Raw genomic sequence first — 56,807 nt, forward strand, 5'->3', positions numbered from 1 at the left:
CCGACGCAGGCACCGCTCTCGCCGCCCGCACCGCCCGCCGCTCCCCCGCGCGGACGGCGCCGGCGGCTGGTCGCGGCCGTCGTGGCCCTGGCGGTGGTGGCCGGTGGAGTCGGCGCGTACCTCCTGTGGCCGGAGGGCGGGACGGGCAAGTCCCCCGCGAAGGCCGCGCCGCCCGCCGCCCCGCGCGTCCCGGGCGTCGACGACCGGGGGCTCGCCGACGCCTCCGGGGTCGTCCCGCAGAACGCCGCCCAGCGGCCGGCCGGCTGGAAGCCCTGGCAGGGGAAGCTGAGCGCGCCGGCGCTCGGCTGCTCGGCCGGCGACAAGGTGCTGGTCTGCCGGACCACGGACGGACGGTTCGAGGCGCTGGACCCGGCGAGCGGGAAGAAGCTGTGGGAGGTGGCCCTCCCCCCGGACACGCCCGGCAGCACCTACATCAGCCCGACCGGCTACCCCTTCGCCGCCGGGGGCGCCACCCGTCCCACCGTCCATGACGGCGCCGTCGTCCTCGTCTCGGGCTTCGAGCTCCAGGTCCGTGACGCCCGCACGGGCGCGGTGCGCTGGAGGAAGCCCGCACGCGGCCCCCAACTGCTCTGGGACAGCCGCCCCGTGGTCGCCGACGGCACCGTCTTCGCCGCGACCGAGGTGGCCTCGGACGTCAGCTCGGACCGGGTCGCTCTCACCGCCTTCTCGCTCGCCGACGGACGGGTCCTCTGGTCGAAGGCGCTCACCAACGCCGAGATCAGCTCGGCCGAACGGCAGGCCTACGAGCCGGTGGCCTACGCGAAGGGCGTCGTCTACGCCCACAGCCAGGGCGGCCTCGTCGCCTACGACGGGAAGGAGGGGACCCAGCTCGGACAGGTCGACCCGGACGCCCGCGCGTGCTGGAACCTGAAGGTGCTCGGCGCATCGGCGTACTGCGCGGGCGCCGGATCCGGCACCGACACGGACACCAGCCTGCATCTGCTCGACGCCCGCACCCTCGCCTCGAAGGCCTCCCTGCCCGCCCCGCTCGACGGGACCGTCCCCACGGCGGTCGGTCCGCGCACGCTCGTGACGTGGGACAAGGGCCTGCACGTCCTCGATCCGCGCACCGGCGCGGAGCTCGCCTCCTTCCCGGTCGGGAAGACCCCGGCGGGGCTCGCGCAGAGCTGGTCGTCGCCGCTGCTCGCCGGTGACCGGGTCGTGTACGCCGACTTCTCCGCGCTCTACACCGTGCGGCTCGGCGCCGACGGGAAGCCGGGCCGTCTGGAGGTCACAGCGGTCCCGGGGGCGCCCCGGCCGCGCGTACCGGAGGAGGCCTTCGACCTCTCCACGGGCATCACGATCGGCAAGCAGGTCCGGCCGCCGGAGGTGCTGCCGGTCGGCGGGATCGCGTACATCGTCTACGACAAGGGGGCCGTGGCCTCCGTGGAACTCCCCAAGTAACCGTCCGGAAGGACCTGTTCGGTGCTGGAAGCTCTGCCCCCGGGGCAGCCCCCGACGCTCGTCGGCCCCTACCGGCTGCTCGCCCGGCTCGGCGCCGGCGGCATGGGCGAGGTGCACCTCGCCTGCCGGGCGGACACGCCGACGGCCGATCCGTACCGGATGGTCGCGGTGAAGACCGTACGGAGCGACCTGGAGGTCGACGGGGACTTCCGGACCCGGTTCCGGCGGGAGATCGCGGCGGCGCGGACCGTGGACGGGCCGGGGGTGGCGCGGCTCGTGGACGCCGACGCGGACGCGCCCTCGCCGTGGCTGGCGACCGAGTACGTGCCCGGTCCCTCGCTCGCGGAGGCGGTCGTACGGACGGGGGCGCTGCCCGTCCCCGCCGTACGGGCCCTGGGGGCCGCTCTCGCCACCGCCCTGGCCGGGGTGCACGCGGTGAAGGTGCTGCACCGGGACCTCAAGCCTGCGAACGTGCTGCTCGGGCCTGCCGGGCCCCGGCTGATCGACTTCGGCATCGCGCAGGCCTTCGAGGCGACGGCCCTGACCTCGACCGGTCTGGTGGTGGGCTCGCCCGGCTTCATGTCGCCGGAGCACCTGGAGGGCAGCCGGGCGGTGGTGCCCGCCTCGGACGTGTTCTGTCTGGGCGCGGTCCTCGCGTTCGCGGCGAGCGGGCGGGGGCCCTTCCACGACGACGAGATGGCGGCGGTGGTCTACCGGATCATCCGGGCCGACGCCGACCTGGACGGGGTGCCGGAGGAGATACGGCCGGTCGTCGAGCGGTGTCTGCGGCTCGACCCGGCCGGGCGGCCGACGGCGGCGGAGGTGGCTGCGCTGTTCGGTGGCGGTGACGCCGGTGGGGCCGGTGCCGAGGTCTTCCCCTGGCCCGGTGGTGTGCTCTCGCTCTGCGCCTCGTACGGGGAGGCGGCCCGGGAGGCCGGGGAGGCGGCGGCCTCCGGCGCGGGCGTCGCGGACCTGCCGACGCTCGGCCCCGTGGTGCCGTACTCCCCCACCGCGATGACCGGCCGGCCGGTGGTCCCGGCCGCCCCCGTCGAGCGCCGCCGCCCCTGGGGCGCGGTCGTGGCGGGCGCGGTGGCGGTGGCCGTCCTGGCGACGGCGGGCGCGGTGCTGCTGAACCGGACCGACGGGACGGGGGGCGCGTCGACCGGCGGGGCCGCCGGACCCGGCGCGAGCGGCGGCCCCGGCGCCAGCGGCACCGGGACTCCGGCGCCCGTCGCGCTGGACCGGGTCGTCCTGCCGTACGGCGGCCCGGGACACACCGGCGACTTCGGCGGGTCCGCGACCGGCCGCTCGTCCCGGCCCGCCGACTGGGCGCCCTGGACGGCCGAGGTCGAGCAGGGCGTCGGCGCCTGCGCCCTCTCCCCGAAGGTGCTCGTCTGCCCCGGGAACGGCGGCGCGGTCACCGCTCTCGGCGCGGCGGACGGCAAGCAGCTGTGGAAGGTGCCGGGGCGGGGTGAGGGGCTGCGCAGCGGGCCGCAGTACCCGGCGGTCGTCGGCGACACCGCGTACGTGACGGGTCCGGACGGGGTCGTCGCGTACGGGCTCCGGGACGGCCGGGAGCTGGGCGGCGTCCCCGGACCCGGGGAGGAGTGGGCCGTGAAGGGCACGGACCTCCTGGACGGGGTCCTCTACTCCACGTACGTCAACCAGCGCGACGAACGGACCGGGCTCGTCACCGCCGTCCGCCTCGACCGCCGGGAGGAGCTGTGGCACTCCCCGCTGGACGGCCTTCCGGAGCAGCCGGTCGCGGCGGGCGGCCGGGTGCTGGTCACGGTGGGACGCGTCCCGCTGTCGCTGGACGCGCGGACCGGGAGGGCCGTGGCGCGCGGCACGGAGGACTGCGGCGGCGTCACCGTCCACGAGAAGAGCGGCAGTGTGCTGTGCTCCGGCCGGCATGACGGCGCGATCGGCGTGCTCGACGCCGGGACGCTGCGGCTGCGGCGCACCCTGGGCAGTGCGGTCTCGGCCGGACCGGCGGTGAACGCCGACGGTCTCGTCGCCGTCGTCGACCGGAACGCCGAGGTCGTCGCGTACGACCTGGGGAGCGGCCGGGAGCGGTGGCGGCGGCAGACGAGGGCCACGGACCGCGTCTATCTGGTGGGCGACCGGGTGGTGACCGCGGGCCGGGGCACGGTCGAGTCCCATCCGGTCTCCGGCTCCGGTGCGTCGAAGGACTACCGGATCAATCTGCCCGACGACTTCGATCAGGAGGCGTCCGGGGACGCCCTGGCCGCCGGAGGGGTGGTCTTCCTCGCCCTCCCCGACGGCCTGGTGTCCTCCGCGTACCTGCCGTGACCGTCCGGCTGTCAGCCGGCTGCGTTGCGGTACTTGCGGACGGACAGGGTGCGGAAGACGGCGACGATCAGGATCGAGTAGAGCAGCGACGCCCACACCGGGTTCTGCATCGGCCAGGCGTCGGAGGGTGACAGGCCCGGGTCGCCGAAGAGTTTTCGGCAGGCCTGCACGGTCGCGCTGAACGGGTTCCACTCCGCGATGGGCTGGAGCCAGCCGGGCAGGTTGCTGGAGTCCACGAACGCGTTCGAGATGAAGGTGACCGGGAAGAGCCAGATCAGTCCGCCCGAGGTCGCCGCCTCCGGGGTGCGGACCGAGAGGCCGATCAGGGCGCCGATCCAGGTGAAGGCGTAGCCGAGGAACAGCAGCAGGGCGAACCCGGCGAGGATCTTCGCGAAGTTGGTCGGTGCCGCGTACCCGGGGCGCCACCCGATGATCAGCCCGACGATCGCGAGGACCAGCAGGGTCAGCGCGGTCTGGACGAGATCGGCCAGGGTACGGCCGGTGAGGACCGCGCCCCGGGCCATGGGCAGCGAGCGGAAGCGGTCGATGAGGCCCTTGTGCATGTCGTCGGCGATGCCCGCGCCCGCGCCGGCCGTGGCGAAGGTGACCGTCTGGGCGAAGATGCCCGCCATCAGGAAGTTCTTGTAGACGTCCGGGTCGGTGCTGCCGCCGATCTGCATGGAGCCGCCGAAGACGTACGTGAAGAGGATCACGAACATCACCGGCTGGATCAGCCCGAAGAGGATCATCTCGGGGATCCGGGTCATGCGGATCAGGTTCCGCTTGGCGATGACCAGGGAGTCGCTGGTGTTGCTCACGCCGCCGTCTCCTTCTCCTCCGCGCGCTCACGGCCCCGGCCGTCCGGCCCCGCCGGGCCGGGGTCCTCGCCGTTCTCCTCGGCCAGCTCGGCCGCGTGGCCGGTGAGGGAGATGAACACGTCGTCGAGGGTCGGGCGGCGCAGTCCGATGTCGTCGATCTCGACGCCGAGGCCGTCCAGGTCCCGGATGACCTCGGCGAGCAGCTTGGCGCCGCCCGCGACGGGGACGGTGAGCCTGCGGGTGTGCTCCTCGACGGAGACCTCGCCGTGGCCGATGCCCGCGATGCCGTAGCGGGCGAGGACGTCCTTGGCGTCGGGGATCATCCCCGGCTCCTGGACGACGACCTCGACGCGCTCGCCGCCCGTCTGGGCCTTGAGCTGGTCGGAGGTGCCGCGCGCGATGACCTTGCCGTGGTCGACGACGCAGATGTCGTGGGCGAGGTGGTCGGCCTCCTCCAGGTACTGGGTGGTGAGCAGCAGCGTCGTGCCGCCCGCGACGAGTTCCTTCATGACCTCCCACAGGGCCTGCCTGTTCCGGGGGTCGAGGCCGGTGGTCGGTTCGTCCATGAACATGACCGGCGGGGAGACGACCAGGGCGGCCGCGAGGTCCAGCCGCCGGCGCATGCCGCCGGAGTACGTCTTCGCCGGGCGGTCGGCGGCGTCGGCGAGACCGAAGCGGTCGAGCAGTTCGCCGGCCCGCTCCTTCGCCGCCTTCGCCTTCATCTGGTAGAGCCGGGCGACCATCTGGAGGTTCTCGCGGCCCGTGAGGTACTCGTCGACGGCCGCGAACTGGCCGGAAAGCCCGATCGCGCGGCGCACCCGGTCGGGGTGTTCGAGCACGTCGATCCCGGCGACGAGGGCCTGGCCGCTGTCCGGCAGGAGGAGGGTCGTCAGGACCCGCACGGCGGTGGTCTTCCCGGCGCCGTTCGGACCGAGCAGGCCCAGGACGGTGCCCTCGGGCACGTCGAGGTCCACTCCGTCCAGGGCTCGTACGTCGCCGAAGGTCTTCACCAGACCCTCGGCGTAGATCGCGCCTGGCATGTCGATTCCCCCAGGGAGATTCGGGCGTATTCCACCGATCGTAGGCACACCGGGCGGCTTCCGCCCAGCGGATTTGTGATCCACGACACATGATCATGGTGGTGGTGGGGCGGCTCGGGGCGCCGTTGGAGGGCTGTTGGAGGGCTGTTGGATCGGCGGGGGAAGCTGGGGCCCTGACACGGAGTACGACGGAATCGGGGGAACCGTAGATGACGGTCGGAACGCACCGCACGAGTGGCACCGGCTGCATGGGAATCACCGGCGGGACGGACGGGACGGAGGCGATCGCGGAGGGACGGACGCGGGGTGCGGAGGAGGGATCCGGCGGGTGCGCCGGATCCGAGGGCTGCGAGGCGACGCCCTGGGCGGAGCTCGCCGCCGAGATGCGCAGGATCAAGAGCAGCGCGGAGCTGAGCTACGGGCAGCTCGCGCAACGCACCCACTACAGCCGCTCCTCCTGGGAGCGGTTCCTGAACCAGAAGCAGCTGCCGACGCGAATCGCGGTCGAGCAGTTCGCGGCGGCCTCGGGGCAGGACCCCCGGCCGCTGCTGATCCGCCTGGAACGCTCCCTCGCCCATGAGACGGCCGCGCGCACGGGGGTCGTGCGGACGGAGGCGCCGCTGGTCGGCGCGGCGGCGGGCACGCGCTCGGGCGGGGGGCCGGGAGGCGACCGGCCCGAGCACGTCCCGCCGCTCCAGCCCCTCGGCCTGGTCGTGGTGGGGGCGCTGGTCGGCGGGCTGGCGACGCTGCTCGCACGCGCGAACAGGGCGCGTCGGCTGGGGTGAGGGGGCGGGGGCCGGGTCTCCGGGGGCGCCTGGCGGGTCTCCGGGGGGCCACGGGACGCCCGGCGGGATTCCCGGGTCTTACGGGGGGCACCCGGCGGGATTCCGGGGCCACGGGGGCGCCGGGCGGGATTCCGGGGCCACGGGCAGGTCCTGCCGGGATTCCGGGGCCACGGGGGCGCCGGGCGGGATTCCGGGGCTCCGGGGGTCCTGCCGGGATTCCGGGGCCACGGGGGCGCCGGGCGGGACTTCCCGCGGGCGGCCCTCAGCCCAGGATCTTGTAGCCCGCGTCCCGCAGTGCCTCCTCCACCTCCCGGCAGTGCTCCGGGCCCTTCGTCTCCAGGTGCAGTTCGACCTCCGCCTCCGTCAGGCCGAGCCGGGGGTCGGTCCGCACATGGCTCACGTCCAGGACGTTCGCGTCGACGACGGTGAGCACCGCGAGCAGCATCGCGAGGGCCCCCGGCCGGTCCGTCACCCGCAGCCGCAGGCTCAGATAGCGGCCCGCGGCGGACATGCCGTGCCGCAGGATGCGCTGGAGCAGCAGCGGGTCGACGTTGCCGCCGGAGAGCACCGCCACCACCGGCCCCCGGAAGGCCTTCGGGTCGCCGAGGATGGCCGCCACCGGGCTCGCGCCCGCCGGTTCGACGACGAGCTTGGCCCGTTCGAGGCAGAGCAGCAGCGCGGAGGAGAGCTGGTCCTCGGTGACCGTACGGACCTCGTCGACGTACTCCTGGACCAGCGCGAACGGCACGTCGCCCGGCCGCCCCACCTTGATGCCGTCGGCCATCGTCACCGGCGACTCGACCACCACCGGGTGCCCGGCGGCCAGCGACGGCGGGTAGGCCGCCGCGCCCTCCGCCTGCACCCCGATCACCCGCACGTCCGGGCGCACCGACTTCACCGCGAGGCCGATGCCGGCCGCGAGCCCGCCGCCGCCGACGCCCACAAGGATCGTCCGGACCTCCGGGCACTGCTCCAGGATCTCCAGGCCCACCGTGCCCTGCCCGACGATGACGTCGGGGTGGTCGAAGGGGTGGATGAAGACGGCGCCGGTCTCCCGCGCGTACTGCTCCGCCGCCGCGAGCGTCTCGTCCACGACATGGCCGTGCATCCGGACCTCGGCGCCGTACTCCCGGGTCGCCGCGACCTTCGGGAGCGGGGCGCCGACGGGCATGAAGACGGTGGCGTGCACCCCGAGCAGTTTCGAGGCGAGCGCGACGCCCTGCGCGTGGTTGCCGGCCGAGGCGGCGACGACGCCCGCCGCCCGCTCCTCGGGCCGCAGGCCGGCGATCCGCACGTACGCCCCGCGCAGTTTGAAGGAACCGGTCCGCTGGAGGTTCTCGCACTTGAGCTGTACGGGCGCTCCCACCAGCGCGGACAGATGGCGGCTGCCCTCCATGGCCGTCACCCGGGCCACCCCGGACAGCATCTTCTGCGCCCCCCGCACGTCATCGAGCATCAGGCGGTGCAAGGGGTCTGGCCCACGGAAGCTCATGACAGCAAGTCTCGCAGCTCACGGCCCTGATGGCCGCCCGGCGGGCGGGGGCCGCAGCGGGTTTGCGCAGGCCCGGTACGGACCTCCCCGGGGCCGCGTACTCTGTCCCCCACCAACCGGCCCCCGCACGAGAGAGACCCACAGCCATGCCCACATCTCAGGACATGACGACTGCGCTCGACCCCGGTCTCCTCGATGCCCTCCAGCACCAGGTGGCCGTCTTCGCCCGGCGGGCCGAGCAGACCCGCCTCGGCGGGACCGGCCAGCTCCGCAACTCGATGGACCGCGCCGCCTATCTCCTCCTCAACCGGCTCGACCAGGAAGGCCCGATGGGCGTCAAGGCGCTCGCGGCGGGGATGGGCATCGACTCGTCGACCGTCACCCGGCAGGTCGCCCCGCTCGTCGACACCGGTCTGGTGAAGCGGACTTCGCACCCGGAGGACGGGCGGGCGGTCGTCCTCCAGCTGTCGCAGCGCGGTCTCGCCCGCCTGGAGGAGGTGCGTTCCTCGCGGCGCCAGCTGATGGTGGAGGTCACCGAGGGCTGGACGCCGGACGAGCGGGAGTCGTTCTGCACGCTGCTCACGCGTTTCAACACCGCGCTGTCCGCGCGGCAGTCGGGTCAGACGGCGGGAACGGGCAGCGGATCGGCCGCGGGGTCCGTGAGCGGCGCCGATGCCGGGAAGGCCGCTGGAAGCGAGTCCGCGCCGACCTCTTGACCCCGCCCTCGCGCTGCCCTCAGATGAGGAGGTGCGAGAGCGTCGGAGCAGCGCCAGAGAGGCCGAACGCGCCTACCGCACCCGGGAGTTCGACTCGTTCGTGGCCGGGGCGGCGGGCCGGCTGCTGCACGCCGCGACCCTGCTGACCGCCGAGACCCGCTCCCACAACCCTTACGCCCAGGCCCTGTTGACGGCCTCGCTGGCGCATACCTACGCGGTGTGGGGCCGGTTGCGCGGCGAGGACCCGTACGAGCTGACGCGGTCCGATCTCGCCGCCCGTTTCGCGCGCACCGCGTGGCGGCACCGCGGTGGCCGGGGCGTGCTCGCCACGCTGCACCCGAGGGAACGGCTCGTCGTCGTCCTGCGGTTGTACGAGGGGGTCGCCGAGGAGCAGCTCGCGGCACTGCTCGGGCTGCCCGAGGCCCGCGTGCGCGCCGTCTGCGCCCGCGCGGTCGCCGCGCTCGGGGCGGCGGCCCGGCGGGGAGCCGCCCGGCCGGTGCCGGTACGGCGGGAGCCGGCCGCGTGAGCCGGTACGAGGACCGGGAGGACGCCGTCCGGCGGCTCCTCGACACCCCGCACCCGCCGGTGCCGGGCGACCTCGGGCGCCGGGCGGCCGAGCGGGGGTCCCGGCGGCTGCGGCTGGCCGGGAAGGCGCGCCGGGTGCTGTGGGCCCTGGGTGTGCTCGCCGTGTTCGCGTTCGTGGTGTGGGCGTCGGCGGTCCGGCCGTGGGAGGTCCCGCCCGCCGCGACGACTCCGCCGCTCGAAGGCTGGTGAGCACGGGCTTAACCTGGGAGGAGCCGATGGTCAGGAGGTCGACATGACCAGGAAAGCAACCGACTGCCGGGACACCCCCAGTGTGTCGAACTGCTCGCTCTACATCTCGGGCGAGGAGGAGGAAGTGATCCGGGCGGCAGCCGAGCACATGGTCTCCGTCCATGAGCACCAGGACAGCCCCGCGATGCGGGAGCAGATCCGCGCCAGCCTGAAGGAACCGGTGGCGGGCTCCTGACGGGTGCGGGACGCACCTTCGCGGGGCGGCGCCTCACGCCCCGGACGCCTCACGCCCCGGACGCCGGACGCCCCGGCGGGGACGCCCGGCGGTCACCGTAGGGACTAGCCCAGCGCCTGGCGCAGGTCCGCGAGCAGGTCGTCGACGTTCTCGATGCCCACCGAGAGGCGGACGAGGTCGGCGGGGACCTCCAGGGCGGAGCCCGCGACGCTCGCGTGGGTCATCCGGCCGGGGTGCTCGATGAGGGACTCCACGCCGCCGAGGGACTCGCCGAGCGTGAACAGCCGCGCGCGGTCGCAGACCGCGACGGCCGCCTCCTCGCCGCCCTCCACACGGAAGGAGATCATGCCGCCGAAGGAACGCATCTGCTTGGCCGCGATCTCGTGGCCCGGGTGCTCGGGGAGACCCGGGTAGAGGACCTGGGTGACCTTCGGGTGCTGGGTCAGCATCTCGACGATCTTCCCGGCGTTCTCGCTGTGCCGGTCCATGCGGACCGCGAGGGTCTTGATGCCGCGCAGCACGATCCACGAGTCGAACGGACCGGCGACCGCGCCCATCGCGTTCTGGTGGTACGCCAGTTCCTCGCCGAGTGCCTCGTCGGCGGTGACGAGTGCGCCGCCGACGACGTCGGAGTGGCCGCCCATGTACTTGGTGAGCGAGTGCACGACGACGTCCGCGCCGAGGGCCAGCGGCTGCTGGAGGTACGGCGAGGCGAAGGTGTTGTCGACGACGAGCTTCACGCCGGCCTGCCGGGCGACGCCCGCTACGGCCTCGATGTCGGTGATGCCGAGGAGGGGGTTCGAGGGGGTCTCGACCCAGATCAGCTTCGTGCGGTCGTTGACGGCCGCCCGCACCGCGTCGACGTCGGAGGTGTCCGCCACCGAGAAGTCGACGCCCCAGCGCCGCACGACCTTGGCGAACAGCCGGAACGTGCCGCCGTAGGCGTCGTTCGGGATGACCACGTGGTCGCCCGGCGCGAGGAGCGTGCGCAGCAGGCAGTCCTCGGCGGCCAGACCGGAGGCGAAGGCGAGACCGCGCCGGCCGCCCTCCAGGGCCGCCAGGTTCTCTTCGAGCGCGGTACGGGTGGGGTTGGCGCTGCGGCTGTACTCGTATCCGCCGCGCAGCCCGCCCACGCCGTCCTGCTTGTAGGTGGACACCTGGTAGATGGGCGGGACGACCGCGCCGGTCAGCGGGTCGGCGGTGTTGCCCGCGTGGATCGCGCGGGTCTCGAAGCTCTGATGGGAGTGCTGGTCGCTCATGGGTCAGGAGCGTAGTCCCGAGCGGAGCCCGCCGCCGCGATCGTCTCATCGGGTGTCCTGGACAATGGACACATGGAGATTCTCTGGTTCCTGATCGCCCTTGGCCTGCTGTTCGGTGTCCTCGGGCCCTACGTGCTGCGCCGCCGCGCCGGCGGGATCCGTCAGGTCGCGCCGGGCACGCCGGACGCGGCGGACCCGGACGCGTACGGATTCGCGCGTCAGGAGGAGCTGGACGTGCGGCTTCCCGGTGCGGACGACGAGCTTCTGCACGTGCTCGACATCGTCCAGGCCACCCAGGACTGGCGGCCGGCCTCGCGGCTGCTCGACGCCACCGACAAGGACGGCGAGGTGCGCTGGCAGCGCGTCCAGGCCTTCGCGGGCGCCGCGTCGCTGGAGCTCCAGCAGCGGCCGGGCGTCGGCGGGGCGTGGCTGCGGACCTGGCGGGCGGAGGCCCCGAAGGACGCGGGCGGCGCCGCCGTGCACGCCGAGTTCCTGGTGCAGCAGGCGTGGCGGTCGTCGGCGGCCGGTACGGACGACTTCCGGATCATCCTGGAGGAGGGGCTGAAGGTCTCCGAGGAGGCGGCGCTGCTCGCCCCGGGCGACCCCGTCCCCTACATCACGCAGCTGGCCGTGGCACGCGGTCTGGGCTACGGCCACGAGCAGTTCGACCAGGTGTGGGCGAAGGTCATCGACCGGGCGCCGCAGCACATGGGGGCGCATCTGGCGGCCCTGCACTACTGGTGCGAGAAGTGGCACGGTTCGCGCGAGGAGGCCGACCACTTCGCGACGACGGCCGCGGCGCGCGCCCCCCGGGGGTCGCTGCTCGCGGCGCTGCCGCTGTTCGCGGTGTACGAGCACGTGCCGGACGTGGTGCTCGTGCAGGACTTCTTCCGTACGGCCGTGGTGTCGAAGGCGATGGACGGTGCGCTGTACGCGGTGCACTCGGCCCGGCCGGACGACCCGATGCTGGCGCACGTCCGCCATCTGCTCGTCTGGTTCCTGGTGCGCGCGCAGCGCTGGTCGGAGGCCATGCACCAGCTGGTGCGGGTCGACGGGCACGTGGGCGCGGTGCCGTGGACGCTGAGCGCGGACCCGGCGGCGGAGTACACGGTGTGCCGGAACCTGGCGGTGGCGGGCTACGAGGCGAACGGCGGCAGCCCGGCGACGCTGCCGCGCTGAGGGCGGGGCTCGCGGGAGCCTCGTCGACCGGGACAGTTCAGGGACCGGGACCGGGACCGGGACCGGGACCGGGCCGGAGGGGAATCCCTTCCGGCCCCGCCTTGTTGTGACCACTGCCGACCGTCGAGGAGAGATGCAGCATGTTCCTGTCCCGCACCCCCGTCCTCCCCACCCCCGAGCAGGCCCTGCGCGGGCGCGCAGAGCCGGAGTTCGCCGTTCCCGAGCGCCACACCGTCCTCGGCAACCCCCTCGTCGGCCCGTACCCGGAGGGCCTGGAGGTCGCCGACTTCGCCCTCGGCTGTTTCTGGGGCGCCGAGCGCAAGTTCTGGCAGACCGAAGGCGTCTGGACGACCCTCGTCGGCTACCAGGGCGGCCTGACGCCGAACCCGGCGTACGAGGAGGTCTGCTCGGGCCTGACCGGCCACACCGAGGCCGTCCGGGTCGTGTTCGACCCGTCGAAGGTCTCGTACGAGAGCCTCCTGAAGCTGTTCTGGGAGTCGCACGACCCGACGCAGGGCTTCCGTCAGGGCAACGACGTGGGCACCCAGTACCGCTCCGCGATCCACACCCACACGCCCGCCCAGGCCGCGGCGGCCGAGTCCTCCCGCGAGGCCTACCAGCGGGTCCTGACGGGCTCGGGCTTCGGCACGATCACCACCGAGCTGCTGCCGGCCGACGACACCCGCCCCTTCTACCCGGCGGAGGGCTACCACCAGCAGTACCTGGACAAGAACCCGGCGGGCTACTGCGGCATCGGCGGCACGGGCGTCTCGTGCCCGATCGGTGTCGCCAGGGCCGACGGCTGACCCCCGGCCTCCCCGCGTGAGCTTCGGGACCTACGCACGGCGGGCGCGCGACGAAGGGCTGCCGCCCGCCCGCCGGCACAGGGCGCTGCGGTCCGCCGTCTCGGAGTACTGCCCGCTCGGCTTCCACGCGACCTGGGCCTACCTCGCCGTGACGGCCCGCCCTTCGCCGGATCTGCGGAGGGATCCGGCCGCCCTGCTGCGCGCGCTCGACGCCCTGGAGGCGAGCCGCGCGGTCAGGACCGCCGGGGCGGCGGCCTTCGCGGCGCGCCGCCGGGTGGAGAAGGCGGCGGGCCTGCGGACTCCCGCGGGCGAGCCCTTCCACCGGCCGTGGCGGCCCCACTGGCCCTGCGAGACGGCGCCCTCCCGGCTGGGGCTCGTCGCCGCCGTGGCGGACGGCCACCGTACATTCCGGCGGCTGCCGCACCCCGACCCGGCCCTCGTCCCCGAGGACCGGGCGCAAGATCTCGCGGAGCTGCACGGCCGTCTCGACGCCTGCGGCACGGCGTATCTCACCGCCCTCGGGCGGCCGGACGATCCGGTACGGGAGGAGCTGGCCGACACCCTCGCGGGCATCGGCCGTCAGCTGGCCCCGGGGTACGCACCGCTGGACCTTCCCCTGCTGCGGTGGCTGCGTTTCGCGGAGCTTCTCGCCTACGCGGCTTCCGCTCCCGCGGCGCCGGCCGCCGTCGGGGCGTAGCCCTCGGGGACGCCGGCCGTCAGATCGTCGACGTGTCGATCACGAAGCGGTAGCGGACGTCGCTCGCGATGACGCGCTCGTACGCCTCGTTGATCTGGTCGGCGCGGATCAGCTCGATCTCGGCGCCCAGCCCGTGGGTGGCGCAGAAGTCGAGCATCTCCTGCGTCTCCGCGATGCTGCCGATCATCGATCCCGCGAGGGTCTTGCGGCCTCCGATGAGGGAGAAGAGGCCGATCTTGACGGGCTCCTCGGGGGCGCCCACGTTCACCAGGGCGCCGTCCGTCTTCACCAGGCTCAGGTAGGCGTCGAAGTCCAGCGGCGCCGAGACCGTGGAGATCACCAGGTCGAAGGTGCCGGCGAGCTTCGTGAAGGTCTCCGGGTCGCCGGTCGCGTGGAAGTGGTCGGCGCCCAGCTTCAGGCCGTCCTCCTGCTTGCGGAGCGACTGGCTGAGCACGGTCACCTCGGCGCCCAGCGCGTGGGCGATCTTGACGCCCATGTGGCCGAGGCCGCCGAGGCCGACGATCGCGACCTTCTTGCCGGGGCCGGCCTGCCAGTGGGCGAGCGGCGAGTAGAGGGTCACGCCGGCGCAGAGCAGCGGGGCGGCCTCGTCGAGGCCGATGCCCTCGGGGATGCGCAGGGTGTAGTTCTCGTCGACGACGATGTGGGTGGAGTAGCCGCCGTAGGTGGGCTCGCCGTTCTTGTCCAGGGCGTTGTACGTACTGGTGCCGCCCTGTGCGCAGTACTGCTCCAGGCCCTGCGCGCAGTGGTCGCACGCGCGGCAGGAGTCGACGAAGCAGCCGACGCCGACCCGGTCGCCGACCTTGAACCTGGTGACGCCGGGGCCGGCCTCGGCGACGATTCCGGCGATCTCGTGGCCGGGGACCATCGGGAAGATGCCCTCGCCCCAGCCGTCGCGGGCCTGGTGGATGTCGGAGTGGCAGATGCCGGCGTACTTGATGTCGATGAGGACGTCGTGCTCGCCGACGGCCCGGCGCGGCACGGTGGTGCGCTCCAGCGGGGCGTTGGCGGCGGGTGCGGCGTAGGCGGTGACGGTGGTCACGTTCGTGGTCATGAGGGTGAGCCTGCCGGATCGTTCCTTCCCCGCCCAGCCCCCTGTTCTGCCTACGACCACCGTGCCTACCACCGGCAGGGACAGGAACACCCGTCCGTCCGGCCCGGCGGCCTGGGATAATCGGGACGCATGGATCTCAGTGCCGAACTCAGCGAATTCCTGCGCTCGCGCCGGGCCCGGCTGAAGCCGGAGGACGTGGGGCTGCCGGAGTTCGGGCGCCACCGGCGGGTGCCGGGGCTGCGCCGCGAGGAGCTGGCGCAGCTGGCCGGGGTGTCGGTGGCGTACTACACCCGGCTCGAACAGGGCAACGGGCGGAACGTGTCCATGGAGGTGCTCGACTCCATCGCGCGGGCGCTGCGGCTGAACGACAGCGAGCGGGCGCATCTGACCCACCTGGCCAAGCCGACGGCGAAGAAGCGGCAGCACCGGGCGGCCATCGTCCGCCCCCAGCAGGTGCGGCCCGGTCTCCGGCACCTGCTGGACTCGATGGACGGCGTCCCCGCGCTCCTCGTCGGCCGGCGCATGGACCTGCTGGCCTGGAACCGGATGGCGCGGGCGCTGATGGGTGACTTCGCGGCGATGGAGCCGGAGGAGCGCAACATGGCCCGGCTGGTCTTCCTCGGGCCGAACGCGCGCGATCTGTACGTGGATTGGGAGTGCAAGGCCACCGAGGTGGTGAGCATGCTGCGGCTGTACGCGGGCTGCTACCCCGACGATCCCGCGCTGCTGGCGCTGGTCGGCGAACTGTCGGTGAAGAGCGAGGAGTTCCGGTCGCTGTGGGCGGCGCACACCGTCGCGGACAAGGGGCACGGGACGAAGCGGCTGCGGCATCCGCTGGTGGGCGAGATGACGCTGTCCTACGAGAGCATGAAGGTGGCGGGCGGTGACCCGGACCTGGTCCTTGTGACGTACCAGGCGGAGCCGGGAACGGCCTCGGAGGACGCGCTGCGGCTGCTGGCGCAGTGGGGTGTGGACGAGGCGGCGGCGGACGTACGGACGTAGGCGGCGGGTACGGGAACGGCCCCCTCCCGGTGCGGGAGGGGGCCGTTCGTCGTCTGCGGGGTCCTGCGGCGGCTCAGGCCTCCGAGCCGGCCTTCCAGTCCGCCCAGCTCAGGTTCCAGCCGTTGAGGCCGTTGTCCGGGGCGATCGTCCTGTCCTTGGAGTTCTTGACGATCACGACGTCACCGACGATCGAGTGGTCGTAGAGCCAGGCGGCCGACTGGTTCGGGTCGCCGGCGCCCTTGACGTCGTTGAGGCCCACACAGCCGTGGCTGGTGTTGGACGAGCCGAAGATCGAGTCCGGGCCCCAGTAGTTGCCGTGGATGAACGTGCCCGACGTGGACAGGCGCATGGCGTGCGGCACGTCCTTGATGTCGTACTCGCCCTTGCCGTCGGAGTCCGTGAAGCCGACGGTCGCGCCGTTCATCCGGGTCTCCTTGAACTTCTCGGAGATCACCATCTGACCGTTGTAGGTCGGGTTGTCCGGGGAGCCGGCGGAGATCGGGATGGTCTTGATCGTCTTGCCGTCCTGGGTGACCGTCATGGTCTTGGTGGCGACGTCGACGGTGGAGACCTGGTTGCGGCCGATCTTGAAGGTGACGGTCTTCTGCTGGACGCCGAAGACACCGTCGGCGCCCTCGACGCCGTCGAGGTCGAGCTTGAGGGTGACGGTCGAGCCCTCGGTCCAGTACTTGTCCGGGCGGAAGTCGATGCGCTGGGAGTTGAACCAGTGCCCGACGACCTCCTGTCCGGTGCTGGAGGAGACCGTGATGCCGCCCTGGACGGCCTTCTTGTCGGTGATCGCCTTGTTGAAGTTGATCGAGACCGGCATGCCGACGCCGACGGTCGAGCCGTCCTCGGGCGTGAAGTTGCCGATGAAGCTGTTGGCCTTGGAGACGGTGGTGAACGAGGAGTTCTCGTGGGCCTCCAGGCCGGTCGCGTCCGTGGCGGTCGCGGCGATCTTGTAGACCGTGGCGCGCTGCAGCGCACCGGTCGGCTTCCAGCTGAGGCCGTCGGCCGCTATCTCGCCCTTGACGACCTCGCCCTCCGCCGTGGTCATGACGACCTCGGTGAGCTTGCCCTCGGCGACGGTGACCTTGGCGTCGTTGTTGATCGAGGCGTTCTGCGTACCGCTCTTCGGCGAGATGGTGATCTGCGCCTTGGAGGTCTTCTGCGCCGCCGCCTCGTCGACCTGGGCCTGTGAGTTCGGCGTCGCGGAGCCGGTGGCGCCCGCGCCCTTGTCCCCGTCGTTGCAGGCCGAGAGCACCAGCACGCCGCCGAGCACGGCGGCCGCGGCGGCCAGGCTCCTGCGGCGGCGCTTGCCGTCCGTCATCACACGCTTCTCCATCGTCGCCGGTTCCCTGCCAACTTCTAGGAACGCCATGACACCCCGTCCGGTTCCGGAAGCGGAGCGTTTGTGGGGAACACCACTGATCGACACGCTCGTACGGTCCGTCCGGTTCCACGGGCCCGGCGCTTCGTCCCGGCGGGGGCCGCCCGGCGCCGTCGCGCGCGGAAAGGGCCCCGGGACGGCGTCCCGGGGCCCTGGAACAGGATGGATGCCTGCTCTACGACCGGTCGTCGTCGTCTTCCTCGTCCCCATCTTCCTCGCCGAGGTCGTACTCCAGCGCATCGGGGTCGTACTCGATCTCCTCACTGCTCCAGGAGGCCTGGACCATCTCGATCCCGGGGACGTCGCGGATCAGGTCGAAGGGCTCGACCAGGTACGCGAGGGCCTCGGCACCGTCCTCGCGCGCGGCGGCGCGGGCCTGCACCCGCTCTTCCTCGGGCATGAACTCGTCGGCGTCGATCCGGGCCTCGGCGGCCTCCGCGAGCTCGGCCGGCCCGTCGATCTCCAGGACCACATCGACGCGAAGGCGGACATAGCGTGCTGTCTCAGAAGTACTCATGGGTCGGAGCGTAGGCGTCCGCGGGCCCTCGGCTTTCCCACGACCCGCTGTGTTCATTAGCATCGGAGCACCGACCAATTCGCGGTTTCCGCAAGGGGGATCGAAATTTCCGTGTCCGCCGCCCGACGCCCACTGCTGACCGCGACCGCCGCCGGGACGCTGCTGTGCGCCCTGTGGTTCGTACCGTCCGCCAACGCCACCGACGAGCAGGGCGGGGTCCGGATCGGGGTCACCCAGGAGGGGCCCGCCCCGGACGACGGACGCCTGGCGGAGACCGGAAGCAGGGACACCACGCCGTATCTGCTCGGCGGGACCGGTTTCCTGGGCGTCGGCGCGGGCTTCGTGGCCCTCGCGATGCACCGCAGGGGCCGGGCGTCCTGAGCGGTGTCCTGCCGATCAGGCGGACACCCCCGGCTCCCGTACCTGACATGAGCGAGGGCCCGCCCCGGGAAGCCCCGGGGCGGGCCCTGCGTCGTTCCGTGCCGTCCGTGCCTACTCCAGCGGTCCGGTGACCGGCTCCACCGCGGCGACCAGCTTCCCTTCCCGTACGAAGGTGTCGGCGGCGGCCAGGTCGGGGGCGAGGAAGCGGTCCGGGCCGGGGCCCTCGACGCCGGCCGCGCGCAGGGCGGCGATGGCGGCCTGCGAGGCGGGGGCCGGGGTGAGGCCCTCGCGGAGTTCGACACCCCGGGTGGCGGCGTACAGCTCGACCGCGATGATCCGGTTGAGGTTGCCGATCGCGGTGCGCAGCTTGCGGGCGGCGGACCAGCCCATGGAGACGTGGTCCTCCTGCATCGCGGAGGAGGGGATGGAGTCGGCGGAGGCCGGGACGGCGAGCCGCTTCATCTCGCTGACCAGGGCGGCCTGCGTGTACTGGGCGATCATCAGGCCCGAGTCCACGCCGGCGTCGTGGGCGAGGAAGGGCGGCAGGCCGTGCGAGCGGTTCTTGTCGAGGAGCCGGTCGGTGCGGCGCTCGGCGATGGAGCCGAGGTCGGCGGCGGCGATGGCGAGGAAGTCGAGGACGTACGCGACGGGAGCGCCGTGGAAGTTGCCGTTGGAGCGGACCTGGCCGTCGGCGAGGACGACGGGGTTGTCGACGGCGGCGGCGAGCTCGCGCTCGGCGACGAGCCGGGCGTGGGCCATGGTGTCGCGGCCGGCGCCGGCGACCTGCGGGGCGCAGCGCACCGAGTAGGCGTCCTGGACGCGGGGGGCCTCGCCGGCCTGGGCGTGGCCGGTGAGGCCGGAGCCCTTGAGCACCGCGAGCATGTTGGCGGCGGAGGCGGCCTGGCCGGGGTGCGGGCGGATGGCGTGCAGCTCGGGTTCGAGGACCTTCTCGGTGCCGAGGAGGGCTTCGAGGGAGAGCGCGGCGGTGATGTCGGCCGACTTGTAGAGGGTGTCGAGGTCGGCCAGGGCCATGATCAGCATGCCGAGCATGCCGTCGGTGCCGTTGAGGAGGGCGAGGCCCTCCTTCTCCTTGAGCTCGACGGGGGCGATGCCGTGGGCGGCGAGCAGCTCGCCGGCCGGCTTCAGCACGCCGTCGGGGCCCTCGGCGTCGCCCTCGCCCATCAGCGCGAGGGCGCAGTGGGAGAGCGGGGCGAGGTCGCCGGAGCAGCCGAGGGAGCCGTACTCGTGCACGACCGGGGTGATGCCGGCGTTGAGGACGTCGGCCATGGTCTGCGCGACCTCGGGGCGGACGCCGGTGTGGCCGGAGGCCACGGTCTTCAGCCGCAGGAACATCAGGGCGCGGACGACCTCGCGCTCGACGCGCGGGCCCATGCCGGCGGCGTGCGAGCGGACGATGTTGCGCTGGAGCTGGGCGCGCAGCTCGTGGCTGATGTGCCGGGTGGCGAGCGCGCCGAAGCCGGTGGAGACCCCGTAGACGGGCTCGGGCTTGGCGGCGAGCGCGTCGATGACGTCCCGGGCGGCGGCGAGCGCCCGCACGGCCTCGTTCGACAGCTCGACGCGGGCGCCGTGGCGGGCGACGTCGATGACGTCCTGCGGGGTCGTGCCGGACGTGCCGAGGACGACTGTCTGCATATCCATATTCAGCAGCCTACGGACTGAAGACCGGCATGTCACTAGGGGAGCGCCGAGGGGCATGTCACCACCCCTCGCCGCTCCGGACCCTTACCGATCCACCACCCGCCCGCGCCGGCGGCACGGACCCCCGGGGACTCACCCCGAAGCCGGCGCGAACTCCGCGCGGGAATCGGCGGAACGGCACGGGAAAATCACCGGTCGAAATCACAGGCCGGAATGGACTCGAAATGCGTGCGGCTTGCCGCGCATCCACACAATAGCTAATTACCGACATTCGCGGGCGAGAACTCACCGCTCAGGGGCGCCACACAGGTGTCGACGACGGTGTTCTCACCAGCCGCCGAACCCTTGACGCAAAGCCGCCCCCCCTTCTCCCTCAGATCGAGGAAGAAGACCGTGGCCGGACCCGTCCGTTCCAGGCCGTGGATGCGCCCGTCGATGTAGCCGAGGCGGTTCAGGATCCTCCTGACCTCGGCCGGAGCGGGGACTTTCAGCTTCAGGAGTGCCTGGGTGATGCGCTCCTCGTGCAGCCCGCTCGCGCACCAGTCGCGCGCACTCAGCTCCACCTCGGGGCCGGAGGTGGGGAAGCCCGGTTCGATCGGACCGGTCGGCGGCATCTCTCCCGGGCGGACGGTCGGCTCCTCCCCGCCTCCCGCAGGGGCGCTGGGCCGGTCGGCCGGCGCGTGGCCGGCGGGGCACGGCCGGGCGACACGGGCCAGCATCGCGGCGAAGGCGGCGCCGTCCGCGCCGTCCTCCACACCGCCGGTCGCGCCTTCCTCCGTACCGCTCGTCGCGCCGGCCGTGGAGGCGGAAGCGGCTGGTCCGGCGGCCTTCCCGCCACCCTCCGTCCCCTCGGCACCGCAGGCGGTGAGCGCCAGGGCGCCGAGGACCGCCGCCGCGAGGGCGCGTCGCGGACGGCCCGGGGAGCGTACGGACGTGCCCTTCGAGGCATGGATTCGCGTCATGCGCACAGTCTCGGGGCGCGTCGCCCCGTCCGCATGAGTACCCCTACTCATACCTGTCTCAGCCACATGACCGAAAATGAATGCAAATCACTTCCGCAAATAGAAGCGAATTCTTTTCACCTCTCCCGACCTCTTGTGAACGTCTCGTGAAGCGCCCTAAGGTCCGCATCGATCGGCAAACGATCAACTCGTGAATGAGGGGGAATTCGTGCGCAGAACCGCTCTACCCGTCATCGCCGCGCTCTCCATGGCGCTGCTGCTCCCGCAGAGCGCCATCGGAGTCGCGACCACCGGACCGCAGGCGTCCGGAACGGGCACGGCCGGACTGGGGCTCGTCGACCCGCCGGCCGCGACCGGCGAGTTCCAGGAAGTCGGCCCGGGTATGTACTCGACCGGCAGCCAGACCTTCGAGATCGCCGAGAACGACGTCGCCGTCGGCTCGGTCGGCCGCAGACACACCGTCGCCGCCCAGGCGGGCGGCGGCGTCTCCAAGCCCGAGTCCGCCCCCGCGGGCCGCACCGACATGGGCGTCTTCGGCCCCGGCTGGGAAGCCGAGTTCCTGGGCGGCGAGCTCAACCAGAAGCTGGAGCAGCAGGGCGACGCCATCGTCGTCACCGACCTCAACGTCGGCGAGTCGGTGCGCTACCTGCTCAAGAGCAGCCTCGACTACCCCGACGGCGGCGGGGTGAAGAAGTACGAGACCGCCGAGGGCGACAAGATCACCGACACCTCCCGTTGGGACGCCGTCACCGGCACCCTGGTCTCCACCGTCGTCGAGACCCTCAACGTGGACCTCTCGGTGGCGGACGAGGGGCAGTCGGGCACCGGCGAGGCCGGCGACGACCCCGTGCCGGCCGCGAACCTCAAGCCCACCCGCACCTGGAAGCAGGTCGCCCCGGGCACCAACGCCTGGCGCGTCACCAGCTCGGGCAACGCGGCCTACGGCGTCTCCACCGTCGGCTACGACACCAAGGGCCGGGTCTCCACCATCACGGAGCCGGCCGTCGGGGAGGCCCTGAAGGAGACCGTGGCGATCAGCTACGCGAGCGCCACCACGGCCTCCGGAGCGACGCTCGGCGACTACTCGGGCCGCGCCAAGGAAGTCAAGGTCACCACCGGCACCACGACGCAGACCCTCGCCCGGTACGCGTACGACGCCTCGGGTCTGCTGCGCACGGTGACCAACCCGGTCGAGAGCAGCGCCGCGGTCTCCTCGTACGTGTACGACACCACCGGCCGCGTCTCCGACATCGTCTCGCCGGTCAACGGCGACTGGGACCTCGCCTACCCGGCCACGTCGGCCTCCCCCGACGTGCTGCCGGCCGGCCCGGCCCGCCCGGCCTCGGACGCCCCGATCGAGGGTGCGACCGGGATCGCCGACGAGACCGCCGTCGCTCCCCCGGCCACGGACATCGGCCCGGGTGAGATCTCCGACCCGGAGGCCTACCCGCGCAAGTGCAGCTGGGCCCGCCACTGGCTGTACTACTGGAAGACCGGCTGCGCCGCCTGGGCCGCGCACTACGGCTGGCACAAGCCGTACTTCAAGTACACCAAGACCGGCTACCGCGTCGTGGGCATCAACTACGACGGCTGCAGCACCCCCGGCCCGAACGTCAGCAAGCCGGGCGGCTGGAACTTCCGTCCCGCGTGCGACATGCACGACTACGGCTACGGCCTGATCGGCAACACCTACAAGGGCTACGCGTACTACCTCGACCGCAGGAAGAAGACGGCGGTGGACGACGTCTTCTACACCACGCTGCGCGACAAGGTCTGCTCGGGCTACTTCTGGAAGCGGGCCTGCCGCGCCACCGCCTGGACCTACCGCCAGGGTGTCCGCGCGGGCAACCCGAAGAACGGTGCCAACAAGACCTGATCCACGGCTCCACCTCCTGACGGAGCCTGCCCCGGGGCGTCGAGGGCCGGGGGGCGAACCCCTCGCCACCCGGCCCTCGCCGACCGGAGCGCACCGACCGGAGCGCACCGACCGGCCCGTGCCACCCGGCCGCGCCGACCGGCCCTCGCCACCGGGCCGACCCTCCTCCGTACGCCGCACCCCGGCGCTCCGTCACCGCTTCCCGCACATGCGTGCTGCCACCGTCTCCACGGGCTGAGCCGTGCCCTCGTACCCCCGGGCCGGGCGACGTCCTCTTTCTCTCCGAGGCAACTGTGAAGAAGAAGATCTGGGCCACGGTCATCACCGCGATGACGACCGTGTCGCTCGGCGCGATACCGGCCCAGGCCGCCGCGCCGCAGAGTGTCCCCGCGGCGGCCGACGCCGCCGGATCCGTCGTCGACCCGCCGCTCTACGACGCCACCGCCACCGGCGGCACCGTCCGCGTCAACGTCGTCACCGAGAACCGCACGGACATCCCCGACGCGGCGACCGCGGGCGAGACGAAGCTGTCCTTCGGGATCCTGCCGGTGGTCACCCTCAAGGTCGACCAGGCCGGACTGGACAAGCTGGCCGCCAAGCCGGGCGTCGTCAGCGTCACCGAGGACGTCCCGGTGCCGCCGACGCTGGACGTGAGCATCCCCCTCATCGGCGGCGACAAGGCCTTCGCCGCCGGGAAGACCGGCGCGGGCAGCTCGATCGCCATCCTGGACACCGGTGTCGCCACCCAGCACCCGTTCCTGAAGGGCCGCGTCAAGACCGAGGCCTGCTTCTCCCCCGGCGACGCGGACCTCGGCGCCACCAGCCTCTGCCCCAACGGCACCGGGCAGCAGGAGGGCGTCGGCACCGCCGACGCCGGGACCGGGGCGTGCGCGACCCTCACCGGCTGCGACCACGGAACCCATGTGGCCGGCATCGCCGCGGGCAACGGCGCCGGACTCACCGGGGCCCCGGCCCGCGGTGTGGCCCCCGGCGCCGACCTCATCGCCATCCAGGTCTTCAGCAGGTTCGACTCCGAGGACTACTGCGGCAGCACCGAACCCTGCGTCCTCAGCTTCACCAGCGCCCAGCTCGCGGGCCTGGACAAGGTGCTGCAGCTGCGTCAGGCCGGCACGCCGGTGATCGCGGCCAACCTCAGCCTCGGCGGCGGCCGTTACACCTCCGACTGCGCCACCGACCCGCGCAAGATGGCCATCGACAAGCTGCTCGCCGCCGGTGTCGCCACCGTGGTCGCGGCCGGAAACAACGGCTACACCGACGCGGTCAGCGCCCCCGGCTGCGTCTCCTCCGCCGTCACCGTCGGCTCCACCACCCCCGACGACGAGGTCTCCGCCTTCTCCAACCGGGGCCCGCTGCTCGACCTGTTCGCGCCCGGCACCAGCATCGTCTCCTCCGTTCCCGGCGGTACGTACGCCCCGAAGAACGGCACCTCGATGGCCGCGCCGCACGTGGCCGGCGCCTTCGCGGTGCTGCGGCAGGCGTACCCCGACAAGAGCGTCACCGACCTCCTCGCGCTCCTGAAGTCCAGCGGCAGGCCCATCGCCTACACGGGCGCCAGCACCCCGCGCATCGACCTCGGCCAGGCCATCGCCCCGAAGCGGACGAACATCGTCGACTTCAACGGCGACGGCGTCGAGGACGTCGCGATCGCCGACCCGGCGGCCACCGTCGGCGGCAACACCACCGCCGGCGCGGTCTGGGTCACCTACGGCGGCGGCAAGGGCACGACGGGCATCAACCAGGACCTGGACTGGGTGCCGGGCGGCGCCGAGCAGAGCGACTGGTTCGGTGAGGAACTCGCCACCGTCGACTACGACAAGGACGGCTACACCGACCTCGTCGTGGGCACCCCCGCGGAGGACGTGGGCACCGCCGTCGACGCCGGCTTCGTCGACGTGCTCTACGGCGCGCCCGGCGGTCTCGGCACCGGCACCAAGAAGGCCACGCACTACGAGCAGGGCCAGGGCAACGGCGCCATGGCCGCCTCCACCGCCGAGGCGGGCGACCGCATGGGCGACTCCCTCGCGGCGGGCACCACCAAGGCGGGCGAGCCGTACCTGCTGATCGGCGTCCCCGGCGAGGCCCTCGGCACCGTCACCAAGGCGGGCAGCGCCTTCTACGTGCACGGCACCACCAACGTCACCATCCACCAGGACAAGGCGGGCGTCCCCGGTACCGCGGAGAAGGACGACAAGTTCGGCTTCAGCGTGGCCGGCGACTCCAACTTCCTCGCCATCGGCTCCCCCGGCGAGGCCATCGGCACCCTGGCGAAGTCCGGCGGCGTCGTGATCCTCAACCCCAACAAGCTCGACTCCGAGGGCAAGCCCACCCCGCTGGCGGGCCTCGACCAGGACAACGCCGCGATCTCCGGCGGCGCCGAGGCCGGTGACGAGTTCGGCTACGCGCTGGCCATCGCCCCGTTCCGCGCGGTGGGCGCCGCCACCGCCGCCGAGTCGATCCTCGCGATCGGCTCGCCGGGCGAGAGCGTCCTCGTGGGCACCGAGGACCGGGCCAACGCGGGCCGGGTCGTCCAGATCCGCATCAAGGCCGACGGCACCTGGAGCTACCTGCGCGAGCTCAAGCAGGGCACGGCGGAGGACACCGTCTCCGGCGTCTCCGAGACCGGTGACCGCATGGGCGAGACCCTGGCCGCCGTCAACACCGCCCCCGACGCCGTGAGCACCTCGGCGTCCATGCGGCTCGCCGTCGGTACGCCCGGCGAGGCCATCGGTACGGTCACCCAGGCCGGCGCGGTCCACATGTTCTCGCTGGCCGGTGCGGCCGGGACCAACGACCGCTGGATCGAGGCGGGCGACGGCGACGGCATCCCCGGTACCCCGGGCACCAAGCAGTACCTCGGCGAGAGCCTCTCCTTCACCGCCACCCGCCTGTACGTCGGCATGTCCTACGGTCCGAACGCCGGCGGCGCGATGTACGCCCTGCCGATGTCCAACGTGACCGTCGGCGGGGCGGTGGGCCCGACGACCACGTACAGGCCGGGAACGGGCGGTGTGCCCTCGGGCGGCGTCCGCTTCGGGTACGCCTCGCGGTAGTCGCACGACAGGCAGTCGTACGCCAGGAGGAACCGACCGCCTGAACCCGGGAGCCCCCCGAAGACCCGTCCGGTCTTCGGGGGGCTCCCGCCGTTCCGGATCCCGAGCCGTGGCCGTCAGGACTCCGGCGGCGGTTCCACCGGCGGCGCGTCCCGGAAGCGGCGGCGGTCGCGGGCTCCCGGTGGGGCGTCGGCCAGGCGGACGACCGTGCCGTCACGGCCCGCCACCACCGGCTTCGCCGAGCGGGCCGCCTTGGCCTGGTACTGGGCGGCGTCGGCGAGGCGGAAGAGCCGGCGGGCCGACCTGAGGGGGCCGATGGGGTCGCCGGTGGACGCCACCCCGCAGGCCACGCCCTCGCCGAGCTCGAGTTCCGCCGCCCGGACGCACAGCTCCTCCGCGACCGCGACGACCTCGTCCGCCGTCGGGCCGACGGTCAGCAGGCAGAACTCGTCGCCGCCGAGGCGGGCCGCGAGGGCGCCGGGGAGCATGGCGCCGCAGCGGGAGAGGACCGAGCCGAAGCGTTCGAGGAGCCGGTCGCCGACGGCGTGGCCGTGGGTGTCGTTGACCCGCTTGAGGCCGTTGAGGTCGCAGACCACCAGGCTGACGACGGAGCCGTCCGCACGGTAGCGCTCGATGGCCTCGTCGAGGCGGGTGTCGACGGCCCGGCGGTTGGCCAGCCCGGTGAGCGGATCGGTGAAGGCGAGCTTGCGGACCTCCTCCAGGCGCTCGGCCTGGGCGATACCCGCCGCGACGACCGCGGCGAGGACGGTCGCGAAGTCGGCGTCGGCACGGCTGAAAGGTTTCTGCTCCGGTGGGCGGGCCACATACAGCTCGCCCCACGCGCGCCCGTGCAGCACGATCGGCGCCACCACGCAGCAGCCGCGCCCCCGCCGCCGCAGGCCGGTCACCCGGCCGGTCGGCACCGGGTCGGTCACGGTCTCCACCCAGGCGTCGGGCTCGCCGCCGCCCGCCCACTGCTCGTGCAGGAACTCGGTGATCTCGGGGAACTGGTGCACCGGATACGTCTCCGAGTCCGGGAACTCCTCCTCCCCCGCCGCCCGCTCCCCGGCGTTCACCAGGACCTTGAGACGTCCGTGGTCCCGCTCCCAGACCGACAGGGCGGCGAAGCTCCCGTCGAGGCCCTCACAGGACCCGAGCGCCGCCGCCCGCCAGAACTCGCGCGGAGTGTGCGCCGCCGCCATCCCCTGCGCCAGCGCCACCACGGCCCGCAGCCGCACATCCTCACCCATTCCTCCAGCTTAGGGAGGTTTGATCCGTTTTCCCTTCCGAGACGTCACCGTAAGTGACACTTAGTACAGAACGGTGAAGGTCACTCGCCCGGCCAGTTCGGCTTCCGCTTCTCGTTGAAGGCCGCGACGCCCTCCGCGCGGTCCCCCGAGAACGCCACCGAACGCCAGGCCGCGTCCTCGACCTCCAGGCCCGCCCGCAGGTCCAGGCCCTGGCCGAGCCGCATCGCCTTCTTCGCCGCGCGCAGCCCGACCGGCGAGTTGGCCGCGATCCGCCCGGCCAGCTCCAGGGCGGCCGTCCGCGCGTCCTCCTCCAGGAGGTCGACGAGGCCCAGCTCGCGGGCCTCCGCCGCCTCCACCCGGCGGGCCGTGAAGACCAGCTCGGCCGCGCGCGCCGCGCCGACCCGGCGCGGCAGCAGCTGCGTACCGCCGCCGCCGGGGATGACGCCGACGGAGACCTCGGGGAGGCCGACCACGGCGGTCGCGTCGGCGACGATCACATCGCAGGCGAGCGCCAGCTCGAAGCCGCCGCCGAGGGCGAAGCCGTGCACGGCGGCGACGGTCGGCATGGGCAGTTCCAGGACGCCGGTGTACGCGGCGCGGGCGGTCGGCCGCTGGCGGACCAGCTCGGCGTCGGTGAAGGAGTTGCGCTCCTTGAGGTCGGCGCCGACACAGAAGGCCCGGTCGTTCGAGGAGGTGAGCACGGTGACGCGTACGGAGGCGTCGGCGGCGAGCGCCTCGCAGGCGGCGCCGAGGGAACGGGCCATCTCCGAGGAGACGGCGTTCATCGCCTTGGGCCGGTCGAGGACCAGCTCGGCGACGTGCCCGTCCCGCCGGACCACGACGAACTCACCAAAACGCTGCTCGGACATGCCGCACACCCTCCCGATCAAGGTCTGTTAACGGCTGTTAACAGACGTTCACCGGAGATCCTAGGTGGGGCGGCGGGTCAGGAGCCAGGGTTCGATGACGCCGAGGCCGCGGACCGGGCGCTGCCACATCGGCTGGAGCGCGAAGCGGTACGAGGCCGACCTGCGGCCCTCCTTCTCCGCACGGACCGCCTCCTCGGCGGCCTCGGTCTCCGAGACGGGCGCCTCCCCGGTCCTGGACAGCTCCTCCGCGAGCGCGCCGTCGACGAGGACGGCGTCCTTGGGAGCTATCGAGGTGAGGCGGCTCGCGAGGTTCACGGTGGTGCCGAAGACGTCGCCCATCCGGGTCGTCACGGTGCCGAAGGCGATGCCGACGCGCAGGGCGGGCATCGTCTCGTCGTGGCCGAGGGTCTCGATCAGGCGCAGGGCGATCTCGGCGGCCGTACCGGCGTCGTCGGCGGCGTAGAGGACCTCGTCGCCGAGGGTCTTGATGAGCCGGCCCCCGTGCGCGGCGACGAGGTCGGCGCAGGTGGTCTCGAAGGCCTCGACGAGTTCGCCGAGCTCCTCCTCCTCCAGGCGGCGGGTGAGCCGGGTGAAGCCGACGAGGTCCGCGAAGCCGACCGCGAGCCGCCGGTCGACCATCTCCTCGTCGTCGGCGGCCTGCACGACGCGGCCGGTGGCGGCGGCGAGCTGGCGGCGCCAGACGTAGATCAGGAACTCCTCCAGCTCGGGGAGGAGCAGCTCGACCAGGGGGTACGTGACCTCGGTGCGGGTCATGCCGGGCTCGGGCGGCTCGGTGAGGCCCTCCAGGAAGGAGTCGATCTGCCACTCGGCGAGCCGGGCGGTGGTCTGTCCGGTGGAACGGGCGACCTGTACGGCCATCGGCTCGCTGAGCAGCCCGGCCTCGACGAGACCGGCGAGCCGCCGCAGGGCGAGGACGTCGGCCTCGGTGAGCGCCTTGGCCTGGCCGATGTCGGCGAAGCCCATGGCACGCCAGAAGCGGGAGGCCAGTTCCATGGAGACGCCGGCGGTGCGGGCGGCCTGGAACGGGGTGTAGCGGCGGTCCGCGCCGAGGATGAGCTGTTCGAGGCGGATGGCGAGCGGGTCGTCGCTCGGTTCGGCCGTGTGATCGACCTCGTGGTGAGGCGTCGGGTACGTGGGTGGCTCTGTCCCGCCGTCCGCGTTCGCGTCGTCGACGGTCACCGGCCGCCTCCTGCCCGTTCCCTGCCCACTGCCCTGCCGATCTGTCGCCTGGATCGCGCTCCACGATACGGCAGGTGTGGAATGCCTCACGCGCGAAACGGCTGCCGCCGGTGTTCCGCCCGCTCCGGTGGTCAGCCCGCCGGCGTCCGCAGGTGGACGATGTCGCCCGCTCCGACCGCTTCCGTACCGCCGCCCTCGGTGGCGACCACGAGCCGTCCGTCGCCGTCCAGGGCGACCGCCTCGCCCTCCAGCATCCGCTCGCCGGGCAGCTCGGCCCTGATCCGGCGGCCGAGGGTCGCGCAGCCGGCCGTGTAGGCCGCCTGGAGTCCGGAGGCCTCGGGGTCGCCGTCGGCCCGCACCCAGTCCCCGTACCACTGGGCGAGGGAGCGCAGGACGGCCCGCAGGAGGGTGTCGCGGTCGGTGGAGACGGCGTCGGCGAGGAGGAGGGAGCCCGCCGTGGGGACGGGCAGTTCGCCGGCGCGGAGGGTGACGTTGATGCCGAGGCCGACGACGATGCCGTCGGCTCCGGCCCGTTCGGCGAGGATGCCGCCGGTCTTGCGTTCCTCTCCCTCGACGGAAACCAGCAGGTCGTTGGGCCATTTGAGGGACATGTCGACCCCGGCGGCCTTCGCGAGGCCGGTCGAGGCGGCCACGCCGGTGAGCAGCGGGAGCCAGCCCCAGCGGTGGACCGGCACGTCGGGCTTGAGGAGGACGGAGACGAAGAGCCCGGAGCGGGCGGGCGCCGTCCAGCTGCGGTCGAGCCGGCCTCGGCCGGAGGTCTGCTCCTCGGCGACGAGCACCGCGCCCTCGGGCAGCTCGTCGGCGCGGGCGGCGAGGTCGCTGTTGGTGGATCCGGTGCTGGTGACCAGGTCGAGCGAGGTCCACAGGCCGTCGGGGAGGACGAGGGCGCGGCGCAGTGCGGGGGCGTTCAGCGGGGGCCGGTCGAGGTCGGACCAGGGGCCGCCGGAGCCTTGGGAGGACGTCATGCAAGCCAGACTAGGTGTGGCAAAGACCGCAGTGCCGAACCGTATCTGCGTCGATACGCTACGGCTCAGTAGCTGAGCAGTAGCCCATTCGTAGTCAACGAACCCCCCGTGACCAGGCAGGGAGCCGCATCCCGATGTCCGAGCCGGCAGAGCAGTACGAGATCGACATTCACACGACCGCAGGCAAGATCGCGGACCTCAAGCGCCGTATCGACGAGGCCACCCACGCCGGCTCGGAGCGTGCGGTGGAGAAGCAGCACGCGAAGGGCAAGCTGACCGCGCGCGAGCGGATCGACCTGCTCCTCGACGAGGGCTCCTTCGTGGAGCTGGACGAGCTGGCCAGGCACCGGTCGACGAGCTTCGGCCTGGAGAAGAACCGGCCGTACGGAGACGGTGTCGTCACCGGCTACGGCACGGTCGACGGCCGCCCGGTGGCGGTCTTCTCGCAGGACTTCACGGTGTTCGGCGGCGCGCTGGGCGAGACGTACGGCCAGAAGATCATCAAGGTGATGGACTTCGCGCTGAAGACGGGCTGCCCGGTCGTCGGCATCAACGACTCCGGCGGCGCCCGCATCCAGGAGGGTGTGAGCGCGCTGGGCATGTACGGCGAGATCTTCCGCCGCAACACCCACGCCTCCGGGGTGATCCCGCAGATCTCCCTGGTCGTCGGCCCGTGCGCGGGCGGCGCGGTGTACTCCCCCGCGATCACCGACTTCACGGTGATGGTGGACCAGACCTCGCACATGTTCATCACGGGTCCCGACGTCATCAAGACGGTGACCGGCGAGGACGTCGGCTTCGAGGAGCTGGGCGGCGCCCGGACGCACAACTCGACCTCGGGCGTGGCCCACCACATGGCGGGGGACGAGAAGGACGCGATCGACTACGTCAAGTCCCTGCTGTCCTACCTTCCGTCGAACAACCTCTCCGAGGCGCCGGCCTTCCCCGAGGTCGCGGAGACCGAGGCGACGGACGAGGACCGCGAGCTGGACACGCTGATCCCGGACTCGGCGAACCAGCCGTACGACATGCACACGGTCATCGAGCACGTCCTCGACGACGGCGAGTTCCTGGAGACGCAGTCGCTGTTCGCGCCGAACATCCTGACCGGCTTCGGCCGTGTCGAGGGCTTCCCGGTCGGTGTGGTCGCCAACCAGCCGATGCAGTTCGCGGGCTGTCTGGACATCAACGCCTCGGAGAAGGCCGCGCGGTTCGTCCGCACCTGCGACGCGTTCAACATCCCCGTGCTCACCTTCGTGGACGTCCCTGGCTTCCTGCCGGGCGTGGACCAGGAGTACGGCGGCATCATCCGGCGCGGCGCGAAACTGATCTACGCCTACGCGGAGGCCACGGTCCCGCTGATCACGGTCATCACCCGGAAGGCCTTCGGCGGCGCGTACGACGTCATGGGCTCCAAGCACCTGGGCGCGGACCTGAACCTGGCGTGGCCGACCGCGCAGATCGCGGTGATGGGCGCGCAGGGCGCGGTGAACATCCTGCACCGCAGGACCATCGCCGCCGCCGAGGACCAGGAGGCGGAGCGGGCGCGGCTGATGCGGGAGTACGAGGACGCGCTGCTCAACCCGTACACGGCGGCCGAGCGCGGTTACATCGACGGTGTGGTCCTGCCCTCGGACACGCGCCCGCAGATCGTGAAGGGCCTGCGTCAGCTGCGCACGAAGCGGGAATCCCTCCCTCCGAAGAAGCACGGCAACATCCCGCTGTAGCCCGTACGAGCGTCGAAGGAGCCGTTGTGATCAGGGTCGTACGAGGAAACCCGACTCCGGAGGAGTTGGCCGCCGCACTGGCGGTGGTTCAGGCGCGGGCCGCCGCGACGGCGGCGGCGTCCGCCGAGAGCGGCGGCCCGGCGGTGCCGGAGGGGTGGTCGGACCCCTCCCGTATCGCACGAGCGGTACGTCACCGGCCGGGCCCGCGGGCCTGGGCGAGGTCGTACTGGCCCGTGTAACCGCCACCGCAGGAAGGCCGGACCCCGTGTGCGGGGGGTCCGGCCTTTCGCGCGTGCGGACCGCGCCGTCACGCACGGCGCAGGAACACGGCCGAGGCGAGGGCTCCGGCCAGCACGATCGCCGCGTTGACGAGGACCGCGAGGCCGATGCCGTCGAGGAGTACGGGGGCGGTGACGACGACGGCGCTCATGATCGGGGTGCCCATGGTGATGCCGATCTGCTGGGTCATGGTCGCGAGGCCGGTCGCCGTGCCCTGTTCGTGGTCGGGGATGCCCGAGGTGGCGGTGACCATGAAGCCGACGATCGCGAGCATGTTGCCGACGCCGCCCGCGAAGGTCGCGGCGAGCAGCAGCCAGAGGCTGCCCCGGTCGTCGCCGAGGCCGTAGAGGGCGAGGGTCGCGGCGGCCTGGAGGAGGCCGCCGGCGACGAGGGCCGTACGGGCACCGAAACGGGCGATGAAGCGGGCGGCGCCCACCCCGCCGAGCACCGTGCCCGCGCCGAGGACGCCGAAGGAGAGGCCGGCGGCGAGCGGCGAGAAGCCCAGGACGTCCTGCAGGTACAGCGTCAGCAGGAAGACCAGCGAGGTCTCGGTGACGAAGGCGACGAGCCCGGCGAGATTGCCCCAGACGACGGTGCGGCGGGTGAGGATCCGTACCGGTACGAGGGGTGAGGCGGCCCGTCGCTCCACGAACGGGAAGGCGATGAGCAGGGCGGCGCCGACGAGCAGGGCCCACGGCTCGGTGGTGAGGCCGTGGACGAGGGCGAGGAGGCCGCCGGTGACGGTGATCGCGCCGGGCACGTCGAGGCGGGGGCGGACGGCGGGGCGGCTCTCCTTGAGGACGACGGGGGCGACGAGGAGGACGGCGAGGGCCACCGGCACGTTGACGAGGAACGCCCAGCGCCAGGAGAGCAGATCGGTGAGGACGCCGCCGAGGATCGCGCCGGTGGTGAAGCCGGCTGACATGAGGGCGCCGTTGAGCCCGAGCGCCCGCGCCCGCAGTGGGCCCTCCGGGAAGGAGGAGGTGAGCAGGGAGAGCGCGGCGGGGGTGACGGCGGCGGTGGCGAGGCCCTGGGCGACGCGGGCGGCCATCAGCAGGCCCGGTCCGGTGGCGAGGCCGCCCGCGAGGGAGGAGATCCCGAGCAGCGCCATGCCGCCGAGGAAGACGCGGCGGCGTCCGACGAGGTCCGCGACGCGCCCGAAGAGGAGGGTGAAGCCCGCGGCGGCGAGGGCGAAGGCGGTGGCGATCCACTGGAGCCCGCCGAGGGTGAAGCCGAGTCCCTGACCGATGGCGGGCAGGGCGACGTTCAGGATCGAGAAGTCGACGGCCAGCATGAACTGGGCGAGGAGGAGGACGGCGAGGACCAGCCGCATGGGTCCGGTCATACGGGTGTCCGGGACGCCGGACGTGGCGGGTACGGCGGTGGGGAGATCCAGGGCAGCCATACGCGTGACCCCTTAATGGGAGACTAGTTCCGTTAAGATGTCCCGTACCGTAGCAGAGTCGAAGGTGTTAATGGAACAGGAGACCCGTTTGACCGAGAGCCAGCCGGCCTCGCCCGGCACCTTGCGCCCCGGCGGCCGTACCGCGAAGGTCCGCAGGGCCGTCCTCGACGCCACCCTGGACGCCCTCGCCGACACCGGCTTCCACACCCTCAACATGGACCGGATCGCCGCGGGCGCCGGCGTCGGCAAGACCACCGTCTACCGCCGCTGGGGCTCCCCCGTCGGCCTCGTCACCGACCTCCTGCACGACATGGCCGAGCAGTCCCTGCCCGCCTCCGACACCGGCAGCCTCCCGGGCGACCTGCGGGCCAACGCCGAACTCGTCCGCGCCACCCTCACCGACCCCCGGATGGGAGCCGTCTTCCGCGCCGTCATCGCCGCGGCCGGCTGCGACGAGGAGTGCGCCCGCGCCCTCGGCGCCTTCTACCGGACCCGGCTCGGCGAATGGGCCCCCGCCGTCACCAGGGGCGCGGCACGCGGCGAGATCCCGGCCGGGACCGACCCCGCCGAGCTGCTCCGCGCCGTCTCCGCGCCGCTCTACTACCGCTTCGCGGTCACCCGCGAGGAGCTGACCGGGGCCGTCGCGGAACGGGCGGTCGCGGCGGCGCTGGCGGCGGCCCGGGACGGGGTGTTCCTCCGCGAATAGTCCATCGGCACCGGGGCGCCTGAGTATCCGTACTCAGGCGTCCCGGCCACCCCGGCCGCAGGATCGGAGGCATGCTGTGGTCCGACCCGAAGAATCAGCCGCCGAAGTTCATGCGCGACATGCAGGAGAGACTCCGCCGCGCGGGCGTCCTGCTGGCGCTGGCGATGGTGGTGGCGATGATCGTGGTCGGCGCCCGCTGAGCAGTCGACGCGAACCGGCCCCCGCGACTGGCTACGCTTCCCCCATGACTGCTGATCCGCGCCGCGTCGTGCTCGCCTCCGCCTCCCCCGCCCGGCTCGGTCTGCTCCGGCAGGCCGGTCTCGACCCCGAGGTGATCGTGAGCGGGGTCGACGAGGACAAGGTCCACGCCCCCACCCCGGCCGAGCTCGCGCTCGCCCTCGCGGAGGCGAAGGCCGCGCATGTGGCCGCCCGCCCCGAGGTGTTCGGCGCCCTGGTCATCGGCTGCGACTCGGTCCTCGAACTCGACAGGAAGGCCCTCGGCAAGCCCGCCGACGCCGAGGAGGCCACCGCCCGCTGGAAGTCGATGCGCGGCCGGGTCGGCATCCTGCAGACCGGTCACTGTGTGTACGACACGGCCGCCAAGCGCTTCGAGTCGGCGACGGCCTCCACCGTGGTCCGCTTCGGCGAGCCGACGGACGAGGAGATCGCGGCGTACGTGGCCAGCGGCGAACCGCTGCACGTGGCGGGCGCGTTCACCCTGGACGGGCGTTCGGCGCCGTTCATCGACGGCATCGACGGCGACCCGGGCAATGTGATCGGCCTGTCGCTGCCGCTGCTGCGCACGCTGCTCGCGAAGCTGGATGTGCGGATCACCGACCTCTGGGCCAGAGAGGCCTGACGCGGCCGACGGGTCACGCCTTCGCCGGGGTCACACCTTCGCCGGGGTCACGCAGTCGCCCGGGTCACGCAGTCGCCGGGAGCTCCTCGCGGGCTTCGGCGGCGGCCTTGCCGTACGCCACCAGCGTCAGCACGATCAGGCCGAGCACGGCCACCAGGAAGGCGAACGCGCCCCAGCCGATCAGCCCCACCGCGACCGCGCCGAGCACCCCGTGCACGATCGCGCAGCCGATGAGGAGGCCCCGGCCGAAGCGGCCGGGACGGCGGTCGCGGACGCCCGCGACGAGGGCGACCAGGGCACACAGGACGAGCGCGGCGGCGGAGACGATGCCGAGCACCCAGGTGCCGGTGGACATCGCGTCGGGGTCCATGCCGTCGAGGGACATCGACTGGGCCTTCACGAACCGCGCCATCACCGCGTTGATCACGACGATCCCGGGCGCTTCGAGGATCAGCACCGCCGCCGTCACGAGAGCTATCGGTCTGCGGGCCACCTCGGCCACCCCCTGCACATGACTGTTACCGACAGTACGATCGACAGCGCGAAGGCTACTGGTCGGTAAACCCCCGGACAAGAGTGCGAGCACGGCGGGCGACGCGGGTCCGCCGGGCGGCGGCGCGGCAAAGAATCGCCGGGCCATTCGTAGGGACTCCACAAAGAAACCCGAACGGCCACTGGCCGGACGAACAGAGACCTGCGCCACACCTCGGAGCTACTGTGCCGTAAAGGAACCCTGCGTACCGTGGTGCGACAAGGGAATTCACGACCCGAGCGGGCCCGGGGTCACGCTCCGTGTGGGCAAGCTCACCACTGGGGACGGGTCGAAAGGCCGTGTCGGCAGTCCCTAAACTCAGCTTGTTTCAAGGAGGGAGCCATCGTGCGCAAGGTGCTCATCGCCAACCGTGGCGAAATCGCTGTCCGTGTGGCGCGGGCGTGCCGTGACGCGGGTATCGGCAGCGTGGCCGTGTACGCCGAGCCGGACCGGGACGCTCTGCACGTCCGGGCCGCCGACGAGGCGTTCGCTCTGGGCGGTGACACTCCGGCGACCAGTTATCTGGACATGGCCAAGGTGTTGCAGGCGGCGAAGGACTCCGGTGCCGACGCGGTCCACCCGGGCTACGGCTTCCTGTCGGAGAACGCCGAGTTCGCGCAGGCCGTCCTCGACGCCGGGCTGACCTGGATCGGTCCGCCGCCGCAGGCGATCCGCGACCTGGGCGACAAGGTGGCGGCGCGTCACATCGCACAGCGCGCCGGCGCCCCGCTCGTCGCGGGCACCCCCGACCCGGTGTCGGGCGCCGACGAGGTCGTGGCCTTCGCCGAGGAGCACGGACTGCCGATCGCGATCAAGGCCGCGTTCGGTGGCGGTGGCCGTGGTCTGAAGGTGGCCCGGACGCTGGAAGAGGTTCCCGAGCTGTACGACTCGGCGGTCCGTGAGGCCGTCGCGGCCTTCGGTCGCGGGGAGTGCTTCGTGGAGCGCTACCTGGACCGGCCGCGGCACGTGGAGACGCAGTGCCTGGCCGACTCCCACGGCAACGTGGTCGTCGTGTCCACGCGTGACTGCTCGCTCCAGCGCCGTCACCAGAAGCTGGTCGAGGAGGCCCCGGCGCCGTTCCTGACCGAGGCCCAGAACGCGGAGCTGTACGCGGCGTCGAAGGCGATCCTGAAGGAGGCCGGCTACGTCGGCGCCGGCACGGTCGAGTTCCTCGTCGGCACCGACGGCACGATCTCCTTCCTGGAGGTCAACACCCGTCTGCAGGTGGAGCACCCGGTGACCGAGGAGGTCACGGGCCTCGACCTGGTGCGCGAGATGTTCCGGATCGCCGACGGCGAGGAGCTCGGTTACGGCGACCCCGAGATCCGCGGTCACTCCTTCGAGTTCCGTATCAACGGCGAGGACCCGGGCCGCGGCTTCCTGCCCGCCCCCGGCACCGTCACCCTCTTCAGCGCGCCCACCGGCCCCGGTGTCCGCCTGGACGCGGGCGTGGAGTCCGGCTCGGTCATCGGCCCGGCCTGGGACTCGCTCCTGGCCAAGCTGATCGTCACCGGCGCCAGCCGTGAGCAGGCCCTGCAGCGCGCCGCCCGCGCGCTCGCCGAGTTCAAGGTGGAGGGGATGGCGACCGCGATCCCGTTCCACCAGGCCGTCGTGGTCGACCCCGCCTTCACCGCGAACCCGTTCCGGGTCCACACCCGGTGGATCGAGACGGAGTTCGTCAACGAGATCAAGCCGTTCGCCCCGGCCGGCGCGGACGCCGACGAGGACGAGTCGGGCCGCGAGACGATCGTCGTCGAGGTCGGCGGCAAGCGTCTCGAGGTCTCGCTGCCGTCCTCGCTCGGCATGACCCTGGCCCGTACGGGTCTGGCGGCCGGCGCGAAGCCGAAGCGGCGGGCGGCGAAGAAGTCCGGTCCGGCGGCTTCCGGCGACACCCTCGCCTCCCCGATGCAGGGCACGATCGTGAAGATCGCGGTCGAGGAGGGCCAGGAGGTCAAGGAGGGCGATCTGATCGTCGTCCTGGAGGCCATGAAGATGGAGCAGCCGCTCAACGCGCACCGCTCCGGCACCGTGAAGAGCCTGACGGCGGAGGTCGGCGCGTCCGTCACCTCCGGCGCCTCGATCTGCGACATCAAGGACTGATCCGTCGCACCGAGTACGGTACGAAGGGCCCGCAGGCACTCGCCTGCGGGCCCTTCGTCGAGGGGAGGGGATGAGGAGACCATGCGAGCCGACGCACGCCGCAACCACGAGCGCCTGCTCACCGAGGCCCGTGCCACCTTCGCCGAACAGGGCGCCGACGCACCCCTGGAGGAGATCGCGCGCCGCGCGGGCGTGGGCATCGGCACGCTGTACCGCCACTTCCCCACCCGGGCGGACCTGCTGAACGCGGTCTTCCAGGAGGCCCTGGCCGCCCTGCTGCGCCGCTCGGCGGAGCTGGCCGAGGCCGCGGAGCCGTGCGGGGCGCTGGTGGAGTGGCTTCGGAGTCTGATCGCGCACGCGGGTGAGTACCGGGGTCTCGCGCACGCGCTGATGTCCGCCTCGTACGACCGGAGTTCGGCACTCGCCGGGTGCAGCGATCCGCTGCGCGGCGCGGGTGAGCGGCTGCTCGGGCGCGCCAGGGAGGCGTGCCTCGTGCGGGCCGATGTGTCGATCGGCGATCTGATGCAGCTGACCAACGCGATCGCACTGGCGGCGGAACAGTGCCCGGAGGACGCGGAGCTGGCGGACCGTCTGCTCGCGCTGACGCTACGGGGCATCAAGGACTGACGTACGGGAGGGGTTCGGGCGCGTGGGACCCCTGGGGGAGGGTCCCTCGGGACCTGGCGGGTGCGGTCCGGTGTCAGCGGCGCCGCATGTCGGCGATCCGCGCCGTGCGTTCCAGGGTCTCGGCGGCCATCCCTCCGCCCGGTCCCCGGTACTGACCGGCCGCCATGCGGCCGCGCTGGACCGGGAGCGGCATGTCACGGCGGGGCCGGGCGCCGGGGGGGACCTGGTCGCCGCCCGTGGGGGTGGCGGCGCCCGTGCCCGCGACGGCGATCTGCACGCCCTGGTCGGCGAGGGCCTGGAGCTCGGTGGCGGCCCGGTCGTCGTGCGCCGGGGGCTCGTCGGTCACCAGGCGGGTGATGACGTCCGTCGGCACGGTCTGGAACATGGTGTCGGCGCCGAGCTTGGTGTGGTCGGCGAGGACCACCACCTCGGCCGCCGCCTGGACGAGCGCCCGGTCCACACTCGCGGCGAGCATGTTGGACGTGGACAGGCCGCGCTCGGCGGTCAGTCCACTCCCGGACAGGAAGGCGCGGGAGACCCGGAGGCCCTGGAGCGACTGCTCGGCCCCGCTGCCCACGAGGGCGTAGTTGGAGCCGCGCAGGGTGCCCCCGGTCATGACGACCTCGACCCGGTTGGCGTGGGCGAGGGCCTGCGCGACGAGCAGGGAGTTGGTGACCACGGTCAGACCGGGCACGCGGGCGAGCCGGCGTGCCAGCTCCTGCGTGGTCGTCCCGGCGCCGACGACGATGGCCTCGCCTTCTTCGACGAGGCTCGCGGCGACGTCGGCGATGGCCGTCTTCTCCGCGGTCGCGAGATGGGATTTCTGCGGGAAGCCGGATTCTCGCGTGAATCCGCCCGGCAACACCGCACCGCCGTGGCGGCGGTCGAGGAGTCCTTCTGCCTCCAGTGCCCGTACGTCTCTCCGTACGGTCACTTCCGAGGTCTGGACGACGCGGGCGAGCTCGCGGAGCGACACGGCCCCATTGGCTCGCACCATTTCGAGGATCAACTGGCGACGTTCTGCAGCGAACACGAAACTGACAGTAACGTGACCGGCCGATACTTTTCAGCGGTATGCGCCGAATTGCAGAAGATGCACACAGACGGGGCCCCCAAGTGATATGGGAGACCCCGTCGTTGATCGCCTGCACCCCGGACCTATGCCCCGGCTTGCCGGGGGTTGTCCGGGTCGGCGAACCGTTCCCGCAGGCGGGAGCCGTGCCCGCCCCTCGGATTACGCCTCGCCCGCCGACTTACGGGTGTGCAACTGCCGTGCCACTTCCGCGATCGAACCCGACAGGGAGGGGTACACGGTGAAAGCATTTGCGATCTGTTCGACCGTCAGATTGTTGTCGACCGCGATCGAGATCGGATGGATCAGTTCGCTCGCCTTCGGCGCGACGACACAGCCGCCGACCACGATGCCGGTGCCGGGACGGCAGAAGATCTTGACGAAGCCGTCCCGGATGCCCTGCATCTTCGCGCGCGGGTTGCGCAGCAGCGGCAGCTTGACGACCCTCGCGTCGATCTTGCCCGCGTCCACGTCGGCCTGGGTGTAGCCGACGGTGGCGATCTCGGGGTCGGTGAAGACGTTCGACGAGACCGTCTTCAGGTTCAGCGGGGCCACCGCGTCGCCGAGGAAGTGGTACATCGCGATACGGCCCTGCATGGCGGCCACCGAGGCGAGCGCGAAGACACCGGTGACGTCACCGGCCGCGTAGACGCCGGGGGCGCTCGTACGGGAGACCTTGTCGGTCCAGATGTGACCGGAGTCCTTGAGCCGGACCCCCGCCTCCTCCAGGCCCATCCCGGCCGAGTTCGGGATCGCGCCGACCGCCATCAGACAGTGGGTGCCCGAGATGACCCGGCCGTCCGCGAGGGTGACCTCGACCCGGTCGCCCACCCGCTTGGCGGACTCGGCGCGGGAGCGGGCCATGACGTTCATGCCGCGGCGGCGGAAGACGTCCTCCAGGACGGCCGCCGCGTCCGGGTCCTCGCCCGGCAGGACCCGGTCGCGGGAGGAGACCAGGGTGACCCGGGAGCCGAGGGCCTGGTAGGCGCCCGCGAACTCGGCGCCGGTGACACCGGAACCGACCACGATGAGCTCCTCGGGGAGCTCCTTGAGGTCGTAGACCTGCGTCCAGTTGAGGATGCGCTCGCCGTCCGGCTTGGCGTCCGGCACCTCGCGCGGGTGGCCGCCGGTCGCGATCAGCACGGCGTCCGCGGTCAGCGTCTCCTCCGTGCCGTCGGCGGCGGTGACGATCACCTGGCGGGAGCCGTCCATGGCCTGCCGGCCGGAGAGCCGGCCCCGGCCACGCAGCACCCGGGCGCCGGCCCGGGTGACGGAGGCGGTGATGTCGTGCGACTGGGCCAGCGCGAGGCGCTTCACCCGTCGGTTGACCTTGCCGAGGTCCACACCGACGACGCGGGCGGCCTGCTCGATGTGCGGGGTGTCGTCCGCGACGATGATGCCCAGTTCCTCGTAGGAGGAGTCGAAGGTGGTCATCACCTCGGCGGTGGCGATCAGGGTCTTGGAGGGGACGCAGTCGGTCAGGACGGACGCGCCGCCGAGGCCGTCGCAGTCGACGACGGTCACCTCCGCGCCGAGTTGGGCGCCCACCAGGGCCGCCTCGTATCCGCCGGGTCCGCCGCCGATGATCACGATCCGGGTCACTGGGATCTACGCCTCGCGCTCTCGTTCTGCCGGGGGGTCCCCCCGCTGGGATGCAGTGCGTACGCCATTGTCCCGCACGCTTCAAGTGCGTACCCCATTCTCGCGCACGCCCGGCGCGGTCTCACGCCGGGGCCTCCGAAGGGGGCGCGGCGCCCCGCGGGCGGACCCCACGGCCGCCACCTCGGAGTTCGCCGGACACCCCGCCCCCTCCCGTACCCTCGGTCCCATGTCGCTCTACGCCGCTTTCGCCGGCAACCTCGACGCGCGGCTGATGAGCCGCCGCGCACCGCACTCCCCGCTGCGCGGCACCGGCTGGCTGAACGGCTGGCGGCTCACCTTCGGCGGCGAGCAGATGGGCTGGGAGGGAGCGCTGGCCACCATCGCGGAGGCCCCCCGGTCGCAGGTCTTCGTCGCGCTGTACGACATCGCGCCCATGGATGAGGAGTCCATGGACCGCTGGGAGGGCGTCGGCCTGGACATCTACCGCCGGATGCGGGTCCGGGTGCACACCCTGGACGGCGAGGAACCGGCCTGGGTGTACGTGCTCAACGCCTACGAGGGCGGGCTGCCCTCCGCTCGCTACCTGGGCGAGGTCGCCGACGCGGCCGAGTCGGCGGGCGCACCGCACGACTACGTGATGGAGTTGCGCAAGCGGCCCTGTTGATCCGCCGGAGGCGGTCGCCCCGCCCGTTCGTCGGAAACGACAAGACAACGATCGCATGTCCGTCGGCATCGTCATCTACGCGCGTAGGCATTCTCCGGCTACGCTTCTGCGCGTAACAAATCCGTCCGGGGCGCACCTCGGACCCCCCTCCCCGAGGCGAGAGAGTCAGTGAACGCAACTGCCACCCCGTACGAGGCCGCCGAGGCCGCTGCCGCACGTCTTCGCGAGCTGACCGGAGTCGAGAACCACGACGTCGCCCTGGTCATGGGCTCGGGCTGGGCGCCCGCCGTCGACGCGCTCGGTGCCCCCGAGGCCGAGTTCCCCGTCACCGACCTTCCCGGCTTCCCGCCGCCCGCCGTCGAGGGCCACGGCGGCAAGATCCGCTCGTACAAGATCGGTGAGAAGCGCGCGCTGGTCTTCCTCGGCCGCACCCACTTCTACGAGGGCCGCGGCGTCGCCTCCGTCGCCCACGGCGTCCGCACGGCCGTCGCCGCCGGCTGCAAGACGGTCATCCTCACCAACGGCTGCGGCGGTCTGCGCGAGGGCATGCGCCCCGGGCAGCCCGTCCTCATCAGCGACCACCTCAACCTGACGGCCGCCTCGCCGATCGTCGGCGCGAACTTCGTCGACCTCACCGACCTGTACTCGCCGCGGCTGCGCGCGCTGTGCAGGGAGGTCGACGAGACGCTGGAGGAGGGCGTCTACGTCCAGTTCCCCGGCCCGCACTACGAGACCCCTGCCGAGATCAACATGGTCCGTGTCATGGGCGGCGACCTCGTCGGCATGTCCACCGTCCTGGAGGCCATCGCCGCGCGCGAGGCCGGCGCGGAGGTCCTCGGCATCTCCCTGGTCACCAACCTGGCGGCGGGGCTCTCGGGCGAGCCGCTGAACCACGAGGAGGTCCTGCAGGCGGGACGGGACTCGGCGGCACGGATGGGCGAGCTGCTGACGCGGGTCCTGGACCGGATCTGAGTTCTTCCCGCGCCCCTCGCACCGCTCGGCCCCTGGGGCCGAGCGGGCTTCGGAGCGCTGCGGCGGCCTCCGGCCGCCGGTCGGCCCCTGACCGCCGGCCTGCCGCTGCGCGGGGCTTCTCCCCCGCCCCTCCCCTTCCCGTAACCGGGGCTCCGCCCCGGACCCCGCGCCTCGAACGCCGGCGGGGCTGAAATCCAGCCCGCCCGGCGATCGAGGGCACGGCCGAAGGCCGTCCGGGCGCCCGGGGGCCTGCCCCCGGTTACGGGAAGGGGCGGGGTGGGGAAGGGCTCCGCGCAGCGGCATCCGCCCCCACCCTCCCGCCCGCCCACCCCGAAAGGCACACCGTGACGCAGGACGATCTCCTCACCCGGGCCCAGGCATGGCTCGCCGAGGACCCCGACAGCGAGACCCGCGAGGAGCTCGCGAAGCTCATCGAGGCGGGCGCCACCGACGACCTCTCCGCCCGTTTCGCCGGCACGCTCCAGTTCGGCACCGCCGGACTCCGCGGTGAGATCGGCGCCGGGCCCATGCGGATGAACCGCTCCGTCGTCATCCGCGCCGCCGCCGGCCTCGCCGCCCACCTCAAGGCGAAGGGCCGGGACGGCGGCCTCGTCGTCATCGGCTACGACGCCCGCTACAAGTCCGCCGACTTCGCCCGCGACACCGCCGCCGTGATGACCGGCGCCGGGCTGCGCGCCGCGCTGCTCCCCCGCCCGCTGCCGACGCCCGTCCTGGCGTTCGCCATAAGGCATCTGGGTGCCGTCGCCGGCGTCGAGGTGACCGCGAGCCACAACCCGCCCCGCGACAACGGCTACAAGGTCTACCTGGGCGACGGCTCGCAGATCGTGCCGCCCGCCGACGCGGAGATCGCCGCCGAGATCGACGCGATCCGCTCGCTGCACGACGTGCCCCGCCCCGAGACCGGCTGGGAGACCCTCGGCGACGAGGTCCTCGACGCCTATCTGGAGCGTACGGACGCCGTCCTGACCGCCGGTTCCCCCCGCACCGCGCGGACCGTCTACACGGCCATGCACGGCGTCGGCAAGGACGTCCTGACCGCCGCCTTCGCCCGCGCCGGCTTCCCGCCGCCCGCGCTGGTCGCCGCGCAGGCCGAGCCCGACCCAGCCTTCCCGACGGTCGCCTTCCCCAACCCGGAGGAGCCGGGCGCCATGGACCTCGCCTTCGAGGCCGCCCGCGCCGTGGACCCCGACCTGGTCATCGCCAACGACCCGGACGCCGACCGCTGCGCCGTGGCCGTGCCCGACGCCTCGGTCACCGGCGGCTGGCGGATGCTCCGCGGCGACGAGGTGGGCGCGCTGCTCGCCGCGCACCTGGTGCACAAGGGCGCCACCGGCGTCTTCGCCGAATCGATCGTGTCGTCCTCGCTGCTCGGCCGGATCGCACAGGCCGCGGGCGTCGGCTACGAGGAGACGCTGACCGGCTTCAAGTGGATCGCCCGCGTCGACGGCCTGCGGTACGGCTACGAGGAGGCGCTCGGCTACTGCGTCGACCCCGAGGGCGTCCGCGACAAGGACGGCATCACGGCGGCGCTGCTCGTCACCGAGCTGGCCTCGGTGCTCAAGGAGCAGGGCCGGACGCTGACGGACCTGCTCGACGACCTGGCGGTGGCGCACGGACTGCACGCCACGGACCAGCTGTCGGTGCGGGTCGAGGACCTGAGCGTCATCGCGAACGCCATGGCGGCGCTGCGCGAGCGCCCGCCGGTGTCGCTGGCCGGTCTGACGGTGGTCTCGGCGGAGGACCTGACGAAGGGCACCGAGTCGCTGCCGCCCACGGACGGGCTGCGCTACCACCTGGAGGGCGCGTACAAGGCCCGGGTGATCGTCCGCCCGAGCGGTACGGAGCCCAAGCTGAAGTGCTACCTGGAGGTCGTGGTGCCGGTCACCGCGGCGGTCGACCTCGCGCCGGCCCGCGCGAAGGCCTCGGAGCTGCTGGTCGCGATCAAGCGGGACGTCTCGGCGGCTGCGGGGCTCTGACCCTCCGAAGAGCGAGCGACGGGGCCGGTACGGAAGCGATTCCGTACCGGCCCCGCTCGCGTTCCCCGCACTCCCGTACCGGGCCCCTCCCGCGTCCCCCGCGCTTCCTCCCCCTTCCTTCGCCCGTCCGGGTGAACCCCGTACGGCACGTGACGTAAGGCGGGGTCCGCACGCCGGGGGCGCACGCCAGGGTGACCCGGTGTCCGTCACCCCCGTGCCGTCCGTCCCCGCCGCCCGTACCCCCGGCCCCGCCCCGGGCCGGCCCGCCCGCCCGGCCCCCCGGTTCGGTGCGCTGCGGCACGCCGCCCCCGCGCTGCTCGGATATCTGGCGGTACGGCTGCTGGGCCTCGCGGTGCTCACCCGCTGGGCGCATCTGAAGGGGCACGGGCTGCTGCCGCTGCTCGCCGGGTCCTGGGACTCGCTCTGGTACCTGGACATCGCGGGTCACGGGTACACGGCGGAGCCCTCGTACCCCCGGAACCTGGCGTTCTTCCCGCTCTTCCCCGGGCTGGTCCGGGCGCTCTCGGCGGTGCTCCCCGGCTCCCGTGCCGCGCTCGCGCTCGGGCTGGCCGTGGTCTGCTCGCTGGCCGCCGCCTGGGGGATCTTCGCGGTCGGCGACCGGCTGCGGGGACGCCGTACGGGCACGGTCCTCGCGGTCCTGTGGGGTGCCTCGCCGGTGGCCGCCGTGCAGTGGACGGCCTACACGGAGTCGCTGTTCACGGCGCTCGCCGCCTGGGCGCTGTTCGCGGTCCTCGACGGGCGCTGGGCGTGGGCGGCGGGACTCGCGGTCGCCGCCGGGCTCACCCGGCCGACGGGGCTCGCGGTGGCGGCTGCGGTGTCCGCGGCGGGGCTGCTCGCCGGCCGGCGCCGCGAGGGCCGCGCCCTCGCCGCCGCCCTGGTCGCCCCGCTGGGCTGGCTCGGGTACGTCGGCTGGGTGGGGCTCGTACGGGGGCGCTGGGACGGCTACTTCGAGGTGCAGCGGCTGTGGGGGAACCAGTGGGACGGCGGCGCGATGACCCTGCGGGCGCTGCGCAAGTACCTGGTCTACACCCAGTACGAGCCGTTCTTCCTGTCCGTGGTGTCGGTGGTGCTGCTGCTGTCGGCCGGACTCTTCCTGTGCGCTCTCGCCGACCGGCAGCCGCTGCCGCTGCTGGTGTTCACGGGGGTGCTGCTGCTGGTGGTGCTGGGCAGCGGTGGGGTGTGGTTCCCCCGGGCCCGCTTCCTGCTGCCGGGCTTCCCGCTGCTGCTGCCACTCGCGTCGGGGATCGTCCGGGCCCGGCGGCCGGCCGCCGCCCTCGTGCTCACGGGGGCGGCGCTCTCCTCGGCGTGGCTGGGCGGCCACATGCTCCTGGTGTGGGACGGGGCGCCCTGAGCAACGGCCCTAGCCGAAGCGGCCGTTGACATAGTCGGCGGTGCGCGGGTCGACCGGCGAGCCGAACACGGTCTCCGTGGGACCGTGTTCGACGATCACGCCGGGGGTGCCCTGTTCGGCGAGGAAGAAGGCGCAGGAGTCGGAGACCCGGGCCGCCTGCTGCATGTTGTGGGTGACGATGACGACGGTGACCTCGGACTTCAGCTCGGCGATGGTCTCCTCGACGCGCCGGGTGGAGGTCGGGTCGAGGGCCGAGCAGGGCTCGTCCATGAGCAGCACCCGGGGGCGGACGGCGAGCGAGCGGGCGATGCAGAGGCGCTGCTGCTGGCCGCCGGAGAGCGCCCCGCCGGGCTGCCGCAGCCGGTCCCTGACCTCGCGCCAGAGTCCGGCCTTGGTCAGGCACTCCTCGACGAGGTCGTCCTTGGCCTCCTTGCCCGCGCGGATCCCGCCGAGTTTCAGGCCGGCGAGGACGTTCTCGTACAGCGACATCGCGGGGAACGGGTTGGGTTTCTGGAAGACCATGCCGATCTCGCGGCGGGCGTGGGTGATGCGGCGGCCCCGGTCGTAGATGTCGGCGCCGTCGAGGAGGACCCGGCCGGCGAGCGAGGCGGTGCCGGTGAGTTCGTGCATCCGGTTGAGGATGCGCAGGAAGGTCGACTTGCCGCAGCCGGAGGGGCCGATGAGGGCGGTGACCTCGCGGGCGGGCATGGCGAGGGAGACCCGGTCGAGGACCTTGCGGTCGCCGAACCAGGCGGAGACGGCCTCGGCTTCGAGGGCGGCGGCCCGGGACGGGGCCGCCGGTCCGGTGCCCGGCACGGGCGGCAGGGTGACGGTGTCGGCGAGATCGGTCACGGTGTGGACTCCACAGCGGTCAGAGGAGGTTGGGGAGGAGGCGGGTCAGCTCGCCGGAGACGAGGACGCCGAGGGCGACGAGGACGGGTACCGCGGTGACCCAGGCCTGCCGGGCGCCCCAGCGGCGGCGGGTGAACACGGCGAGCAGGGCGGCGAGGAGCAGCGCCTGCGCGCCGAGGAAGATCCCCGGCCAGGCGTCGGGGTCGCCCGCGAGGGGCTTCTCGGCCGCCGTGATCCAGCCGGGGCGCAGCGGCCGGGGCGGGCTGGGCCGCGCGGTGCCGAGCAGCTTGGCGTCGATGCGGACGACGTCCTCGGGGGTGTACGCGCCGCCGCTCGCGGTCATCAGCGTGAGCCGTCCCTGGCCGGCGCCGAGGGCCGCCGGGTTGGGATCGCCGGGGCGGCGGACGCCGGTCACCTCGTACACGGCCTCGCCCTGTCCGGTGGTGACCTCGATGCGGGCGCCGCTGGGCAGCCGGTGCACGTCGTTGAAGGGGCTGCCGTACCCCCACTTGCGGCCCATGACGACGCTGGTCCCCGCCTGGCCGGGCAGGGCCGTGTCGCGGCGGTGGCCGGGGCCCGACATCAGGACCTCGGAGGTGGTGCCCTCGGCGACGACCTCGCGCAGGCCGAGCGCGGGGATGCGGATCAGGGCCACCGGGGCGCCGGGGACGAGCGGCTTGCCGTCGTAGGTGAGCTGCCCCACCGGGGCGGTGCCGAGGGCGAGTTGCTCGCGCAGTTCGTCGTAGGCGGTGGACTGGTCGCGGGCGTGCTGGAGGTGGCCGAGGACGGTGAGGTTGGCGGCGAAGCCGATGAGCAGCGCCGCGAGCACGGACAGCGCCGCCCCGGCCAGGGCGAGCCCGGCGCGGGGGGCGGTGGGTGGCGGTGCGGTCGTCACGGGCGGGCGCCGCCCTTGCGGCGGCGGGTCTGGATGACGGCCGCCGCGCCGAGGAGGCAGAGCGCGAGCGAGCCGAGGGCGGCGGACGCGGCGGTGGAGCCGGTGGCGGCGAGCGAGCCGTTGCCACCATGGGTGGTGGTGCCGCCGGTGGAGCCGGAGCCGCTGTCGCCGCCGGAGCCGCCCGAGGTGTCCGTACCGCCGGAGGTGCCGCTGCCGCCGGTGGAGTCGGTGTCGGTCGCGGTCGGCGTGGGGCCGGTGCTGTCCGCGGGGGCGGGCTCGTCGGTCGGGCCGTCGGTCGGCTCGTCGGTGGGTCCGTCCGTGGGCTCGCCCGTCGGGGTGCCGGTCGGGGTGCCGGTGGCCGTGGGCTCACCCGTCGGGGTGCCGGTCGGGGTCGGGGTGGTGGCCGGGCCCGCGGTGAACACGGCGAGGTACGAGGCGGCGGTGTACGCGGCGGGGTCGGCCGGCGTGAACTGCGCCAGGACCGCCATGTCCAGGTTGACGGTGTCGGGCATGGTGGCGGTCACCTCCGCCTTGCCGTCGACGAGTTCCTTCGTCCCCAGCTCGACGGGCTCGCCGTTGCTGTCGAGGGTGAGGAAGGTGACCGTGCCGGCCGCGGTCGCCGGCTGGACCTCGGCCCGGACCGGGAACGGGCGGCCGGCGGGCGGGAGGGCGCTGTCGGTGGAGACCGTCAGATTGGTCGCCTGCTGGCCGACGGCCGCCCAGTCGTCCCCGGTGACCTCGATCAGCTGGGAGAAGTACTCGGCCCGCGTCTCCGCGTCCGCCGTCTCGCAGAAGAGCCGCAGCTCGTAGCGGCCGTCCATGGGACCGGAGGGCACGATCTCGCGCAGCCGCTCCTGGAGGGTGCCGAAGCCGGTGCCGGGGGCGCCGAGGGCACCGGATATCGGGGTGGTGCCCAGCGGGCCGCCGGGCACCACCTCGGCGAGGGGGGCGGTGAGGGTCGGGTCGCCGGGGTTGACGAGGGCGAGGACGCCCTTGACGTACGGCTTCGCGGCATCGGCGGGCGTGGGGCAGGGGCCGGCGGCGGTGAGCGAGACCGGCCCGGCCGCGACGGTGCCGGAGGCGGGGGTGAGCGTGAAGGTGCCGTGCCGGGTGAGGGCGGAGGCGGGCGTGGACAGGGCCAGGACGATCGCCAGCGTGCCGCAGAGGAGGGCGAGCGCCGTGAGCATGGCCACGGGTGATCTGAGGGGTGCGACCGGGTTCATGGGGTGGAGTTCCTCCGAGGCGGGGCTGGGCGGGGCCGGGTGGTGACCGGTGGCTGTGGTGGTGGCTGTGGGTGGCGATCGCTGCTGCGGGATACGCCGGGGGCCGGGCACCCGAGGGTGCCCGGCCGGTGTGCGGTCAGGGGAGCCTGGTGATCAGCGCTCGCCCTTGAGGGTGGTGGTGCCGCAGTCGGCGCCGAGGGTGCCGAAGCCGTAGTCGGTGATCGTGGTGCCGGCGGCGCAGACCTTGGAGGCCGAGCCGACGAACGTCTGGGCGATCGTGGCGTTGGTGAGCTTCGCCGTCGGGACGACGTTGTAGACGTCGCGCTTGATGCTGAAGAGCGGGTTCAGCGTCTTGTCGGCGTTGCGCGGGGCGACACCGGCGACGGAGCCGAGCACGGCGGCGCCGCGGCGGTCCGTGACGACGGCCCTCTCCTGCGCCGTGTACTGGGCGACGGAGTAGGGCGCGATGTCACCGGCGCTGTCGAGGACGGTGCCGTCGTTCTCCTGGACGCCCTGCTGGACGCAGGTACCCGGGGTGGTCACGCCGATGGAGGAGAGGAAGAACTGACGCGTGCCGGAGTTGGCCTGCGGCAGGATCGGGGTGAGGGCCACGCCGTTGAGGGACGTGGTGGTGCACTCGTAGACGGCCTTCAGCTGAGCCACCGTCAGGTCGGCGGGCAGCGCGCTGTCGGAGCGCTTCACCCAGGACACCGCGTCCTTGGCGAAGGGGATCCAGGTGAGGTCCGTGGTGCTGTTGTCGACCGGGCCGCGCGAGGAGCGGGCGAAGTCGAGGCAGCCGGAGTTGGTGTCCACGGCGTTCCGCAGGGCGTCGATGCCGCCCGAGGAGCCGTTGGGCCGGTTGATCACACAGCCGGTCGCCTTGGTCTTGACGGTGGCGGTGCCGGTGGCGTCCCAGGACGCGATGATCTTCTGGCCGAAGGCGTTCACGACCACGTTGCCGAGGCCGTTCACGACGTCCTGGGTCGTGTCGGAGCCGACGCCGGCGAGCGTGCGGTACTGGGTGACCGGGCTGGGGTCGGCCTGCGCGGCGGGGGCGAGGGCGACACCGAGACCGAGGGCGGCCACACCGAGGGCTGCACCGATACGAGCGCGGGACTTGACGTTCACTTCTGATCTCCTCCGTGGAAACGGATGTCATGGAATGGACGCACAAGCAAAATCCGGATTTCTTTATCCGGCCGGTCCGTCGACCGGCCGGGAACAACAATTCCGCACGGCGAAGGCGGCGACCACTACTTTCAGCCGCTCTTCAGGTTACGAATTCCTGTCCTAGGTGAATCCGAGGGAATCCGGCGACGCCCGGCGATTCCCAGGACGACGGGCCCCGCGAGGCCCGCGAGGCCGCCGGCGACGAGGACCGCGAGGAGGACCCAGCGGACGACGCCGAGGACCTGGGAGGGGGTGCTGCCGGTGCCGGCGAGCCGCTCGGCGGTGGAGCCGCCGGAGCCGCCCGCGCCGCCGGACGCGCCGGAACCGCCGCTCGCGCCCGTGGTGCCGGAGCCGCCGCCCGCACCGGTCCCGCCGGAGGAGCCCACCGCGCCCCCGGCGGCCGTACCGCCGGAGCCGCCGCCCGTGGCGCCGCCCGTCCCCGTACCGCCGGAGTCCCCGGACCCGCCCGTGGCGGAGCCGGTGCCGGCCGACGCGCCCGAACCGGAGTCCGTCCCCCCGGTGGTGCCGGGTCCCGACGGTGTGCCGCGCTCCAGCCGACCGGCCGCGGCCACGGTCCGCGCCTTCAGCTTCGCGGGCAGCGGGGCGTAGCCCAGGGGCAGCTCACCGGGGGCGGTGCCCTGCTTCTGCCCGGGTCCCGCCGCGTACCGCAGCACGCGGGCGTAGTCCCGGCGGGCGTCCGCCGGGAGGGCGGTGGAGGCCGCCGCGTAGGTGACGACCGTCAGCGGGTAGGCGCCCTTCCTGGCCCGGGCCGGGTCGGGGGCGAGGACGCCGGGGACGGCCGAGTCCTTGAGCTGCCCGACCGCTTCGAGCAGGGACGGGGTGCTGGGCCGGACGAAGTTGCCGTCGGCGTTCGGCAGGGCGGCGATCTGGAGCTGGTAGCGGGCGGCCGTGGCGGCGTCGACGATGCCGTAGGCGCGTCGGCCGCCGGGGCGGATGTCGCTGCTGACGAGCTTCAGCTCGTTGGTCACGGTGTCGGTGGCCACCTGGTCCTTGGCCCCGTTGGTGCCCCGCCGGACCCAGCGTGCGGCGTCGTGCATGTCGAGGGCGTACGGCGAGCGGTCGACCTGGCCGTACTTGATGGCCTTCGGCGGCAGCACGAGTTCCGTTTCCGTGGGGTCCGCCTTCATGAATTCGTCGGAGCCCTCGGTGGCGAGCCCGAGATTCTTGAAGTAGGGGTTGATCTTCGTTCCCCAGGGGTCCGGATTTCCGGCCAGGAAGGCGCGCGCGTCCCGGTCGGCGCGCAGATAGTCCCAGATGACCCGGGCACTGTCGGAGCGGTCGGCGGCGACCATGATTCCGCCGGGGTAATTCTGGGGGGCCTGCGGGAAGCGGGTGAACTCCGGATTCAGTTTCAGGAATTCCTGGTCGCGGAGGATGGACTCCGGGTTGCCCTTGAGGTGGTCGGGGACGGGCGCGGTGTTGCTGAGCAGCCGGACGTCGTACGGGTAGGAGGCGGTGAGCAGTTTCGCCAGGAGCCGGGGGTTCAGCTTCAGGTCCCTGACGAGGCCGATCCTGTCCGCCTCCCAGTAGAGGCCGACGGTGAGCCCGTTGACGGCGACGGGCGCGTGGACGAAGCCCGCCTTCTCGCCGCCCTCCACGGGCTGGACCGTGAAGGCGAGGCCCGGCGAGGTGGCGGTCGGGCTGAGCAGGTTGCCCCGGGCCAGGTCCTCGCCGCGCTGGGTGAAGGTGAAGCGGGTGGTGCCCTCGGCGCAGAGCGCGGACTGCCAGGAGGTGAGGGCGTCGGTGACCAGCTCGGAGCCGGTCATGCGGCGCTCCGCCTTGTCGGCGGGGCAGGCCTCGCGGACCGGCAGGAAGTCGAGCGGGAAGACGATCCGCTGGTTCCAGTTGGTGGTGGAGAGGCCGGAGGTGACCGGGCGTCCGTTGGTGCCGGGGGTGCCGTTCGGGTCGTGGGAGCCGCGGGGCACCACGACGAGCCAGCAGCCGCGGCCCCGGACGTCCGTGCCCGTGCCGACGGGGTCGCCGCAGCCGAGGTGCGGGGCCTCCCGGGTGGTCTGGAGGCTCACGGCCGCCTCGCCGGTGCCGTCGGGCTGGGTGGCGGCGAAGAACTCCTCGTTGGTGTCGCCGGAGCTGAAGTAGGTCCAGTCGGTGGGCTTGGTCGTCGGCGGCCCGGAGACCGGGGTGAAGGGCACGAACGGATCGGTGGTCTGCCCGGGGTACTCCGGGCTGGGGATCTCCGCGGCGTACTGCTTCTCCAGCGGGTCGGAGCCGACCGGGAGGAGGCGGCTGCCGACGAAGGCACCGAAGTCGGAGCCCTTGCTCCCGGCGCCGAACTGGCACTGCTCCCGCTCCGGTCCGGCCGGGTCGTCGCCCCAGCACTGCATGATCTGGAGGTAGTCGGTGTTGTAGCCCTGGGTCGGCTTCCCGCCCTTCCAGGTCACCTTGAGGCCCTGGGCCCGCAGGTTCCTGGTCTGGTGGACGGTGACCTCAAGGCCGGAGAAGTCGTCGTACGGGCCCTTGGTGCCGCGTTTCGTCAGCGCCGAGCCGTCGGGCCCGGCAGCCGCCGCCGCGGGCTGCGAGGGCAGCGGCAGCAGGGCGAGGACGACGGCGGCGAGCAGGGCGCCGACGCCGGCGCCCCGCCTCCGGGCTGCGGGCTTCATCGGGTGCCTCCCTGGCGCTGGGCGCGGGCGGTGAGGGCGCGCCCGACGAGCGGCGGGCCGACGACGGTGGCGAGGAGCAGGACCACGGAGAGGGCCATGAGGACCCCGCGCAGGCCGCCGCCGGTCTCGGCGGCGAGGGTGACCGGGGTGCCGACGATGCCGGCGCCCGAGTCCCCGCCGCCGGAGGCGCCGTTGCCGCCGCCCGCGTCCCCGGCGAGGATCTCGCCGGTGTCGGGGTCGACGGCTCCGCCTCCGGTGGCGCCGCCGCCGGAGGCCGAGCCGGTTCCGGCGGCCGTACCGCCCGTGCTGGAACCGCCGTTGCTCGTACCCGCGTTGGTGGCGGAGCCGGTGCCGCCACCGGAACCCCCGGTGGCGGAGCCGCCGTTGGCGCCGGAGCCCTGGCCGCCGCCGGCCGTGGAGCCGTTCGCGTTCCCGTTGCCGCCGGTGGAGCCTCCGCCCGTGGCCGAACCTCCGTTGTTCACGGGGGTGTTCGAGCCGCGTGCGCCGCCCGTCCCGTCCCCGCACTGGGTCGCGCCGCGCTTGTCGCAGGCCTTGGGCATGGGCGCGTTCTCGGCGAGGGTGTTGGTGCCGTCCGCCGAGAAGGTGGGGTTGCGGCAGCCGGACAGGTCGACGGCGCCGGTGGGCGCCCCGGGTATCCGGCGCACCTGCTCGAAGCCCGCCTGGACGAGGTTCTTCGGCAGCGGCGAGTAGCCGAGCTCCTCGGCCTGCTGCTGGCCCTCGCAGAGGAAGTAGCGGGCGAAGGTGCCGATCGAGCGGCCCTTGTCCCGGGTGTGCGGGGCGGTCTCGGTGGTGGGGACGACCATGTAGCTGTAGCTGGAGAGCGGGTAGCCGCGCCGGTCGTTGGTGCGGTAGACGCCGTCGAGGATCTGGGTGAGGTAGTCCGTCGAGCTCCTGTCGTCGTTGATCCGGGCCCTAAGCAGGGCGACGGCGACGCTGGAGGCGGTCGGTTCGACGTAGTACCCGGCGGAGTTGAGGATCTTGGCGACCGGGAAGTGGGCGTTGATCGCGTACGAGTACTCGACGTAGGTGATGGCCCCCTCGCCCTGCGGCTGGCGGACGTGGGCGGAGACGCCGAGGGAGCCGGACTTGGCGACGGTGGTGGTGCCGGGCACCACCGGGAAGTACGAGGTCATGCCGCAGGGCGTGTCACGGCCGGCCCGCCGGCAGTAGTCGTTCCAGACGGCGCCCTGCTCCTTGGCGAGCCAGGTCGTGAACTGGGCGGTGGTGCCCGAGCCGTCGGAGCGCACCACGGGGACGATGCGGCGCGCGGGGAGGGTGAGGCCGGGGTTGTCGGCCTTGATCTCGGGCGCGTTCCACATGGTCAGCCGGCCGGTGAAGATCCGCGCGAGGACGGGTCCGGAGAGGCGCAGGTTGGTGACCTGCCGGCCGCTGATCCGCAGGTTGTACATGAAGGCGGTGCCTCCGGCGACGATCGGCATGTACGCGTAGCCGCGGCTGGGCGGCACGTCGGTGGCGTTGCCGTCCTTGAGGCCGTACGGGATCTCGGAGACGGCGAAGTCGACGGTGCCGTTCTTGAACTGCTCGCGGCCCTGGGAGGAGCCGTTGGCGTTGAAGTTGACGGTCAGCCCGGTGTTGGCGCCGATGTTGCGGCGCCACTGCTCGACGGCGTTGGAGCTCCAGGTGGAGCCGGACCCGGTGATCTTGGTGTAGCCGGCGGCCTGTGCGGCGGGTGGCTGGATGAGCAGGGCGAGCAGCGCGCACAGGACGGCGGCGAGGCCCAGCAGGGTGCGGGTGGCGGACACGGCTCTCACGGCGTACTCCTCGGCGATACGGGTGCGGATCGGTCCGCGCGGGCGGCGTCGCGGCGGGACGCCTCGGCCCGGCGCCGCTCCTGGCGCTTCGTCAGCTGTCCGGGGCCGCGCCCGCCCGCGATCCGGGCGAGGACGAAGAGGAGCAGGACGAGCAGCATGAGGACGGCGGCGGTGCCGAAGCCGCGGGCGATCATGTTCGGTTCGGGCGACTTGACGAGCTCGAAGGTGGCGAGCGGCAGGGAGACCTGGGCGCCGGAGGTCGGCAGGGCGTTCAGCTCGGCGGTGAAACCGGCGGTGAGCAGCACGGGCGAGGTCTCCCCCACCCCGCGCGCGGTGCCGAGGATCACGGCCGTGGTGAGCCCCGAGCGGGCGGTGGGCAGCACCACGTGCCAGACGGTGCGCCAGCGCGAGGACCCCATGGCGTACGAGGCCTCCCGCAGCGTGCCGGGGACCAGCCGGATGACGACGTCGGCGGCGCGGATGATGATCGGCAGCATCATCACGGAGAGGGCCAGGGAGGCGGCGAGGCCGGAGCGCTCCATGCCGAGGCCGAGGACGACGGTCGCGTAGATGAAGAGGCCCGCGACGATCGAGGGCAGCGCGGTCATGGCCTCGACGACGGTGCGGACGAGGCGGGCGAAGGCGCCCGGCACCTCGGTGAGGAAGACCGCGCAGACGATGCCGGTGGGCACGGTGAGCGCGAGGGCGATGCCGACCTGTTCGAGGGTGCCGACGACGGCGTGCAGGATGCCGCCGACGTCGAGCGGTTCGAGGGGGCCCGCGAGGCTCATGTCCTGGGTGAAGAAGTTGAGGTGGACGAGGGCCTCGCGGCCCTCCCAGAGCGTGAAGGCGACGACGAAGACGAGGACGGTGAGGAGCACGAGACCGAAGGTGCGGACGACGACGCCGGCGATCCGGTCGCGTACGGCGGGCCCGTCCTCGTCGAAGGAGACGAGCAGCGCGTAGAGCCCGAGGAAGAGGACGTACGCGACGAGGGCGAAGCCGACGGCGCCGCTGAAGGGCAGCAGGCGGGCGAAGACCAGCCAGGTGAGGGCGAGCGAGGCGGCGGCGGCGCCGAGCACGGCGTACACGTCGGAGGCGCGCAGGCTGCCGGTGGTCCGGCGGTGTTCGGGTCCGGGCGGCGGGGACTTCTCGGCGGGCGGGCGCAGCCGTGGCCGCTCCGGGGCGATGGTCATGTGGTTTCCCCTGTTACGCGTCGCTGGTGGCGCCGGAGCGGCTGCGGGCGACGATGGACGAGGCGGCGAAGTTGACGATCAGGGTCATGACGAAGAGCGCGAAGCCGGCCGCCATCAGGGCGGACATCCCGAAGGGCGTGGCCTCGCCGTAGCGCAGGGCGATGAGGGAGGACACCGAGCTGGTGCCGGTCTGCAGGACGTGCCACTGGACGGTGAAGACCTGCGAGATGACCATGTAGACGGCGATGGTCTCGCCGAGGGCGCGGCCGAGGCCGAGCATGGTGCCGCCGATCATGCCGCCCTTGCCGAAGGGCAGGACGACGCTGCGGATCATGCCCCAGCGGGTGGCGCCGAGCGCGTAGGCGCCCTCGCGTTCGCCGGCCGGGGCCTGGGAGAAGACCTCGCGCATGATCGAGCAGATGATCGGCGCGACCATCATGGCGACGACGAGTCCGGCGACGAAGGTGGACGAGGTGTAGACGGTGGGCGGGGCCAGCGGGTCGTCCGGGTCGGCGCCGTCGACCCGGAGGAACGGGATCCAGCCGAGGTAGGTGGCGATCCAGCGGGCGATCGGGAGGATCGACTCCTCCAGCCAGAAGACGCCCCACAGGCCGTAGACGACGGAGGGCACGGCGGCCATCAGGTCGACGGTGGAGACGAGGGTGCGGCGCAGCCGGGGCGGCGCGTACTCGGAGATGTAGAGCGCGGCGCCGGTGGCGAGCGGGACGGCCACGACGATCGCGACGAGCGCGATGAGGACGGTGCCGAGGAGGACGGCCGCGATCCCGAAGCGTCCGCCGTCCGGTTCCCAGGTCTCGGTGCTGAGGAAGGCGAGGCCGGCGCGGTCGAGGGCCTGCCAGGCGCGGTGCAGCAGGAAGCCGCCGACGAGGAGCATGACCGCGAGGACGAGGCCGCCGCCGGTGCGGGCGACGGCGCGGAAGACCCGGTCGGGGAGGCCGGGATCGGCGTGCAGCCGTCTCGGCGTGTCGGTCGGCGGGCCCGCCGGGCCGCCTGACGGCGGGGTGCTGGTCGGCGGCCCCCCGGACGGCGGGCCGGGCGGCGGGTCAAGGGTCTCGGTCGTCACGGGAAGGACGTAAGTCCCGCCCGGTGGCCATGCGCGCCACTCGATGTGAACGAGGGGCGTGCGCGGGGCAACTTCCGTTCACCGTAAGGCTGTTGAGGCCCATCCGGGGCCTTCTTCGGCGATCAGCGCCCGGAAGCGCGCATAGGCGGTACGACAGGTGGAATGGCGCTCGTAGGACCGTCCGGAGAGGGCGGCGGTACGCCCTTCGGCGTCGCGCAGCAGCCATACCCAGCCGTTGCCGCCGGCGGTGTGCTGCACTCCGCCGGC

Annotated in this window: 51 protein-coding genes (2 of these 51 cut by a window edge); 25 read left to right on the forward strand and 26 right to left on the reverse strand. The window is 73.0% G+C overall.

Translation table 11 applies throughout. From position 1 onward, the window contains the following. Together ABT154_RS04815 and ABT154_RS04820 are read left to right on the forward strand one after the other, a co-directional pair. Nucleotides 1-1,425, forward strand: partial view of a serine/threonine-protein kinase gene (locus ABT154_RS04815; RefSeq protein WP_351852829.1) — the 3' portion only. It extends 1,023 nt beyond the left edge of the window; only the last 1,425 of its 2,448 coding nucleotides appear in the window; its start codon lies beyond the left edge, outside the window; its stop codon occupies nt 1,423-1,425. 21 nt (nt 1,426-1,446) lie between these two features. Continuing rightward, nucleotides 1,447-3,738 carry a protein kinase domain-containing protein gene (locus ABT154_RS04820; protein WP_351852832.1) on the forward strand — a complete coding sequence of 764 codons (2,292 nt, stop codon included), beginning with the start codon at nt 1,447-1,449 and terminating at the stop codon, nt 3,736-3,738. Between the two features lie 11 nt (nt 3,739-3,749). Here ABT154_RS04820 and ABT154_RS04825 read toward each other — a convergent pair whose 3' ends face one another. Both ABT154_RS04825 and ABT154_RS04830 read right to left on the reverse strand, forming a co-directional pair. Next, on the reverse strand, nt 3,750-4,556 hold the full coding sequence (locus tag ABT154_RS04825) for an ABC transporter permease (protein ID WP_351852833.1): 807 nt from the start codon (nt 4,554-4,556) through the stop codon (nt 3,750-3,752). Further along, a complete protein-coding gene (locus tag ABT154_RS04830) occupies nt 4,553-5,596 on the reverse strand; it encodes an ATP-binding cassette domain-containing protein (protein ID WP_351852835.1) in 1,044 nt (347 codons plus the stop codon). Before ABT154_RS04830 ends, ABT154_RS04825 begins: the two co-directional genes overlap by 4 nt. A 209-nt stretch (nt 5,597-5,805) precedes the next feature. Between ABT154_RS04830 and ABT154_RS04835 the strand changes: the two genes are divergently transcribed. Beyond that, nucleotides 5,806-6,381: a helix-turn-helix domain-containing protein gene (locus ABT154_RS04835; protein ID WP_351852837.1), complete on the forward strand. Its 576-nt coding sequence runs from the start codon at nt 5,806-5,808 to the stop codon at nt 6,379-6,381. A 262-nt stretch (nt 6,382-6,643) separates the two neighbouring features. On the opposite strand, the gene ilvA is transcribed toward ABT154_RS04835, so the two are convergent. Then, nucleotides 6,644-7,873, reverse strand: a complete 1,230-nt coding sequence (ilvA, locus tag ABT154_RS04840; protein WP_351852840.1) for a threonine ammonia-lyase — start codon at nt 7,871-7,873, stop codon at nt 6,644-6,646. A gap of 146 nt (nt 7,874-8,019) precedes the next feature. On the opposite strand from ilvA, the gene ABT154_RS04845 reads away from it, so the two are divergent. From ABT154_RS04845 to ABT154_RS04860, 4 genes are read left to right on the forward strand one after another with little or no spacing between them, the layout of a single operon-like run. Then, nucleotides 8,020-8,589 carry a MarR family winged helix-turn-helix transcriptional regulator gene (locus ABT154_RS04845; protein ID WP_351852842.1) on the forward strand — a complete coding sequence of 190 codons (570 nt, stop codon included), beginning with the start codon at nt 8,020-8,022 and terminating at the stop codon, nt 8,587-8,589. A 31-nt stretch (nt 8,590-8,620) separates the two neighbouring features. Continuing rightward, complete coding sequence (locus ABT154_RS04850) at nt 8,621-9,115, forward strand: sigma factor-like helix-turn-helix DNA-binding protein (protein WP_351852845.1); 495 nt, start codon at nt 8,621-8,623, stop codon at nt 9,113-9,115. After that, nucleotides 9,112-9,363, forward strand: a complete 252-nt coding sequence (locus ABT154_RS04855) for a hypothetical protein (protein WP_351852848.1) — start codon at nt 9,112-9,114, stop codon at nt 9,361-9,363. Before ABT154_RS04850 ends, ABT154_RS04855 begins: the two co-directional genes overlap by 4 nt. A gap of 43 nt (nt 9,364-9,406) precedes the next feature. Continuing rightward, nucleotides 9,407-9,598 (forward strand): DUF1059 domain-containing protein, encoded by a 192-nt coding sequence (locus ABT154_RS04860; protein ID WP_351852850.1) that lies wholly within the window; start codon nt 9,407-9,409, stop codon nt 9,596-9,598. Between the two features lie 104 nt (nt 9,599-9,702). Here ABT154_RS04860 and ABT154_RS04865 read toward each other — a convergent pair whose 3' ends face one another. Then, complete coding sequence (locus ABT154_RS04865; protein ID WP_351852852.1) at nt 9,703-10,857, reverse strand: cystathionine gamma-synthase; 1,155 nt, start codon at nt 10,855-10,857, stop codon at nt 9,703-9,705. Nucleotides 10,858-10,929: 72 nt separating this feature from the next. Here ABT154_RS04865 and ABT154_RS04870 point away from each other — a divergent pair, with 72 nt between their 5' ends. The 3 genes from ABT154_RS04870 to ABT154_RS04880 all read left to right on the forward strand — a co-directional run bounded on the left by ABT154_RS04870 (nt 10,930) and on the right by ABT154_RS04880 (nt 13,539). Then, nucleotides 10,930-12,036, forward strand: a complete 1,107-nt coding sequence (locus ABT154_RS04870; protein ID WP_351852854.1) for a hypothetical protein — start codon at nt 10,930-10,932, stop codon at nt 12,034-12,036. 140 nt (nt 12,037-12,176) lie between these two features. Beyond that, a complete protein-coding gene (msrA, locus tag ABT154_RS04875) occupies nt 12,177-12,842 on the forward strand; it encodes a peptide-methionine (S)-S-oxide reductase MsrA (RefSeq protein ID WP_351852856.1) in 666 nt (221 codons plus the stop codon). A gap of 16 nt (nt 12,843-12,858) precedes the next feature. Then, nucleotides 12,859-13,539: a hypothetical protein gene (locus ABT154_RS04880; RefSeq protein ID WP_351852858.1), complete on the forward strand. Its 681-nt coding sequence runs from the start codon at nt 12,859-12,861 to the stop codon at nt 13,537-13,539. Nucleotides 13,540-13,558: 19 nt separating this feature from the next. Here ABT154_RS04880 and ABT154_RS04885 read toward each other — a convergent pair whose 3' ends face one another. Beyond that, complete coding sequence (locus tag ABT154_RS04885) at nt 13,559-14,611, reverse strand: NAD(P)-dependent alcohol dehydrogenase (RefSeq protein WP_351852860.1); 1,053 nt, start codon at nt 14,609-14,611, stop codon at nt 13,559-13,561. A gap of 129 nt (nt 14,612-14,740) precedes the next feature. Here ABT154_RS04885 and ABT154_RS04890 point away from each other — a divergent pair, with 129 nt between their 5' ends. Further along, on the forward strand, nt 14,741-15,613 hold the full coding sequence (locus tag ABT154_RS04890) for a helix-turn-helix domain-containing protein (RefSeq protein ID WP_351852862.1): 873 nt from the start codon (nt 14,741-14,743) through the stop codon (nt 15,611-15,613). A gap of 73 nt (nt 15,614-15,686) precedes the next feature. On the opposite strand, the gene ABT154_RS04895 is transcribed toward ABT154_RS04890, so the two are convergent. Both ABT154_RS04895 and ABT154_RS04900 read right to left on the reverse strand, forming a co-directional pair. After that, nucleotides 15,687-16,958 carry a L,D-transpeptidase gene (locus tag ABT154_RS04895; protein WP_351852865.1) on the reverse strand — a complete coding sequence of 424 codons (1,272 nt, stop codon included), beginning with the start codon at nt 16,956-16,958 and terminating at the stop codon, nt 15,687-15,689. A gap of 220 nt (nt 16,959-17,178) precedes the next feature. Further along, on the reverse strand, nt 17,179-17,520 hold the full coding sequence (locus ABT154_RS04900; protein ID WP_056551818.1) for a hypothetical protein: 342 nt from the start codon (nt 17,518-17,520) through the stop codon (nt 17,179-17,181). A gap of 111 nt (nt 17,521-17,631) precedes the next feature. Here ABT154_RS04900 and ABT154_RS04905 point away from each other — a divergent pair, with 111 nt between their 5' ends. After that, nucleotides 17,632-17,901, forward strand: coding sequence for a hypothetical protein (locus ABT154_RS04905; RefSeq protein ID WP_351852868.1), 270 nt, complete (start codon nt 17,632-17,634; stop codon nt 17,899-17,901). 111 nt (nt 17,902-18,012) lie between these two features. Here ABT154_RS04905 and hutH read toward each other — a convergent pair whose 3' ends face one another. Next, nucleotides 18,013-19,554, reverse strand: coding sequence for a histidine ammonia-lyase (gene hutH / locus ABT154_RS04910; RefSeq protein WP_351853171.1), 1,542 nt, complete (start codon nt 19,552-19,554; stop codon nt 18,013-18,015). A 263-nt stretch (nt 19,555-19,817) separates the two neighbouring features. After that, a complete protein-coding gene (locus tag ABT154_RS04915; RefSeq protein WP_351852870.1) occupies nt 19,818-20,522 on the reverse strand; it encodes a hypothetical protein in 705 nt (234 codons plus the stop codon). 208 nt (nt 20,523-20,730) lie between these two features. Here ABT154_RS04915 and ABT154_RS04920 point away from each other — a divergent pair, with 208 nt between their 5' ends. Continuing rightward, the gene (locus tag ABT154_RS04920) at nt 20,731-22,398 is read left to right on the forward strand and encodes a phospholipase A2 (protein ID WP_351852872.1); all 1,668 of its coding nucleotides are present in this window, start codon (nt 20,731-20,733) and stop codon (nt 22,396-22,398) included. Between the two features lie 329 nt (nt 22,399-22,727). Further along, on the forward strand, nt 22,728-25,469 hold the full coding sequence (locus ABT154_RS04925) for a S8 family peptidase (RefSeq protein ID WP_502969447.1): 2,742 nt from the start codon (nt 22,728-22,730) through the stop codon (nt 25,467-25,469). 116 nt (nt 25,470-25,585) lie between these two features. On the opposite strand, the gene ABT154_RS04930 is transcribed toward ABT154_RS04925, so the two are convergent. From ABT154_RS04930 to ABT154_RS04945, 4 genes are all read right to left on the reverse strand, one after another. After that, nucleotides 25,586-26,719, reverse strand: coding sequence for a GGDEF domain-containing protein (locus ABT154_RS04930; protein ID WP_317874147.1), 1,134 nt, complete (start codon nt 26,717-26,719; stop codon nt 25,586-25,588). 80 nt (nt 26,720-26,799) lie between these two features. After that, entirely contained in the window at nt 26,800-27,588 is a 789-nt protein-coding gene (locus ABT154_RS04935) for an enoyl-CoA hydratase/isomerase family protein (RefSeq protein ID WP_351852877.1), read from the reverse strand. Nucleotides 27,589-27,648: 60 nt separating this feature from the next. Then, nucleotides 27,649-28,788, reverse strand: coding sequence for an adenylate/guanylate cyclase domain-containing protein (locus ABT154_RS04940; protein ID WP_351852880.1), 1,140 nt, complete (start codon nt 28,786-28,788; stop codon nt 27,649-27,651). 131 nt (nt 28,789-28,919) lie between these two features. Then, the gene (locus ABT154_RS04945; protein WP_351852882.1) at nt 28,920-29,774 is read right to left on the reverse strand and encodes a biotin--[acetyl-CoA-carboxylase] ligase; all 855 of its coding nucleotides are present in this window, start codon (nt 29,772-29,774) and stop codon (nt 28,920-28,922) included. A gap of 134 nt (nt 29,775-29,908) precedes the next feature. Here ABT154_RS04945 and ABT154_RS04950 point away from each other — a divergent pair, with 134 nt between their 5' ends. Together ABT154_RS04950 and ABT154_RS04955 are read left to right on the forward strand one after the other, a co-directional pair. Next, nucleotides 29,909-31,501, forward strand: a complete 1,593-nt coding sequence (locus ABT154_RS04950; RefSeq protein ID WP_351852884.1) for an acyl-CoA carboxylase subunit beta — start codon at nt 29,909-29,911, stop codon at nt 31,499-31,501. A gap of 26 nt (nt 31,502-31,527) precedes the next feature. Next, nucleotides 31,528-31,740, forward strand: coding sequence for an acyl-CoA carboxylase subunit epsilon (locus ABT154_RS04955; protein WP_079044482.1), 213 nt, complete (start codon nt 31,528-31,530; stop codon nt 31,738-31,740). 68 nt (nt 31,741-31,808) lie between these two features. Here ABT154_RS04955 and ABT154_RS04960 read toward each other — a convergent pair whose 3' ends face one another. Beyond that, complete coding sequence (locus ABT154_RS04960; protein ID WP_351852887.1) at nt 31,809-33,185, reverse strand: MFS transporter; 1,377 nt, start codon at nt 33,183-33,185, stop codon at nt 31,809-31,811. Nucleotides 33,186-33,222: 37 nt separating this feature from the next. Between ABT154_RS04960 and ABT154_RS04965 the strand changes: the two genes are divergently transcribed. The 3 genes from ABT154_RS04965 to ABT154_RS04975 all read left to right on the forward strand — a co-directional run bounded on the left by ABT154_RS04965 (nt 33,223) and on the right by ABT154_RS04975 (nt 34,750). Next, nucleotides 33,223-33,891: a TetR/AcrR family transcriptional regulator gene (locus tag ABT154_RS04965; protein WP_502969440.1), complete on the forward strand. Its 669-nt coding sequence runs from the start codon at nt 33,223-33,225 to the stop codon at nt 33,889-33,891. A 71-nt stretch (nt 33,892-33,962) separates the two neighbouring features. After that, on the forward strand, nt 33,963-34,091 hold the full coding sequence (gene mmpB, locus ABT154_RS04970) for a morphogenic membrane protein MmpB (protein WP_277922076.1): 129 nt from the start codon (nt 33,963-33,965) through the stop codon (nt 34,089-34,091). A 44-nt stretch (nt 34,092-34,135) separates the two neighbouring features. Further along, on the forward strand, nt 34,136-34,750 hold the full coding sequence (locus tag ABT154_RS04975; RefSeq protein WP_351852892.1) for a nucleoside triphosphate pyrophosphatase: 615 nt from the start codon (nt 34,136-34,138) through the stop codon (nt 34,748-34,750). Nucleotides 34,751-34,814: 64 nt separating this feature from the next. Here ABT154_RS04975 and ABT154_RS04980 read toward each other — a convergent pair whose 3' ends face one another. Continuing rightward, nucleotides 34,815-35,243, reverse strand: a complete 429-nt coding sequence (locus ABT154_RS04980) for a hypothetical protein (protein WP_351852894.1) — start codon at nt 35,241-35,243, stop codon at nt 34,815-34,817. A gap of 384 nt (nt 35,244-35,627) precedes the next feature. Here ABT154_RS04980 and ABT154_RS04985 point away from each other — a divergent pair, with 384 nt between their 5' ends. After that, the gene (locus tag ABT154_RS04985) at nt 35,628-37,382 is read left to right on the forward strand and encodes an acetyl/propionyl/methylcrotonyl-CoA carboxylase subunit alpha (protein WP_351852896.1); all 1,755 of its coding nucleotides are present in this window, start codon (nt 35,628-35,630) and stop codon (nt 37,380-37,382) included. 81 nt (nt 37,383-37,463) lie between these two features. Beyond that, nucleotides 37,464-38,009, forward strand: a complete 546-nt coding sequence (locus ABT154_RS04990; protein WP_351852899.1) for a TetR/AcrR family transcriptional regulator — start codon at nt 37,464-37,466, stop codon at nt 38,007-38,009. A gap of 73 nt (nt 38,010-38,082) precedes the next feature. On the opposite strand, the gene ABT154_RS04995 is transcribed toward ABT154_RS04990, so the two are convergent. Further along, complete coding sequence (locus ABT154_RS04995; RefSeq protein ID WP_502969441.1) at nt 38,083-39,006, reverse strand: DeoR/GlpR family DNA-binding transcription regulator; 924 nt, start codon at nt 39,004-39,006, stop codon at nt 38,083-38,085. Nucleotides 39,007-39,243: 237 nt separating this feature from the next. Further along, nucleotides 39,244-40,683 carry an NAD(P)H-quinone dehydrogenase gene (locus ABT154_RS05000; protein ID WP_317874136.1) on the reverse strand — a complete coding sequence of 480 codons (1,440 nt, stop codon included), beginning with the start codon at nt 40,681-40,683 and terminating at the stop codon, nt 39,244-39,246. A gap of 226 nt (nt 40,684-40,909) precedes the next feature. Here ABT154_RS05000 and ABT154_RS05005 point away from each other — a divergent pair, with 226 nt between their 5' ends. The 4 genes from ABT154_RS05005 to ABT154_RS05020 all read left to right on the forward strand — a co-directional run bounded on the left by ABT154_RS05005 (nt 40,910) and on the right by ABT154_RS05020 (nt 45,688). Next, a complete protein-coding gene (locus tag ABT154_RS05005; RefSeq protein WP_351852904.1) occupies nt 40,910-41,347 on the forward strand; it encodes a gamma-glutamylcyclotransferase family protein in 438 nt (145 codons plus the stop codon). 168 nt (nt 41,348-41,515) lie between these two features. Continuing rightward, nucleotides 41,516-42,319, forward strand: coding sequence for a purine-nucleoside phosphorylase (locus tag ABT154_RS05010; protein WP_351852906.1), 804 nt, complete (start codon nt 41,516-41,518; stop codon nt 42,317-42,319). Between the two features lie 344 nt (nt 42,320-42,663). After that, nucleotides 42,664-44,316 (forward strand): phospho-sugar mutase, encoded by a 1,653-nt coding sequence (locus ABT154_RS05015; RefSeq protein ID WP_351852908.1) that lies wholly within the window; start codon nt 42,664-42,666, stop codon nt 44,314-44,316. 199 nt (nt 44,317-44,515) lie between these two features. Next, nucleotides 44,516-45,688 carry a mannosyltransferase family protein gene (locus tag ABT154_RS05020; RefSeq protein WP_502969442.1) on the forward strand — a complete coding sequence of 391 codons (1,173 nt, stop codon included), beginning with the start codon at nt 44,516-44,518 and terminating at the stop codon, nt 45,686-45,688. A gap of 9 nt (nt 45,689-45,697) precedes the next feature. Here the strand turns inward: ABT154_RS05020 and ABT154_RS05025 are convergent, their stop codons facing one another. The 9 genes from ABT154_RS05025 to ABT154_RS05065 all read right to left on the reverse strand — a co-directional run. Next, complete coding sequence (locus ABT154_RS05025) at nt 45,698-46,504, reverse strand: phosphate ABC transporter ATP-binding protein (RefSeq protein ID WP_317878297.1); 807 nt, start codon at nt 46,502-46,504, stop codon at nt 45,698-45,700. Between the two features lie 55 nt (nt 46,505-46,559). Then, a complete protein-coding gene (locus ABT154_RS05030; protein WP_351852911.1) occupies nt 46,560-47,435 on the reverse strand; it encodes a sortase in 876 nt (291 codons plus the stop codon). Then, nucleotides 47,432-48,658, reverse strand: a complete 1,227-nt coding sequence (locus ABT154_RS05035) for a PT domain-containing protein (protein WP_351852913.1) — start codon at nt 48,656-48,658, stop codon at nt 47,432-47,434. Before ABT154_RS05035 ends, ABT154_RS05030 begins: the two co-directional genes overlap by 4 nt. Nucleotides 48,659-48,811: 153 nt before the next feature. Then, complete coding sequence (locus tag ABT154_RS05040; protein WP_351852916.1) at nt 48,812-49,786, reverse strand: substrate-binding domain-containing protein; 975 nt, start codon at nt 49,784-49,786, stop codon at nt 48,812-48,814. A gap of 131 nt (nt 49,787-49,917) precedes the next feature. Further along, nucleotides 49,918-52,467, reverse strand: coding sequence for a hypothetical protein (locus tag ABT154_RS05045; RefSeq protein ID WP_351852918.1), 2,550 nt, complete (start codon nt 52,465-52,467; stop codon nt 49,918-49,920). Next, nucleotides 52,464-54,260, reverse strand: a complete 1,797-nt coding sequence (pstS, locus tag ABT154_RS05050) for a phosphate ABC transporter substrate-binding protein PstS (RefSeq protein WP_351852920.1) — start codon at nt 54,258-54,260, stop codon at nt 52,464-52,466. The genes ABT154_RS05045 and pstS overlap by 4 nt, the downstream gene beginning before the upstream one ends. Beyond that, nucleotides 54,257-55,456 (reverse strand): phosphate ABC transporter permease PstA, encoded by a 1,200-nt coding sequence (pstA, locus tag ABT154_RS05055; RefSeq protein WP_351852923.1) that lies wholly within the window; start codon nt 55,454-55,456, stop codon nt 54,257-54,259. The genes pstS and pstA overlap by 4 nt, the downstream gene beginning before the upstream one ends. A 13-nt stretch (nt 55,457-55,469) precedes the next feature. After that, entirely contained in the window at nt 55,470-56,540 is a 1,071-nt protein-coding gene (gene pstC, locus ABT154_RS05060; RefSeq protein ID WP_351852925.1) for a phosphate ABC transporter permease subunit PstC, read from the reverse strand. Nucleotides 56,541-56,618: 78 nt separating this feature from the next. Then, a protein-coding gene (locus tag ABT154_RS05065; RefSeq protein WP_351852928.1) for a DUF1508 domain-containing protein crosses the window boundary here: on the reverse strand, nt 56,619-56,807 show its 3' portion. 183 nt of this gene lie beyond the right edge of the window; only the last 189 of its 372 coding nucleotides appear in the window; its start codon lies off the right edge, out of view; the stop codon is at nt 56,619-56,621.

Origin of the sequence: Streptomyces sp. NPDC001728 (genome assembly GCF_040297565.1) — a bacterium.
In the GTDB taxonomy this organism is placed as follows: domain Bacteria; phylum Actinomycetota; class Actinomycetes; order Streptomycetales; family Streptomycetaceae; genus Streptomyces.

Bases quoted from the DNA above. Each gene is read 5' to 3' on its own strand.
- ABT154_RS04915 (WP_351852870.1), bottom strand. From the start codon at position 20,522: ATGACGCGAATCCATGCCTCGAAGGGCACGTCCGTACGCTCCCCGGGC.
- ABT154_RS04885 (WP_351852860.1), bottom strand. From the start codon at position 14,611: ATGACCACGAACGTGACCACCGTCACCGCCTACGCCGCACCCGCCGCC.
- ABT154_RS04990 (WP_351852899.1), top strand. From the start codon at position 37,464: ATGCGAGCCGACGCACGCCGCAACCACGAGCGCCTGCTCACCGAGGCC.
- ilvA (WP_351852840.1), bottom strand. From the start codon at position 7,873: ATGAGCTTCCGTGGGCCAGACCCCTTGCACCGCCTGATGCTCGATGAC.
- ABT154_RS04860 (WP_351852850.1), top strand. From the start codon at position 9,407: ATGACCAGGAAAGCAACCGACTGCCGGGACACCCCCAGTGTGTCGAAC.
- ABT154_RS04890 (WP_351852862.1), top strand. From the start codon at position 14,741: ATGGATCTCAGTGCCGAACTCAGCGAATTCCTGCGCTCGCGCCGGGCC.
- ABT154_RS04935 (WP_351852877.1), bottom strand. From the start codon at position 27,588: ATGTCCGAGCAGCGTTTTGGTGAGTTCGTCGTGGTCCGGCGGGACGGG.
- pstA (WP_351852923.1), bottom strand. From the start codon at position 55,456: ATGACCATCGCCCCGGAGCGGCCACGGCTGCGCCCGCCCGCCGAGAAG.
- ABT154_RS04960 (WP_351852887.1), bottom strand. From the start codon at position 33,185: ATGGCTGCCCTGGATCTCCCCACCGCCGTACCCGCCACGTCCGGCGTC.
- ABT154_RS04900 (WP_056551818.1), bottom strand. From the start codon at position 17,520: ATGAGTACTTCTGAGACAGCACGCTATGTCCGCCTTCGCGTCGATGTG.
- mmpB (WP_277922076.1), top strand. From the start codon at position 33,963: ATGCTGTGGTCCGACCCGAAGAATCAGCCGCCGAAGTTCATGCGCGAC.
- ABT154_RS04995 (WP_502969441.1), bottom strand. From the start codon at position 39,006: ATGGTGCGAGCCAATGGGGCCGTGTCGCTCCGCGAGCTCGCCCGCGTC.
- ABT154_RS04925 (WP_502969447.1), top strand. From the start codon at position 22,728: ATGACGACCGTGTCGCTCGGCGCGATACCGGCCCAGGCCGCCGCGCCG.
- ABT154_RS04865 (WP_351852852.1), bottom strand. From the start codon at position 10,857: ATGAGCGACCAGCACTCCCATCAGAGCTTCGAGACCCGCGCGATCCAC.
- ABT154_RS04845 (WP_351852842.1), top strand. From the start codon at position 8,020: ATGCCCACATCTCAGGACATGACGACTGCGCTCGACCCCGGTCTCCTC.
- ABT154_RS04870 (WP_351852854.1), top strand. From the start codon at position 10,930: ATGGAGATTCTCTGGTTCCTGATCGCCCTTGGCCTGCTGTTCGGTGTC.
- msrA (WP_351852856.1), top strand. From the start codon at position 12,177: ATGTTCCTGTCCCGCACCCCCGTCCTCCCCACCCCCGAGCAGGCCCTG.
- ABT154_RS05035 (WP_351852913.1), bottom strand. From the start codon at position 48,658: ATGAACCCGGTCGCACCCCTCAGATCACCCGTGGCCATGCTCACGGCG.
- ABT154_RS04975 (WP_351852892.1), top strand. From the start codon at position 34,136: ATGACTGCTGATCCGCGCCGCGTCGTGCTCGCCTCCGCCTCCCCCGCC.
- hutH (WP_351853171.1), bottom strand. From the start codon at position 19,554: ATGCAGACAGTCGTCCTCGGCACGTCCGGCACGACCCCGCAGGACGTC.
- ABT154_RS04830 (WP_351852835.1), bottom strand. From the start codon at position 5,596: ATGCCAGGCGCGATCTACGCCGAGGGTCTGGTGAAGACCTTCGGCGAC.
- ABT154_RS04895 (WP_351852865.1), bottom strand. From the start codon at position 16,958: ATGGAGAAGCGTGTGATGACGGACGGCAAGCGCCGCCGCAGGAGCCTG.
- ABT154_RS04835 (WP_351852837.1), top strand. From the start codon at position 5,806: ATGACGGTCGGAACGCACCGCACGAGTGGCACCGGCTGCATGGGAATC.
- ABT154_RS04930 (WP_317874147.1), bottom strand. From the start codon at position 26,719: ATGGGTGAGGATGTGCGGCTGCGGGCCGTGGTGGCGCTGGCGCAGGGG.
- ABT154_RS04965 (WP_502969440.1), top strand. From the start codon at position 33,223: ATGTCCCGTACCGTAGCAGAGTCGAAGGTGTTAATGGAACAGGAGACC.
- ABT154_RS05045 (WP_351852918.1), bottom strand. From the start codon at position 52,467: ATGAAGCCCGCAGCCCGGAGGCGGGGCGCCGGCGTCGGCGCCCTGCTC.
- ABT154_RS05005 (WP_351852904.1), top strand. From the start codon at position 40,910: ATGTCGCTCTACGCCGCTTTCGCCGGCAACCTCGACGCGCGGCTGATG.
- ABT154_RS04945 (WP_351852882.1), bottom strand. From the start codon at position 29,774: ATGACGTCCTCCCAAGGCTCCGGCGGCCCCTGGTCCGACCTCGACCGG.
- ABT154_RS04950 (WP_351852884.1), top strand. From the start codon at position 29,909: ATGTCCGAGCCGGCAGAGCAGTACGAGATCGACATTCACACGACCGCA.